Genomic DNA, 55330 nt, shown 5'->3' on the forward strand with positions numbered 1-55330 from the left:
CGGGGCGACAGCTCGATCTGGTCATAGCCCAGCTCGGCGGTTTTCTGCACCAGCGCCGGCAGGCTGAGGTGGCGGTGCATATAGGGGTCGAGCGCGATTTTCATGATGATCTCCTCCGGTTTTTAGTGTTGGCCGCACCCTGTGTCGGGGGCTGGTGTTGGCTAAATCTAGAGGCCGTCAACAGAAATGGCAGCACTGTTGTTGACGATAAATCGTCAAAATGGGATTAAGCTGGCGGCTAGCACGGCAGGATGATGCTGGCGCTGCCGCCCGGCGGTGCCGTACTGCTGCCGGCCACCTTATTACCGTTACGGAGCCATGGATGGACAGTTCTCCCCGCCGCAAGAAGAGCGCGCGTTTTGTCGAGATTGCGGCATTGGCCGGCGTCAGCGTTGCTACCGTGGACCGGGTGCTGAACGAGCGCGGCAGCGTGTCGGCACGGGCGCGGGCGCAGGTGGTGGCGGCGGCGCGACAGCTGGGGGTGCCACGGCTGTTGCCGGACACCCGTCACGGACTGATCCACATCGACATCGTGCTGCCGGACAACCGCTCGCCGTTCTTCCAGCGTCTCAATCTGGCGTTGCAACGCGGGGTGGCGATGCTGGACAAGCGGCTGGTGGTGCACCGGCTGTGGACGCCGGACCAGGATGAGGCGGCGCTGCTGCGCGCCATCACCCAGCGCCGGCACCAGCGCCAGGCGCTGATCGTGGCGGCACCGGACACGCCGGCGGTGCGGGCGGCGCTGCAGCAGGCGCGCGCGCGCGGCGAGCACATTGCCATGGTGGTGACGCGGGTGGACGAGGTGCCGGAGGCGGCCTATGTCGGCATCGACAACTACGCTGCTGGCCGCACCGCCGGCTATCTGCTGGGGCGCTTGTGCCGCAAGGTTGGCCGCATCCTGCTGCTGAGTAGCCGCCGTGATTACCGCGGCCACCTCGAACGCAGCAGCGGTTGTCGCGAGGTGCTGGCGGCGCAGTTTCCGCAGCTGGAATGCGATGCGCGCAGCAGCGAAACCCACGACGACCCGGACAAGTGCTACTGGGCGGTGAGCCAGGCCTTCCAGCGCGGCGACGTGATTGCCGGCATCTACAATACCGGTGCCGGTTCGCCCGGCATCGAGGCGGCGCTGCGACGCTTCGCGCTGGACAAGGTGTGCTGGGTGACGCATGAGATTTCCGACGACCACCGGCTGTACATGCAGCAGGGGCTGCTGGATGTGGTGATCGATCAGGACCCGGACACGCAGGCCATCCGCGCGTTGCAGCATGTGCTGGCAGCACTGGAGATGGCGCCGCCGGACAGCGCAGCCGCCGCCGCCGGCGAGTTCCGGCTGTATCTGGCCGAGAACATGGGGCCGCAGCCGTATCTGGGCTGAAGGCCGGGCGGGGGCCTTGAACGGTGTTGAGAAATTAATTTCTATTGACTTAAAATTAAGAAAATAATTTGCAAAATAACGCCGTTCCTATATCGTTAGCAGGTAGCCGCACGCTGACGGCGGCGTAACGGCCCACGGCAGGCCGCATGGACAAGGAGACAAAGGTGAAGACAGTACGCTTGACGGTGGCCCAGGCGCTGGTGCGCTATCTGGCCGCGCAGTATGTGGTGGCCGAGGACGGCACGCGCGAGCAGCTTTTTGGTGGCGTATGGGCGATTTTTGGCCACGGCAACGTGGCGGGCCTCGGCGAGGCGCTGTACGCGATGCGCGACGCGCTGCCAACCTTCCGCGCCCACAACGAGCAGGGCATGGCGCTGGCGGCTGCCGCCTACGCCAAGGCGCACTTCCGCCGCCGCATGATGGCGGTGACCACCTCCATCGGCCCCGGCTGCAACAACCTGGTGACCGCTGCGGCCACCGCGCACGTCAACCGCCTGCCGATGCTGCTGTTGCCGGGCGACATCTTCATCACCCGCGCGCCGGACCCGGTACTGCAGCAGGTGGAAGACTTCCACGACGGTGGCGTCTCCGCCGCCGACACCCTGCGCCCGGTATCGCGCTATTTCGATCGTATCGTGGTGCCGGAGCAACTGCTCACCGCGCTGCCGCGCGCCATTGCCTACCTGACGGATCCGGCACTGTGCGGCCCGGTGACGCTGGCACTGCCGCAGGACGTGCAGGCGATGGCCTTCGATTGGCCGGAAGCATTCTTTAATGAGCGCACCATCCGCTTCCGCCAGCCGCCGGCCGAGGCCGCCGAAGTGGCGGAGCTGGCCGCGATCCTGAAAAGCGCCAAGCGACCGCTGATCGTGACCGGCGGCGGCGTGCTGTACAGCCAGGGCGGCGTGGCCGCACTGCGCCAGTTTGCCGACAAACACGGCATTCCGGTGGGCGAGACCCACGGTGGCAAGGGCGCGCTGGCTTGGGATCACCCGCTGCTGGCCGGCTCCATCGGCGTCACCGGTTCGCCGGCGGCCAACGCGCTGGCGCAGGAGGCTGACGTGGTGCTGGCAGTTGGCACCCGGCTGCAGGATTTCACCACCGGCTCGCATGCGCTGTACGCGCAGGCCAAACTGCTGTCCATCAACGTCAATACCTTCGACGCCATCAAGTGGGGCGGCTGCAGCATCCAGGCCGATGCCACCGCCGGCCTGACGGCGCTGTCCGCCGCACTGGGCGACTGGCACAGCGAGGCGAACTGGGATGCGCAGGCCCGTCGCCTGTGCGACGCCTGGCGGCGCCAGGTGGCCGAGATCGTGGTCAGCTCGCGCGCGGCGCTGCCGACCTATGCCGAGGCCATCGGCGCGGTGCAGGCCTCGGCGGCCAACTCCGCCGACAACGACATCGTGGTGTGCGCGGCGGGCACCTTGCCGGCCGAGCTGCACAAGCTGTGGCGCACCAGCCGTCCCGGCGGCTACCACATGGAGTATGGCTACTCCTGCATGGGTTACGAAGTGGCCGGCGGCCTGGGCGCCAAGATGGCGCAGCCGCAGCGCGAAGTGATCGTGATGGTGGGCGACGGCAGCTACATGATGCTGAACAACGAGCTGGCCACCTCGGTGATGCTGGGGCACAAGATCATCGTGGTGCTGCTGGACAACGCCGGCTACGCCTGCATCAACCGTCTGCAGCAGGCTTGTGGCGGGGCGCAGTTCAACAATATGTACGAGCACTGCCTGACCGGGCCGGACGGCGCACCGGCGATCGATTTTGCAATGAACGCCCGCTCGCTGGGGGCCGAGGCGGAAACCGTGCGCACGGTGGCGGAGCTGCAGGCGGCGATGCAGCGTGCGCGTGCATCGAGCAAGAGCTACCTGATCAGCCTGCAGGTGGACGGCCCGCAGTGCACGCCGGAAGGCGGCAGCTGGTGGCAGGTGGGCATTCCCGAGGTATCGGAACGCAGCGAGGTGAACGCGGCGCGCCAGCGCTACGAAGAGGCCGTGCGTCGGCAGCGCTGGTAACGGTGCCGTACAGGTTGGCCGCAACGGGCTGTCGGGAAACCGGCAGCCCGTTTTGTTTGCCATTGTCTGCCGCCGCTGCTGTAGCGGCTTGCCAGGGATGGCTGCCGGGCCGGAAACGCGTTGCATTTTGGCACCATGCCTGGCTGGCTATGGCCAGGTGCTGGCAGTCTGTGGTATCGATACCAGTCCGCTAACTGCTTGTATTTTCGGCAGCTGTACACGCTGCGATCGCGTGCTGCCAACGTTCAAACAGCTGTTTATGGAAATAAATTTCTACTTAAAAAAATTAGTGAAATTTTATTTGCAATTGTCGGCGCGAACTCTTATCTTAGTGACACGGACTTGCTGCGGGCCTGATCCCGGTACCGCCCAGGCGGTGGAGACGGCAAGCCTGACCAAATTAAATAAGGAGAGACACCGATGAAACGCATCACCAAGTTTGCTGGTTCCCTTGTGTTCATGTCCCTGGCCGCTGCCGCCATGCCGGCTTCTGCCGCCAAGATCGGCATCACCATGTCGGTCTTCGACGACAACTTCCTCACCGTGCTGCGCAATGGCATGAAGTCGCACGCAGCAGGCCAGAAGGACGTCAGCGTCCAGTTTGAAGATGCGCAGAACGACATCGGTCGTCAGATCTCCCAGGTACAGAACTTCATCGCCCAGAAAGTGGATGCCATCGTGGTGAACGTGGTGGATACCGAAGTGACGCCGAAAATCACCAAGATGGTGTCTGCGGCCGGTATTCCGCTGGTGTATGTGAATCGCCTGCCGGCCGACCGCGTGCTGCCGCCGAAGGTGGCTTTCGTCGGCTCCAACGAAGTGGATTCCGGCACCCTGCAGATGAAAGAGGTGTGCCGCCAGATGAACGGCAAGGGCAACATCGTGGTGATGATGGGGGACCTGTCCAACCAGGCGGCACGTCAACGCACCAAGGACGTGGAAGACGTGATTGCCACCCCGGCATGCAAGGGCATCAAGATCGTGGAGAAGCAGACTGCCAAGTGGTCGCGTACCGAAGGCCGCGACCTGATGATGAACTGGCTGAGCGCCGGCGTGAAATTTGACGCCGTGGTATCCAACAACGACGAAATGGCGCTGGGCGCGATCCAGGCGCTGAAATCCGCCAAGCGTCTGAACGGCACCATCGTTGCCGGCGTGGATGCCACCCGCGATGCGCTGACCGCGATGAAGGGCGGCGATCTGAAAGTGACCGTATTCCAGAATGCTGCCGCGCAGGGTCGCGGCGCGATCGACGCCGCGCTGAAGCTGGCGCGCGGCGAGAAGGTGCCGTCGATGAACTACGTTCCATTCGAACTGGTAACACCGGCTAACCTGAAGAACTACGAAGCACGCAACTAAGCGTCACCGACGGTCCTGCCGGATACGGCCCACCCCGTATCCGGCAAGCAAAAGGAATACAAGCCATGCTGAGCTTAGCTCCCGAAAAAGTCGCCGCCGCCCAGGCCGACGCCGCCGCCCAGGGTCGACAACAGTCGGTACCGCTGATCGAAGTGAAGGGCGTGCGTAAGGAGTTTCCGGGTGTGGTGGCGCTGGACGATGCTTCGTTCTGTCTGCGCCGCGGCACCGTACACGCACTGATGGGTGAAAACGGCGCCGGCAAGTCCACGCTGATGAAAATCCTGGCCGGTGTGCAGCCGCCGGACAAGGGGGTGTTCCGCCTCAACGGCCAGGACGTCACCCTGAGCTCACCGCTGGATGCGCTGGAAAAAGGCATCGCCATGATCCATCAGGAACTGAACCTGATGCCGTACATGACGGTAGCCGAGAATATCTGGATTCGCCGTGAACCGCTGAACCGGCTGGGGCTGATCGACCACGGCCGCATGAACCGCATGACCCAGGAGTTGCTGCAGCGCCTGTCCATCGATGTGCAGGCAGATAGCCTGATCCGCGACCTGAGTATCTCCGCCCGCCAGATGGTGGAAATCGCCAAGGCGGTGTCCTACGACTCCGAAGTACTGATCATGGATGAGCCAACTTCGGCGCTGACCGAGCACGAAGTGGCGCACCTGTTCCGCATCATCAAATCGCTGCGCGCCCAGGGCAAGGGCATCATCTACATCACCCACAAGATGAACGAGCTGTCGGAAATCGCCGACGAAGTCACCATCTTCCGCGACGGCCGCTACATCGGCTGCATGCAGACCGAACGCCTGGACCGCGACGAAATCATCCGCATGATGGTTGGCCGCGAAGTCACCGACATGTTCCCCAAGGAAGAGGCCAAGATCGGCGACGTGGTGCTGTCGGTACAGAAGCTGACACTGGATGGCGTGTTCCACGATGTCAGCTTCGAGCTGCACAGTGGCGAGATCCTGGGGGTGGCCGGCCTGATTGGCTCCGGGCGCAGCAATGTGGCGGAGACCCTGTTCGGCGTGACGCCGGCCAGTAGCGGCCACATCACCATCTTTGGCCGCGAAGTGAAAGTCAGCTCGCCACAGGTTGCCATGGACCACGGCATGGCCTTCCTCACCGAAGACCGCAAGGATACCGGCTGCTTCCTCAATCTCAGCATCCTGGAAAACATGCAGATCGCGGTGCTGAACGACGACAACATGACCGCCGGCTTTGTGCGCCAGAAGGCCATTACCGAGCTGTGCGAGAACATGTCCGCCACATTGCGGGTGAAGGCGCCGGGGCTGTACGAGCGGGTGGAGAACCTGTCGGGCGGCAACCAGCAGAAAGTGCTGATCGGCCGCTGGCTGCTGACCAATCCGCGCATCCTGATTCTGGACGAGCCGACCCGCGGCATTGACGTGGGCGCTAAGGCAGAAATCCATCGCCTGATTTCCAAGCTGGCCGGACAGGGCGTGGCCGTCATCATGATTTCGTCGGAATTGCCGGAAGTGCTGGGCATGAGCGACCGTGTCATGGTGATGCACGAAGGCCGGGTGACCGGCATTCTGGACCGCAGCGAAGCAGATCAGGTCAGCATCATGCAACTGGCGGCACACTGACCGCCGGGCAATACAGAGACAGGCGCCTACACCGAATAACGGGCGTTAGAGAACATACTGGAGGACGAAATCATGGCAATCAGCAACACTGGACAGATTGGCAAGCCGGGTGGCCTGTCGTTGGCTAAATTTCGGCTGCCGGCCGAGGCCCGCATCTTTGCGGTGCTGCTCGCGGTGGCGGCAATCTTCGAAATCCTGGGCTGGTTTCTGGTCGGACAGAGCTTTCTGGCCAACAAGGATCGCCTGCTGGTAATGATTCTGCAGGTGTCGGTGATCGGCATCATCGCGGTGGGGGTGACCCAGATCATCATCATGGGCGGTATCGATCTGTCCTCCGGCTCGGTGGTGGCGCTCACCGCCATGGTGTCGGCCAGCCTGGCGCAGACCTCGGAATTCGGCCGCGCGGTATTCCCGTCGCTGACCGACCTGCCGATGGTGGTGCCGCTGGTGTGCGGCCTGCTGGTGGGGCTGGCATGCGGTCTGCTCAACGGCTTCGTGATCGCCAAGACCGCCATCCCGCCATTCATCGCCACCCTGGGGGTGATGGTGACCGCCCGCGGTCTGGCCAAGTGGTACACCGAAGGCGAACCGATCAGCATGCTGTCCGACAGCTACGCCGAAATCGGTAGCGGCATCACCCCGGTGCTGATTTTCCTGGGCGTGGCGGCACTGTTCCACATCATTCTGAGCTACACCCGCTACGGCAAATACACCTACGCCATCGGCGCCAACCGCTCCGCTGCCCGCGTGTCCGGCATCAACGTCAACAAGCACCTGGTGGTGGTGTACGCGGTGGCGGGCCTGTTGTCTGGCCTGGCCGGGGTGGTCACCTCTGCCCGCGCCGTATCCGGTCAGGCCGGCATGGGCATGATGTACGAGCTGGATGCGATTGCCGCAGCGGTCATCGGTGGCACCTCGCTCAACGGCGGCCTGGGCAAGATCACCGGCACCGTGATCGGCGTGCTGATCCTCGGGGTGGTAACCTCCGGCTTCACCTTCCTGCGTATCGATGCCTATTACCAGGAGATCGTGAAGGGCGTGATCATCGTGGTGGCGGTGGTGGCCGATCAGTATCGCCAGCGCAACCGTCGCAGCTAAGCAGTCTGATGCAAGGTTGGCCGCCAGCGTGCGGCCAACCTTTTTTGCATGCAGCCCGGCCCGCCGGGCTGCTGTCGTTTCTTGTGGGGATGGGCATGGCTGATTTACCCCTGCCGCGGGTAGCGCTGCTGGCCGACGCGGTGTTGTTGCTGGTTACGCTGCTGGCGGCGGCCGGCTGGTTGTTTTCCAAGCAGGTCTTGCTGGCGATGCCGCCGCTATTGTTCATGGGCTTGCGCTTTACGCTCAGTGGCAGCGTGCTGCTGGCACTGGCGCGCTGGCAGGGAGCGGTGCTGCCGCCGGATGGCCTGCGCCGTTGTGCGCGTGGCGGCAGTGTGTTGGGCATTGCGATGATGTTCTGGATCTGCGGGCTGAATCTGAGCAGCAATCTGGGGGTGGCGGCGTTCATCAGCAGCATGGGCGTGGTGCTGGCGCCGTTCGTCGCCCGCCTGTTGCTGGCTGCACCGCTATCGCGCGCGGCGTGGGGTGCGATGGTGCTGGCCGGGCTGGGCATGGCCTGCATGTCGCTGCGCGGCGATGGCTCGGTGCATCATGCCGACTGGCTGCTGCTGGCCTCGGCGCTGGGGTTGGCGACTTATCTGGTGGTGAACAGTCGTGACATGGCGCGCTTGCCGGTGTTGCCGGCTACCGCGCTGCAACAGCTGGCGGCAGCGGTATGGTGTCTGGCGGGGAGTGTGCTGCTGGAGTCATGGCAGCAGGTATCGCTGCAGCACAGTTGGGGCTGGCTGGCGGCCAGCGTGCTGCTGGCTACTTGTTTACGTTTTGTGCTGCAGGGCTGGGGGCAGGGGCGGATGCCGGTGGCGCGCTCGGCGTTCATTCTGCTGCTGGAGCCGGTATGGACCGCGCTGTTGGCCGCCTGGTGGTTTGGCACCGGTTTTGCGCCACAGCAGTGGCTGGGCGCGGCGCTGGTGCTGTGCGCCTTGCTGCTCAGTCGTCGTAAGCCCCCGAGTCCCGCGTCTCTTCAATCACCAGTTCCATGCGGTAGGACAGGGCAATGAACAGCGCCTGGCACAGGCTGATGGTGCTGCTCATCGAGCGGAAAGCGAAGGCAGTGCCTTCCTTGACGGTAAGGATGGTGTGGGCGTTACGCGCCAGCGGGCTCATCTTGCTATCGGTAATCACCAGCAGGTCGGCCTTGTTCTGTGCCGCTACGCGAGCGCAGTAGCGGGTTTCGCGGCCGTAGGGCTGGAAGCTGATGGCAATCATCAGGTCGCCCTCGCGGATGCTGCGTACCTGGTCGTGGTACATGCCGCCCAGGCCGGAAATCAGGTGCACGCGTTTCTGCGTGTGCTGCAGCGCGTAGCAGATATAGGACGCAATCGGGAACATGCGGCGCACGCCCACCACGTAGATGTTGTCGGCCTTGTGCAACAGTTCCACCGCCGCGTCGATAGCGGCCGGTTCCAGCGACTGCGACAGCTCGTCCAGGCCCTGCTGACAGGCGGCCAGGAAGTTCTGTGTCAGTTCGGTATTGCTCAGCGGTGCATTGTGGCTGGCAATGACGTTACGGATGCGCTTCTGGTAGCTGTTGACATTGGCCTGTGTCGGCACGAAGGCCTCGCGGAACAGCGCCTGCATGTCGGAAAAACCAGAAAAACCGAAGCGCTGCGCAAAGCGCACGATGGCGGAAGGCTGCACCTCGCAGGCCTGGGCGATGTCGGTGATGCGCTCCAGTACCAGTGTCTGGCGGTGTTCTTCTATGTATTTGGCGATGATTTTTAGTTGCTTGCTCAGCCCTTCGTATTCCTCGGAAATACGCTGCATTAGCTGATCGGCGGTCATTTCATTGCTCATTGTTGTTTTCACCTTGTAGGTTGACGCTTACATCTTAAAACGAAAAGCAGCATATCGAAAAAAAAATTCCAGAAATAAATTTCCAGTAGAAAATAAATACGAAAAAAAATTTGCATTCCTGTTCGGGCAGCAGTAATCTTGTTTCAACACGGTAGCCAGTTGCCCCCACCGCTGCGCAGCATTGCGCGGCAGGCGTCCTGGCCATCTGCAACCAACGGAATGGACATCATGCAAAACCAGACAACCTTTGCTCCCGACCGTAGCTTCGACGTGATCTGCCTGGGCCGCCTGGCGGTGGATCTGTACGCCCGCCAGCTGGGGGCGCGTCTGGAAGATGCGAGCAGCTTTGCCAAATACCTTGGTGGCTCCTCTGCCAATATCGCCTTCGGCACTGCGCGTCTGGGGCTGAAATCGGCCATGCTGTCCCGCGTTGGCGACGAGCAGATGGGGCGCTTCCTGCTGGATGCGTTGCAGAAGGAAGGCTGCGATGTCAGCCAGGTGAAGACCGATGCGGAACGCCTCACCGGCATGGTGCTGCTGGGCATCAAGGACCGCGATACCTTCCCGCTGCTGTTCTACCGCGAGAACTGCGCTGATATGGCGCTGTGCGAAGACGATATCGACGAAGCCTTCATCGCCAGCAGCAAGAGCCTGCTGATCACCGGCACCCATCTGTCCACCGCCAAGGTCAATGCTGCCAGCCGCAAGGCGCTGGGTTTTGCCCGCCAGCACAATGTGCGCACCGTGCTGGACATCGACTACCGTCCGGTGCTGTGGGGCCTGACCGGTCGCGGCGATGGCGAACAGCGTTTCATTGCCGACGATGCCGTCAGCGCGCATCTGCAATCGGTGCTGCCGCTGTTCGACCTGATTGTCGGCACCGAAGAAGAATTCCTGATCGCCGGCGGCAAGCCGGCGTTGCTGGACTGCCTGCAAGTGGTGCGCCAGCTGGCGCCGCAGGCGGTGCTGGTGGTGAAGCGTGGCCCGCTGGGCTGCGCGGTGATCGACGGCGACATCCCGGCCGCCATCGACGATGCCTTCACCGTGCAGGGCGCGCAGGTGGAAGTGATGAACGTGCTGGGCGCCGGCGATGCCTTCCTGTCCGGCTTCCTGTCGGTATGGCTGCGCGGCGGCAACTACGCCGATGCCTGCCGCACGGCCAATGCCTGCGGTGCGCTGGTGGTGTCGCGCCATGGCTGCTCGGTGGCGATGCCGACCCAGGCCGAGCTGGATTACTTCCTTGGCCTGGCGGTAACGCCGCTGCGACCGGGCGAAGATGCCACCCTGACCCGCCTGCATCGCGTCAGCGTCAAGCGCCCGCACTGGGACAATCTGTGCGTGTTCGCCTTCGACCATCGCAACCAGTTCTTTGAGCTGGCACGCAAGAATGGCGTGGCCGAAAGCCGCATCACCCACCTGAAGGAACTGCTGGTGCAGGCGGTGGGGCAGACCGAAGAAGCCAATGGTCTGCAGGGCCGCGTCGGCATCCTGGTAGACGACCGCTACGGCGAGGATGCCATGTACGCCGCCACAGGCCGCGGCTGGTGGATTGGCCGCCCGATCGAGCTGCCGGGCTCCAACCCGCTGGAGTTCGACCATGGCCGCGCGTTGGCCGCACGCCTGGAAATCTGGCCGCAGGAACACATCATCAAGTGCCTGGTGCAATACCACCCGGACGACGAGGTCGGCAATCGCCTGGAGCAGGAGGCGCAGGTGCGTGCGGTGTACGAAATGGCGCGCATGAGCGGTCACGAGCTGCTGTTGGAGGTGATTCCGTCCAAGAAGCTGCCGCAACAGCCGGACACCGTGCTACGCGCGCTGAAGCGCTTCTACAACCTGGGCATCTACCCGGAATGGTGGAAGCTGGAATCGATGAGCGCCGAGCAGTGGGAGCAGGTCGACAAGCTGCTGGAACAGCGCGACCCGTACTGCCGCGGCGTGGTGCTGCTGGGGCTGAACGCGTCGGTCAGCGAGCTGCGCAAGGGCTTCGAGCAGGCTCGCAACAGCCGCAGCTGCCGTGGCTTCATGGTTGGCCGCACCTTGTTCCAGGAACCATCGCAGCGCTGGCTGGCCGGCGAGATCGACGATGCCGGCCTGATCGCCGCCGCCCGTCACAATTTTGAAACCCTGATCGACATCTGGCAGGCGCAGCGCCGCCAGAGTCTGTAAGCAACCCGAAGCCTTGGCTGACTTTTCACAGCATAAACAACAGACGGACAACACTATGACTTCCACTTTCAAGGTAAAGATCGGCATCAATCCGATTTCCTGGTGCAACGATGACCTGCCGTCGCTGGGCGGTGAAACCACGCTGGACACCATCCTGCGCGAAGGCAGCGAGATCGGTTACCAGGGCTTCGAGCTGGGCAACAAGTTTCCGCGTACCGCGCCGGAGCTGAAGGCGGTGCTGGCGCCGTACGGGGTGGAGTGCGTATCCGGCTGGTATTCCGGCTTCCTGGCCGAGCGTTCGGTGGAAGAGGAAATCGCCAGCGTGGAAAACCACCTGCGCCTGCTGGTGGAAAGTGGCTGCCAGGTGATGGTGTACGGCGAAGTGGCCGGTTCCATCCAGGGCCAGATCGACACCCCGCTGTACAAGCGGCCAACCTTTACCAGCGACGAAGCCTGGCAGCAGTACGCCGACAAGCTGAACCGCTTCGGCCGTCATCTGCAGTCTCGCGGCATCAAGCTGGCCTACCACCACCACATGGGTGCCTACGTCGAGCATCCTTCCGACGTGGACAAGCTGATGGCGCTGACCGGGCCGGAAGTGGGTCTGCTGTTTGATGCCGGCCACATGTTCTTTGCCGGTGGCGACCCGCTGACCGAGCTGAACAAGCACATCGACCGCGTGGTGCACGTGCACTGCAAGGATGTGCGCGCCGAAGTGACCCGCCGTGCGCGCAACGGCAACTGGAGCTTCCTGCAATCGGTGCTCAACGGCGCCTTTACCGTGCCGGGCGACGGCGACATCCAGTTCGGCCCCATCCTGGCGCGCCTGGCACGGCATGGTTACCAGGGCTGGCTGGTGGTGGAAGCAGAGCAGGATCCGACCATCGCCCCGAGCTACGAGTACGCGCAAAAAGGCTTCAACACCCTGTCCGGGCTGGTTGCCAGCCTGTCCTGAGGAGAGAAGGCATGAATTTGCTGGTTAAGGCAGACCCGGCAGGCAAGCCGCTGGTGGACGTGACGCCGGCATCGGCCGGCTGGAGCCATGTCGGTTTTCGCGCCGTCAAGTTGGCCGCACAGGAACGCGAAGTGTGGCAGCAGCCGGGCCGCGAGTGCTGTGTGGTGATTCTGGCCGGCAAGGCCAGCGTCAAGGTAGGTGAACAGCAGTGGACACACCTTGGCGAGCGCCACAGTGTGTTCGACGACATGGCGCCGTACGCGGTGTATGCGCCGCCGGGCGTGGCGGTGGTAGTCACTGCCGAGAGTGCGGCCGAGGTGGCGTTCTGCTCGGCGCCGTCCAGCGGCAGCTACCCGGCACGGCTGATCACCCCGGACAGCATGCAGCGCAGCGTGCGCGGCAAGGAAGCCAATACCCGCTACGTCACCGACATCCTGCCGCAGACCGCACCGGCCGACGGCCTCTTGGTGGTGGAAGTGCGCACCCCGTCCGGCCATTCCTCCAGCTACCCGCCGCACAAGCACGACCGCGACGCGCTGCCGGAAGAAAGCGTGCTGGAGGAAACCTACTACCACCGCCTCAACCCGGCGCAGGGCTTTGCCTTCCAGCGCGTGTACACCGACGACCGTCGCATCGATCAATCGATGGCGGTGGAAGACCACGATGTGGTGATGGTGCCGGAAGGCTACCACCCGGTGTCCGTGCCCTATGGCTACGAGTCCTACTACCTCAACGTGATGGCCGGCCCGAAGCGCGAATGGTGCTTCAAGAACGACCCTGCACACGAGTGGATCATCGCCAAGCCGTAACCGAACCCCCACGACCCCAGAACACGACCACAGGCAGACCCGCGCGCGGGCTGCCGGGGCAGAGTATTGCCCGTCAGCAGAGGACGACGCACATGAATCGCATCATTTCCCACTACATCAACGGCCAGCACAGCGCCGGCATCGGTAGCCGCAGCAGCGTGGTATTCAACCCGGCCAGCGGCAAGGTGCAGGCCGAGGTGGTTCTGGCCGAGCAGGCCGATGTCAACACCGTGGTGGCAGCGGCCAAGGCCGCGTTTCCGGCCTGGAGCGACACTGCACCACTGCGCCGTGCCCGCATCATGTTCAAGTTCAAAATGCTGCTGGAAGCACGCCAGGACGAGTTGGCCGCACTGATCAGCAGCGAGCACGGCAAAGTGCACGCCGATGCGCTGGGCGAGGTGGCCCGCGGTCTGGAAGTGGTGGAGTTCGCCTGCGGCATTCCGCAGCTGCTGAAGGGTGAGTACACCGAGCAGGTTGGCCGCGGCATCGACGCCTGGACCATGCGCCAGTCGCTGGGCGTGGTCGCCGGCATCACCCCGTTCAACTTCCCGGCCATGGTGCCGATGTGGATGTTCCCGGTGGCCATCGCCTGCGGCAACACCTTCATCCTCAAACCGTCGGAGCGTGACCCGTCCGCCGCGCTGTTCATAGCCGAACTGCTGACCGAAGCCGGTCTGCCGGCTGGCGTGTTCAACGTGCTGCAGGGCGACAAGCTGGCGGTGGATGGCCTGCTGACCCACCCGGACGTGCAGGCGGTGAGCTTTGTCGGTTCCACCCCGATTGCGCAGTACATCTACGAAACCGGTGCCCGCCACGGCAAGCGCGTGCAGGCCCTGGGCGGCGCCAAGAACCACATGGTGGTGATGCCGGATGCCGATCTGGACCAGACCGTCGATGCGCTGATGGGCGCAGCCTATGGTTCGGCGGGCGAGCGCTGCATGGCGATCTCGATTGCGGTGGCGGTGGGCGATGTCGCCGACAAGCTGGTGGCCAAGCTGTCCGAGCGCCTGAAGACGCTGAAAGTGGGCCCGGGCAACGATCCCAAGTCCGAAATGGGCCCGCTGGTGACCCGCGCCCACTTCGACAAGGTGAGCGGCTACGTGGCACGCGGTGTGGAAGAAGGTGCCACGCTGGTGGTGGATGGCCGTGGCCTGAGCGTACCGGGCTGCGAGGACGGCTTCTTCCTTGGCGGCTGCCTGTTCGACCACGTCAGCACCGACATGACCATCTACCAGGAAGAAATCTTCGGTCCGGTGCTGGGCATCGTGCGCGTGGACAGCTTTGCCGAGGCGGTGGACATGATCAACGCCCATGCCTTCGGCAACGGCACCGCCATCTTCACCCGCGACGGCGATGCCGCCCGCGAATTTACCCACCGCATCCAGGTGGGCATGGTTGGCGTCAACGTGCCGCTGCCGGTGCCGATGGCGTTCCACAGCTTTGGCGGCTGGAAAGCCTCACTGTTTGGCGACCATCACATGCATGGCCCGGAAGGCGTGCGCTTCTACACCCGCATGAAGGCGGTGACCACACGCTGGCCGACCGGCATCCGCGCCGGTGCCGAATTCTCGATGCCGACCATGAAGTAAACCTCACGCGACTCTCCCAAGGAGCTTGTGTTTACGCCACCCCCAGCGGGGTGGCTTTTTTTTGCCGCGACAAGGCTTTGTTGCTCAAATCAGGGCTTGCATCCGTCCGGTAGAGTGACGGTATGAGCAAGCTCCTCCCTCCCAAGTACCAAACTATCAACTGGCGAGCCTACAACCAGTCCCTCACGCTGCGAGGGCAGATCTTTCTCTGGCTCGACAAAGGCATGAACTGGCTGGCACCGACTATTGGAATGCGAGTCGATGTTGGCCTTGGGGCACGATCTGATGTTGGTTTTAGTCGGAGGCTTTGGCCGAACTGCCGCAGACTAAGCGGATGCATCGTCAGTTAGTCAGCCAAAGCAGAAGTCGCGTAAGTCCGCTTAGGGCTGCGAGCGATCCTACAAGCCTGCAACCGGAGTGCCCGCTAAGCTCGCGAAACCGGCCGCAAAAAATATGATTCGTGAACCCGTCATCTACGTGTTGCTTATCCCGCCTAGGGCAGGATCATGTCTTGTGTTTTCGACTTTAATTAACATTTGGCGAGCAAGATTGACCTATGAAGCTGACTTGTTTACGACTTTAGCCAGAATACGATTTGTATCCATGGTCTTGATGGCTAGGCAGAGCAAGGGGGCCTGTTTACGATTTTAATAGGTAGGTACAAGATTGTTCCGGCGGATAGTCCACTGGCAGCGCCCCAGCCGTTTGCCTGCCGCTGCTTTCAGCCATCCACGGGGGTATGCGGGGTATCCAGCAGCAACTGGTAGAAGGCCAGGTCCAGCCAGCGTCCAAACTTGAAACCCACCTCCGGCAGGGTGGCCACATGCTTGAAGCCCAGCCGTTCATGCAGGGCAATACTGCCGGTATTGCTGGCATCGATGCCGCCCATCATGGCGTGCACGTCGTTCTGCCTGGCGGCGGCGATCAGTGCCTGCATCACGACATTGCCCAGCCCCTTGCCGCGATGGTCCTTGTGTACGTATACCGAGTGTTCCACCGAGTATTTGAACGCCGGCCAGGCACGGAAGGTGCCGTAGCTGCCGAATGCCAGCAGCTGGCCTGTGTCGTCTTCCACGCCGATCACCGGAAAGCCGCCCTGGCGCTTGGTTTCAAACCACCCAACCATGCTCTCCGGCGGGCGGGGCTTGTAGTCGTACAGCGCGGTCGAGTTGACGATGGCCTCATTGAAGATATCCAGGATGGCCATGGCGTGGCGGTCAAAAGTGCAATCAACAAGCCGGTGCTCGCCCATTACTGTCTCCCTGTCGAGGATGGTGTTGCCGTCAGCGCAATCAGATAGCGTGCCGAACTGGCAGTGGGGTTGTGGAATATGATCTGCTGCCCCAGCGTCATTGCCAGGCAGTCGCCAGGCTGCAGATGCCAGGCCTGCCCGTCGATGCTGATGTCCATTTCGCCGGCCAGCATCCAGATTTGCTGGTGGCTGACGATAGTGCGCATGGCGTTGTCGAAGGTTACCGTCTGCCCGGGCGGGAACGTCACCTCGGCCAATTCCAGCGGCGAGCCGTATCCGGCTGGCGACAGCTGGCGACGCAGGTAGCCGGATGCCGGGTCCTGCCACAGCGGCTGTTGTTCTGCTGTCGCCAGCGGGGAAGGGGGCGACGCTGCGGTGTCTTCCGAGAACAGCGAAGCCAGGCTGACGCCCAGCGCATCGGCAAGTTTGCCCAGCACGGTGGCGGTGGCGCTGGTTTCGGCGCGCTCGATCAGCGAAATCATCGAGCGGCTGACGCCACTGAGTTCGGCGAGGGTTTCCAGCGCATAACCGCGGTTCTTGCGTAGTGAGCGGATGCGCTTGGCGAGCAGGGTGTCCAGATTCATGATTCCAATATACAGGAATAAAAATCCAGCAAAAGGGAAATGATTGTCCTGCCACGCTGTTTTGCCTGCGGGGCGCGGGCGCGTGAGGCCGGATGGGCTGTTGCGTGTGGCGGAAGCAAAAAAAAAAGCCGGCTCGAAAGCCGGCATAACAACGCTCGTAAGGGGATACAGCGGTAACACCCCGTACATCATCCCCGGATGTACGAGGCACCAGTCAATCCGGTCCAGCATTCGCTGGTGCCTTGTCCAATCCAGATACTCTGAATCAAACGCACAACCTGTCGTAAGCTGCGGCAGCGGGAGGAGAGACCAGCTACTGCAGAAGTGTTACGACGGGCTGCTGTTACGAGCCACAACACAACACAGAGAGTGATACGGAGTATATGGCAGGCTTGTTTCATTCTAAAAATGAATTAAAATTATAAATATGATTCCAGTCTGGAATGGTGCTACATGGATGTGAAAGCCCTGCGTTATTTCACCGAACTGGTGCGCAGACAGAACTTTACCCGCGCCGCCGAGGCGCTGTTCGTTACCCAGCCCACCATCAGCAAGATGGTGCGCCAGCTGGAAGATGAGCTGGGCATGCCCTTGCTGATCAAGGAAGGTAAGTCCTTTCACCTGACCGATGCCGGCAAGGTGGTGTATCTGCGCGGGCAGGATGTGTTGGCCGCACACCAGCGGCTGAACAGCGCGTTGGCCGACCTGGTGTCGCTGTCGCGCGGCGAACTGGTGGTGGGGCTGCCGCCGATGTCCGGCGGCGCTTTTTTTGCGCCGGTGGTGGGTACCTTTCGCGACCGCTACCCCGGGGTGGAACTGAAGATGGTGGAGGACGGCGCACGCGCGATCGAGAGCAGCGTGCGCTCCGGGCAGCTGGAGATCGGTGCGGCGGTACTGCCAGTGGACGACAGCGTGTTCGACAGCCTGAGCCTGGTGCACGACCCGCTGTGCCTGGTGGCGCCGGCCGGTAGCCGCTGGCATGGGCGCAGCTCGGTGGCGCTGGCGGATATTGCCGACCAGCCGATTGTGTTCTACCCGGAGGATTTTTCGCTGGCCACCCGCATCAGCGATGCCTATCGCTTGCTGGGCAAGACGGTGAACATCGCCGGCCGCAGCGCGCACTGGGACTTTATCGTGGCCATGGTCAAGGCCCGGCTCGGGGTGGCGTTGTTGCCGCTGGCAGTGGCGGGCCGGCTGGAGGCTGGCGAGTTTGACGTGGTGCCTATCGACGATCAGCGCATCGAATGGCATATCGGCCTGATCTGGAAGAAGAACAGCTACCTGTCCCATGCCGCCCGGGCATGGATTACCCTCACCCGCGAGATTCTGCTGGGGGATGGCGAGCTGGCCGACTGAGTCGGGGCACTGGCAGCAGGCTGCCCGCCACGCGCAAGCGGACAGCAAAACGCCGCGCTGACAACGGGCGCAGCGTCTGATGTCGGCAGCGGCTTCGCCCTAGCGGGTGCGCTGCAGGCACTGCTGGTAGCGCCAGTCCACACGGTTGGCAAACCAGGCGGTGGTGAGCTTGCGGGTGATCTTGGGGCTTTGCAGGCGGATCTGCGGCAGTGCTTCGCGCGCCACGCGGCCACCCTGGCCATCCGCCAGCTGCATCACCTTGCGGTACAGCGGCGTATCCACAAAGCCGAAACTCTTTTCCTGTTTCAGATCGCGCAGCATGTCGGCATCGCTCAGCTGCAACTTGCCGCGCAAGCTGGCCAGCGCCTGCTGGGTGCTGCTGGTGCTGCGGGACGGCGCGCCATTCTGGTAGCGCAGCAGGTCGCCATCCGGGGTGAGCTTGCTACCGCTGAGTTTTGCCACCGCCAGCTGGAAGGCAGCATTGCGGCTGGCATAGCGCCCGGCGTTGAAGTCGGCAAAGCGGTACAGCATCTGGCTGTAGTTCACCGGGTATTGCAGCAGGATGGCGGTGCCGAAATACACGCCGCCACGGCGGGTGAATACCTCGTTGCGGATGCTGCCGCGGCGGGCGTAAGGGTAGGGCCAGGCGCGCACGTGCGCCTCGGCGAACTCCACGCTGACCTGCATCGGGCCGCCGGTACGGATCGGATTCTTCATGCCCACCGGCAGGCCCAGGCTTTGCGCCTCGCCGGCCATGTCCTCGAACAGCTCGTTCATCTCGCGCTCGGTGCGCAGGCTGTCGATGCGTGCCTTGTAGCTGCGGCCATCCGGCGAGGTTTTCAGCAGCGCGGTCTTCACCAGGCCCAGCGGTATGTAGTAGCCGCCGGCTTTTTCGCCGATCTTGCTCCACACGATCCTGGGCAGCCCCGGCACTACCGGGTCGGCCTGGAAGGTGGACTCCTGTTCGATGACGGCAATCACCGCGCACAGGTTCTCGGCGCTGGGGCTCAGCTGCAGGGCGGAGAAGGCATTGGTGATATCGTCGCGCCAGCCTTCACGCGGTTTGACGTAATCCGGCAGGGCTTTGGCCAGCAGCTGGCGCGGGTTGGCCGCAGCGGGGCGTGCTTGCGTTGTCGGCGTGCTCGGTACCGGCGCTGCCGGCTGAACCACCGGTGGCACTACCGCCGCAGGCTGGCTGCTGGCAAGCGGCGGCTGGCTGACCGGCTGAGGCTGGCTGACTACCGGGGCTGGGGAGGGGGTGGCACAGGCGCCCAGCAACAGGCTGAGACCAAGCAGGCTGACGGTATGTTTCATGGCGGCATGGGTGGGTGCGAAGCCGCCATTCTAGCCCAGGCCGCGGGGACTCAGTGTTGCCGCTGTTCTGATCGTGAACCGGCTCTCAGGGCTCGCTGCCGAACTGGGCATCGTACTTGTCGATGATCTGACGGTAGCGGCCGCTGCGCTGCAGCTGGCGCAGCCCGGCGTTGAAGCTGTCGCGCAGGCTGGCGGAGCGGAACAGCACTTGGTATTGCAGGCTGGGAAACAGCGAGTGGTAGCGCACGGCGCGCACCGGCTCGCCGAATTCGCTCTGCATGCGCTGGTTCATGTAATTGAAGATGCGCACATCGGCCACCACCACGTCGATGCTGCCGCGATACAGCAGCCGGTTCTGATCCAGCTGATTACCGGTTTCGGTGTATTCCGGGTGCTGGGCGGTCAGCTGATGGAAGCTGGCGCCAAGATACTGGCTGGCCAGCGGGAAACCCACCACGCGATAGCGCCCAAGGTCGGCAATGCTGTCCAGCACCAGATTGCGTGCCGCCAGGGTGATGGCCTTGTCCTGGTAGGTGATGTAGGGCTCGGAGTAGGCCCCTTTCACACCGAAGTCCGGCAGCATGGTAGCCACGGCATCGATCTGCCGGTTACCCAGTGCAAACGGAATGCGTTTCTGGGCCAGGAATACCGGCTTGAGCTCCAGTTTGTTGTACTGCAGTGCCTCGCGGATGATCTCCACCTCGATGCCGCTGCCGCTGGCCGGAATCGCATACGGCTCCAGCGATTCACCAAAGGCGACAGTAACGGTCTGCGCCAGTGTGGCAGTGGCATGGCTGGCCAGCAGTGCGGCAAGCATCAGGACATGGCGAAGCGGCATGGTTGCCTCCGGTTGGGGGGATGGGCGTGGGCCGGCAGCGGGCGGGCGTTACAGCTTGAAGCGTGCGCTGGATGTTTCCAGGCTATCGGCCGCCTGCCGCGTTTCCTTGATCATTTCATGCAGTTTGTCGATGGCGTCGGACTGCTGGCGGCTCTGCGCCAGCACGCTCTGCAGCTCGCGGTAGACATCCTCGCGCAGTGAGCTGCTGTCCTGCAACTGGCTGACCACGTGATTCAGCGCCGCGCCTAGCCGGTCTATGCTGCCGCGCAGCTGCTCCATGGTGCGGCTGGCATCGCGCACCTTGCCAAGACCGGTTTCGGATTGCTGCAGGCCATGGCGTATGCTGCCGGCCGCCTCGCGGGTGGATTGCTGCACACTGCCCAGGATGCCGCCGATATTGCCGGTGGCCTGGGCGGTGCGTTCGGCCAGCTTGCGCACCTCGTCCGCCACCACGGCAAAGCCGCGGCCACTTTCTCCGGCGCGGGCTGCCTCGATGGCGGCATTGAGCGCCAGCAGATTGGTCTGTTCGGCAATGTCGCGGATGGTGTCGGTCACACCGCCGATTTCCTCCGCGCGGGTGCTGAGTTCCTCCAGCAGGCTGGCGGTAATGCGCACGGTGTCCACCACCTGTTGCAGCACCTCGCCGCTCAGTTGCAGCTCCTGGCCGCTTTGCTGTGCGGCCAACGTGGCATCCCCGCTGGAGGCCGCGGCGCTGGCACTGTCGCTGGCCAGTTGCGCCAGCATGCCGGTAAGGCTGGCCACCTGTTGTCCCATGCCGGCGATGTCGTTCTGCTGGGTGCGCGCCACGCCATGCACCAGCTGCGCTTCGGCGTGGATGCTGTCGCTGCTGTGCTTGAGGTCGTGCGCGGCATCGCGTACCCGGGTGATCAGCTGCTGCAGGTTCTGGCGCATGCCCTCGCTGGCATTGCTGAGCTGGCCCAGCTCATTGCGCTGTTCGCTGCCTATCGGGTGCTGCAGATCGCCCTGCGCCACCTGTTGCAGCGCCTGCTGCAGCAGTGCCAGTTGCCGGCGCTGGGCGCGGCTGATGGTGGCCACCAGCCATAGCGCCAGCAGCAGGATAGCCGCCAGGCTGCACACGATGATGATGCGGCTCTGTGCCACCGCCGCCTCGGCGGCTTGCTCCTCAGCTGCCAGCGCCGCGTTCTCGCGGGCCACCAGCTTGTCTATCTGCTGGCGGTGCTGCTGATACAGTGCGGCCAACTGTTGCAGGCTGTCGCTGGTGTCCTGGCCGGCCAGCCGTTGCACAAAGAATTTCTCCCGCGCCAGGGTAAAGAACTGCCGCGCCGGCGCATCGGCATCCTGCAGCAGCAACTGGCGGCTTTGCGGGCTCAGCGGCTGGCTGCTCCAGTAGCTGCCGCGCTGTTCGAAATCACGCGCCAGCTCGTCCAGCCGTTTGGCCAGCGCTTGCGTGCTGGCGGCGTCGCGGCTCTGTTGTGCCTGCAATACCACCAGGTAGGCTTCGATGATGTAGCGCGGCGGCGGCAGGATGTCGGCCACCATGTCCTTGCCACGCACGATATTCTGGTAGCTGGGGCCCCCCACGCGCAGCATTTCCTGCTGCCGCCAGCTCACCCCGGCATACAGCAGCAGGCCGCAGCCGACGCTGGCCAGTACCAGCAGGAATTGTGCGCGGATGCTCAGGCCACTCAGATAGTGACGGATACCCATGACGCAGCCTTTCTCATTGCTGTTGTCGCGGTGGCCACGGCACCGTATACCGAGCCGTGCCTGGCGGCTGGGTGGAGAAATTCCTTTTTAAAAATAGGGTTTTATCTGAGTGATGTCGATAAAAAAAGCGGGGTTTTGATGTGAAGATGACGTGGCTTTCTGGCACAATGCACGGTTCTTTCCGTAATGCCGCATCGACAATGACGCTTCCCGCCGCCCCGCAAGCCATCAACAGTTACCGTAAATACTGGGCCAGCCGTTTTGGCACCGCCCCGTTCCTGCCCATGAGCCGTGCCGAAATGGACGAGCTGGGCTGGGACAGCTGCGACATCATCATCGTGTCCGGTGACTGCTACATCGACCATCCCAGCTTTGGCATGGCGTTGATCGGCCGTCTGCTGGAGGCGCAGGGATTCCGTGTTGGCATCATCGCGCAGCCGGACTGGAACAGCGCCGATGCCTTCCGCGAGCTGGGCAAGCCGAATCTGTTCTTCGGCGTGACCGCTGGCAATATGGATTCGATGATCAACCGCTACACCGCCGACCGCAAACCGCGCTCCGACGATGCCTACACCCCGCACGCCGAGGCCAACAAGCGCCCGGACCGCGCGGTCACGGTATACGCGCAGCGCTGCCGCGAAGCCTACCCGGGCGTGGGGGTGATGATCGGTTCCATCGAAGCATCGCTGCGCCGCATTGCCCACTTCGACTACTGGAGCGACAAGGTGCGCCAGTCGGTGCTGGTGACTTCCAAGGCCGACATCCTGCTGTACGGCAACGCCGAGCGCGCGCTGGTGGAAATCGCCCATCGCGTGTCGCGTGGCGAGAAGCTGAACGAGATCCGCGACGTGCGCGGCACTGCCTTCATGGTGCCGCACGGCTGGCGCCCGGATGAAGAATGGCAGGAGATGGACTCCAGCGTGGTGGACGTGCCGGGCAAGGTCGATCCGCACCTCAACCCCTACCAGGAAATTCCCGAGCAGGCCGCCGAGGCCACTGCGGCCAACGATGCCGCCGCTCCGCAAGTGATCCGCATCGAGTCGCGCGAAGAGCGCCTGGCCAAGCGCCGCGCCGAGCGCGCCAAGACCGTGATCCGCATCCCGTCCTACGAGGCGGTGGCGCACGACCCGGTACTGTACGCGCACGCCAGCCGTACCCTGCATCTGGAATCCAACCCCGGCAATGCCCGCGCGCTGGTGCAGCTGCACGGTGCACGCGATGTGTGGCTGAACGCGCCGCCGATTCCGCTGACTACCGAAGAGATGGATTTCGTGTTCGGCCTGCCGTACGCACGCAATCCGCACCCGGTGTATGGCGATGCCCACATCCCGGCCTGGGAGATGATCAAGTACTCGATCAACATCATGCGCGGCTGCTTTGGCGGCTGTACCTTCTGCTCGATTACCGAGCACGAGGGTCGCATCATCCAGAGCCGCTCGGAAGAGTCGATCCTGAAAGAGATCGAGGAAATCCGCGACAAGACGCCGGGCTTCACCGGCCACATCTCCGACCTGGGCGGCCCGACGGCCAATATGTACCGCCTCAGCTGCAAGGACCCGAACATCGAGCGTTCCTGTCGCAAGCTGTCCTGCGTGTACCCGGACATCTGCGAGAACCTGAACACCGACCACAGCCACCTGATCCAGCTGTACCGCAAGGCGCGGGCGATTCCGGGGGTGAAGAAGATCAACATCCAGTCCGGCCTGCGCTATGACCTGGCGGTGAAGTCGCCGGAGTACATCAAGGAGCTGGTGCAGCACCACGTGGGCGGCTACCTGAAGATCGCGCCGGAACACACCGAGGACGGCCCGCTGTCCAAGATGATGAAGCCGGGCATGGGCGCCTACGACAAGTTCAAGGAGCTGTTCGAGCGCTTCAGCCGCCAGGCCGGCAAGGAGCAGTACCTGATCCCGTACTTCATTGCCGCCCACCCCGGCACCAGCGATGAGGACATGGTGAACCTGGCACTGTGGCTGAAGAAGAACAACTTTCGCCTCGACCAGGTACAGACCTTCACCCCGACGCCGATGGCGCTGGCCACCACCATGTGGCACACCCGCCGCAACCCGCTGAAGCGCCTGTCGCGCAGCTCGGAAAAGGTGGACGTGGTGCGCGACGGCTACCGCCGCAAGCTGCACAAGGCGCTGCTGCGCTACCACCATCCGGATAACTGGCAGGTGATCCACGACGCGCTGGTCGACATGGGCCGTACCGACCTGATCGGCCACAGCAAGCAATGCCTGATTCCGCCCACCCCGCCGGGTGACAAGGCCGCAGCGGCGCGCAACCGCTTTGCCCATCATGCCCCGGCTGGCAGCCGTGGCAAGCCGGGCGCACAGCGTTCTCCGGCTGCCGCTGCACGGGGCAATGGCCACTGTCAGGGCAAGAGCTTTGCCAAGCCAGCAGCTGCGAAACAGGCTGCCGCCAAGCCGGTAACTGCCAAGCCGAATACCGGTCGCAGCGGTGGCGGTGCCAAGCCGGGCGGCAAGCCGGCGGGACGCAGCCGCTAAGCCTTAACTGATGTACCAAGCACAAGGGCCTTTCGCGATGCGAAAGGCCCTTGTGTTGTCGAGAAGGTGTCAGTTGCTGCTGAACGGATTGAGCAGGCGTACGGGCAGGCCGGCGAAGTCGGCGGTGTTGCGGGTAACCAGCGTCAGGTCATAGATCAGTGCGGTGGCTGCCAGTTGGCGGTCCACCGGGTGTTGGCGGTGTGGGGCCAGCAGCATGCCCCACAGCTGCGCGCAGTCCAGGTCGAAAGGCAGAATGCGCTCGCCAAAGTCCTGGCTCAGCTGCTGCAGCCAGTCGTCCAGCAGCGCTGCCTGTGGCTGGTCGCCGCGATGCTGCAGGCTGGCAATGCCGCAGCGGATTTCGCCGATGGTGATTACCGACAGGAACAGGCTGGCATCATCCGCTTGCTGCAGGAAGCGGCGCACGCCGGGATTGGCGCGCAAGCCCTTGCGTGCTTCGCTGATAATGTTGGTATCGATAAGGAACATCGCTTAAACCTGAATTACGATCTCGCGAGCTATGGCGAGACAAGGCAAAAACGGCTGAGGAAGCGGAATTTACACAAAGTAAATGAGCATTTCGAAGGTGTTTTTAACGCGGTATCGCCGACGCGCAGCAGATCGTAAGCAAGTTCAGCGCGCACGTTCGAAATCACTGTCCTGCCCCACATCCGGCATGCTGGCCAGCGCTTCGGCAAAACTGCGCTTGCGTGGCTGTACCAGCAGCGCCTGGCGCAGAATGCGGCGATGTTCCGCCTCGGCGCTGACACCGTGCCTGGCCGCCTGCTGCTTCAGTGCGATAGCGACGTCATCGTCGATATTTCTTACCACCAGATTGGCCATGATGCTTCCTTTCGGCTTAATAGTGCTAGCAATGATTGCATTGTAGTGAAGCGACTCGCCACCGACAACCTCCCACCAGAAAGCACCCACCATGCCCACCATCGCCTTCGACAACAGCTACGCCCGCGACCTGCCGCAGCACGCGGTGCCGTGGCAGCCGCAGACACCGCGCGCGCCGCAGCTATTGCACTGGAACGCCGCGCTGGCCGCCGAGCTGGGGCTGGGTACGGCAGATGCGGCGGCGGAGACGTTGGCCGCATGGTTCTCCGGCGCCGAGCTGCCGGAGGGCGCGCAACCGGTGGCACAGGCCTATGCCGGCCACCAGTTCGGCGGCTTTTCGCCCAGTCTGGGCGATGGCCGCGCGCTGCTGTTGGGCGAGGTGATCGACCGCCACGGCCAGCGCCGCGACATCGCCTTCAAGGGCAGCGGACGCACGCCGTTCTCGCGCCGTGGCGATGGCAAGGCAGCGGTAGGGCCGATGCTGCGCGAGCTGATCATCGGCGAGGCGTTGCACGCGCTGGGCATCCCCAGCACCCGCGCACTGGCGGTGGTAGCCACCGGCGAGGAGGTGTACCGCGACACCACGCTGCCGGGTGCGGTACTCACCCGCGTGGCTGCCAGCCACATCCGCGTCGGCACTTTCCAGTACTTTGCCGCCCGCGGCGAACTGGAGCAGCTCAAGGCGCTGGCCGACTACACCATTGCCCGCCATTACCCGCAGCAGGCTGCCGCTGCGGTCAACCCCTATCTGGGGCTGCTGCAGGCTGTGTGCGCGGCACAGGCGGCGCTACTGGCGCGCTGGATGCACGTCGGCTTTATTCACGGCGTGATGAATACCGACAATATGGCGCTGAGCGGCGAAAGCATCGACTTCGGCCCCTGCGCCTTCATGGACGGCTACGATGTGGAAACGGTGTTCAGCTCCATCGACAGCCAGGGCCGCTACGCCTACGGCAACCAGCCGTGGATTGCGCAGTGGAACCTGGCCCGGCTGGCCGAGGCGCTGCTGCCGCTGATCGCACCGGACGACCCTGCCAGCGCGGTGCCTGCTGCCACGGAAATCGTGGAAGGGTTCGCGCAGCAGTACCTGCAGCAGTGGCGCGAGAAGGGCTATCGCAAGCTGGGGCTGGCGCCGGTGGACGGGCCGGGTCTGCTGGAAGACTGGCTGGCGCTGCTGGAAGCGCAGCGCGCCGACCACACCCTGGCCTGGCGCTTCCTGGCCGAGGCCGCCACGGGTGACGATAGCCGGCTGGCCGCGCAGTTTGTCGCGCCGCAGCCGCTGGCCGACTGGCTGGCGCAGTGGCGGCAGCAACTGGTCGCGAGCGGCGCCTCGCCGGAGCAGACCGCTGCCGCGCTGCGTGCGGCCAACCCCTTGTACATTCCGCGCAATCACCTGGTGGAAGAAGCCTTGGCGGCAGCCAGCAATCACGGCGACATGGCACCCACCCAGCAGCTGCTGGCGGTGCTGGCCGAGCCGTTCACCGAGCGTGCCGGGCTGGAGCGCTACACCCAGCCGGCGCCGGATGCGCTGGCAGCGGGCTACCGCACCTTCTGCGGGACTTAATCTACAGCTGGGATACCTGTCTGTTGGGACAAGTCCGTGCCGATCTGCGCCTGCCGGCTCGTGGCGGCGGTGGGTTTGTCGCTAGACTGCCTGCTTCACGACAAGGGAGACAGGCATGGCGCAGCAGCAGTTCCAGTTCAGCATGGGTAGTGACCCGCAGGCACGGGTGGTGATTCAGCAAGGCTTGCGCGACTACAACATCGAGCACATCGGCGACTACGGCTACAGCGATGTCGAGCTGTACGCACGCGATGCCGCCGGCCAGGTAGTAGGCGGGCTGTTCGGCCATTCCGGCATGGGCTGGTTGTACGTGGACTACCTGTGGCTGGACCGTGAGCAGCGCGGCGCCGGCCTGGGCGCAGCGCTGATGGCGCAGGTGGAGGAGGAAGCGCGGCGCCGTGGCTGCGTGGGCGTGTTCCTGTACACCTACAGCTTCCAGGCGCCGGATTTCTACCAGAAGCTGGGATTCGAGTTCATGGGCGTGCTGGACAACTGTCCGCCCGGTCACCAACGCATCTACCTGAAAAAGCCGCTGGCGTAAGGCCCGAAGGTTGGCCGCATGGCTGACCGCGTGACGCCATCTGCCGTAAGAGCCTGCTCACGATCTGCTGCGCGTCGGCGATACGGCGTTAAAAATGTCTTCGGAATGCTCATTTACTACATGTAAACTCCGCTTCCTCAGCCATTTTTGCCTTGTCTCGCTCTAGCTCGCTAGATCGTGAACACGCTCTAAAATGGTGGCAGCTCATTTATTGAAAATAACCATGATCCTGATCCATACCCCTAGCCCGAAAGAAGTCGCCGCCTACCTGCAACTGTTCCGCGCCGCGCTGCCGCAGCAGGTGTTTATTTCCCTGGAAGAGATGCACGACCCGGCGTTGGTGGAGTACGTGGTGACCTGGGGCCCGCCAGTGGGGCTGTTCGCCAGCCTCGGCAATCTCAAGGCGGTGTTCGCGCTGGGCGCCGGGGTGGACAAGTTGCTGGCGCGCGACGACCTGTCGCCGGCGCTGCCGATCTACCGGTTGCTGGATGGCGGCATGGCGCCGCAGATGGCGGAATATGTGCGCTTTGGCGTGCTGTCCTACCAACGGCACATGGATATCTATCGCCGGCAGCAGGCCGCCGGGGTATGGAAGATGCTGGCGCCACGGCTGCCGGGCGAAGTGCAGGTTGGCGTGCTGGGGCTGGGTGAAATCGGCCGCGCGGTAGCGCAGGCGTTGGCTGCCGATGGTTATGCGGTAAGCGGCTGGAGCCGCACGCCGCGCCAGCTGGATGGCATCAACTGTCTGTTCGGCGACGACGGCCTGGCCGAGCTGTTGGCCGGCAGCGATGTACTGGCCTGCGTGTTGCCTTCCACGCCGGAAACGCGGGGGCTGCTCAATGCCGAACGGCTGGCGAGCCTGCCGGCCGGTGCGATGCTGATCAACGCCGGCCGTGGCGACCTGCTGGATGAAGAGGCGCTGCTGGCGCAGCTGGACAGCGGCCACCTGCGCTGCGCGCAGCTGGATGTGTTCGCCAGCGAGCCGCTGCCGGCGGATAGCCGGCTGTGGCAACACCCGGCGGTAACGGTGACGCCGCACATTGCCGCCATCACCCTGCGCAGCCAGGCGGTGGAGCAGATCGTGGCCAACCTGGCGCGCTTGCGTGCGGGTGAGGAAGGGCAGGGCAAGGTAGTACGCGAACGCGGTTACTGATTTATCGTCAGGACAATAAGACTGCGGCCAACCTCACAAGGTTGGCCGCAGTCGTTTGGCCATGCCTCAGGGCCGAATCACGTGCCAGACACCGCCGATATTGTCGCCATTCATATCGCCGGCCTTCTGGTCACCCTGCCAGAAGTACAGCGGCCAGCCCTGGAAAGTCCACTGCTTGCTGCCATCGGCCCGGGTAGCCAGCCCCAGCGGGCCTTGTGCACTGGCGCCGGGCGCGGCCAGGTATGGTGGCCATTTCACCGCACAGTCGCCATTGCAGGCGCTGGCGCCGCTGCCGGCCTGGTCGCGGTCGAAGCGGTACAGGGTACGGCCGCCCTGGGCAACCAGCAGGCCCTGACGGAAGTAGACACTGCCCATCATGCCGCCTTCGCCCATCTGTTGATGGCCGCTCATCATTCCACCTTGGCCATCATGCATGCTCTGGTGATGCCCGTAGCCGGCACAGCCGGACAATATGCCCAGTGCCAGCAGAATCCCTAATGATTTGCCTTGCATGGCGTACTCCTTTGCAGCGGTTTGCTAGGCCAACCATAGTCCACCCGCTGGCAATAAGCCAACAAAGCGCTGTTACTGCCGCATGCCCACCGCCAGGCGGTTGAAGGCATGCATCAGCGCAATGGCAAAGGTGAGGTCGGAGATTTCCCGCTCGTCGAAATGCGCGGTCAGCGGCAGGTAGTCGGCATCCGGCGCGTGGCTGGCAGGCAGGTCGGTAAGCGATTCCGCCCACTGCAGCGCGGCGCGTTCGCGCGGGGTGAACAGGCTGCTGGCGTGCCAGCCGGCCAGCGCATCCAGCCTTTGCTGGCTTTCGCCGCGTTCGCGCAGCGCGCCTGCATGCAGGCCCAGGCAGTAGCTGCAGCCATTGCGCTGCGAGATGCGCAGGTAGACCAGCTCGATCAGCTGCAGCCCCAGCGGGCTGTGTTCCAGCGCCTGCTTGCACTGGCGCAGACCGGCCAGCGCATCAGCAGACAATTGGTAGTAGGGCAGGCGCAAGTGGCTCATCAACGGACTCCGGTGGTGTGTGAGGAAAGGTTGGCCGCATGCGGCTTGCCGGCCAGGTGCAGGCTCAGGCGCTGTATCGCCGGCGCCAGCAGCAACACCACGCACAGCGCAGCCGGCCAGGCGGCAAGGAAGGCATGACGCCAGTGGGCGAGGAAGGCCGGACCACTGCCGAGGTTGAGCCAAGTGACCCAGGCGGTCATCAACAGCGACATCAGGCAGGACATCAGCAGCGCAAAGATCAGGCGCAGGCGCAGGGTGTGGGACATGGTGTGGGCTCCGGTAAGCGATACCCACAGCTTATATGACGGTTTTTTTTGCAAATACGGCTAAAATTTCAACATCAAATTGCAATGGTGGAATCATGTTGGACGATCTGGCGCTGTTCGTGAGCATTGTGGAAAGCGGCAGCCTGAGCGCTGCCGCGCGCAAGGCCGGCATGCCGGCCGCTACCCTTACCCGCCGCCTGCAGCGGCTGGAGGCCGAGCTGGGCTGTCGCCTGCTGCACCGCAGTGCGCGGCAGCTGGTGCCCAGCAGCGAGGGCTGGCAGTACTACGAACGCTGCCGGCCCTTGCTGGCATCGCTGCAGCAGGCAACCGAGGCGCTGGATGTATCGCTCAACCACGTGGCCGGCAAGGTACGTGTGCTGGCGCCGGTGACACTGGCCAGTGGCGTGCTGCAGCCGGCCTGGGCCGGCTTCATGCAGCGCTATCCCGACATCAGCCTGGACCTGCAGCTGAGCAACCAGCGCGAAGACCTGATCGGCAGCGGTGCCGACCTGGCGATTCGCGTCGGGCCGCTGCCGGATTCGCAGCTCAACCAGCGGCTGCTGGGGCGGGCGCCCACCGTGCTGGTGGCGGCGCCGTCCTACCTGGCACAGCATGGTTGGCCGCAGCTGCCGCAGGATCTGGCCGCGCATGCCTTGCTGCTGGCCGAGCCGCTGATGGAATGGCGGCTGCAGCACCGCAGCAGCGGCGAGTGGGTGCAGCTGCCGCCGCCGGCGCAGACCCGGCTGCGGGTGAACGAGATCAAACTGGCGGTGGATCTGGCCTGTGACGGCTTGGGCATCCTGTACTGTCCGCTCAGCCAGGCACATCAGGCACTGGCGGATGGGCGCTTGCAGCGGGTGCTGCCGGAGTGGCGCGGCGATGCGCGCGATATCTACGCGGTGTGGCCGCAGCAGCGGCTGCTGCCGGCGCGGGTACGGGCGCTGCTGGACTACCTGATCGACTTCACCGCCGGCCACCCGCTGTTTTCCGGTGAAGCGCCGTAGCCGCGCTACACTGCAACTCGGAATAGCAGGAGACACAGCATGAACCAGGCCGATAGCGAACTGCAGCGGCGCTACCACCGTGCCCGCCAGCAGCATGGCGGAGGAAGCATTACCGTACTGCAGCTGGGAGCAGACAGCTGCGTGTTTGCCAGTGGCAGCGGCACAGCCCCCGAGGCGGTGCAGACGCTGGCGCTGGGCACGCGGCGCACCGGCGAGCTGTTCCGCCACGTGCCGCCGACTGCTTACGAAATGGAAGAAGCCATCATGGTGGTGGAAGACGCGCTGGCACCGCTGCGTGCGCAGCTGCCGGCTGCCACCACGCTGTACTGCGGCGACGCCCTGCTGCACGAGGTGGCGCGCCATGCCGGTATCGGGGAAACGGCAATGGCCTGGCTGCCCACGGTGCAGCTGGAGTTCACCTTCGGCCGCTTTGCCGAAGTGGTGCAGGGCCGGCCAGCCAGTGCGGAAGGCCTGCCGCTGGATGCCGAGTTCGCCGCCGCCTTGCTGATCGTGCGCGAGCTCACCCACCATCTGGGGTTTGATGGTTTGTACCTGCTGCCAGCCCAGTAGTCGGTGGTCAGGCCAGCTCAGCCCTGCAGACCCAGCTTCCGCGCCAGTAGCCGGGCGCGGGCGTGGTCGTAGCTCCAGTTGAACGCATAGGTATAGGGCAGGAAGAACAGCAGCACGCCAATATCGGCTACCAGCGCCTGCCACAGGCTGCAATCCAGCCACCAGGCGATTACCGGAATGGTCAGCAGCAGCATGCCACCCTCGAAGCCGATGGCGTGCAGGCTGCGCACCGCTGGCGTGCGCTGCCAGTGGTAGCGCCGCTCCAACCGTTCGAACAGCGCGTTGAACAGCATGTTCCACAGCATGGCGATGGTGGACATCATCAGCGCCAGCACCCCCATGTGGCCAAGGTCGGCCCCTACCAGCCAGCTGCCCAGCGGCACCAGCATGGCCATGGCGCATACCTCGTACAGCACGGCGTGGAAAATGCGTTCGCGCAGGGTTTTGTCATTGGTGTGCATGTTATGGCCAACCTGTAGTAAGAGGGCATCTCGAAAAACTCCAGCTTTCGTCGCGGTACTGCGTTGCTCACGAAAAATTTCTCCTTACATATCAAACATATGCTGCGACAAAATTTTTCGCTCACGCCTTGTCTCGCTTAGAAATCCGGGTTTTTCGAGGCGCCCATGAGTGATGGCGCTTAGTGTGATAGGGTTTGTGCGTAGATAAAAGCTAGGTTCCATTGGAGAAACCGATATGTCGCTATCCACCGACGCACTGATCGCCTTTGTGCTGGCCGCCGAGCAGGGCTCGTTCTCCGCCGCTGCGCGCAGCCTGGGCAAGCGCCAGTCCACCATCAGCGAAACCATCGCCAACCTGGAAATCGATCTTGGGGTCAGCCTGTTCGAGCGCGGCGGGCGCCAGCCGCAGCTCAGCGCCGCCGGCCAGCGCCTGCTGCCGTTTGCGCGCCAGGCTCTGGCCAGCCAGGACAGCCTGCAGGCACAGGCACAGCTGCTGGCCAGCGGGCAGGAGCCGCGGCTCACCATCGTGCTGTCCGATACCTTCCATACCGGCGATTTCGATCTGATGCTGGGCTGGTTTGCCGAGCGCTTCCCGCTGGTGGAGCTGGAGTGCCTGGTGGGGGAGCAGGACGATGTGCTGGCGCTGGTACGTGGCGGGCGTGCGCACCTGGGGATGCTCATCGCGCAGCCGGCCTACAGTGCCGACCTGGCGCACCAGCCACTGGCGCGGCCGGCGCAGACCGCGCTGTACGTGGCGGCCGGCCACCCGCTGGCACAGCTGGCCACGGTGGATGAAGCCAGCCTGCGGCAAGCGCGCGAGCTGCGGCTGAGCACCTACCAGGACAAGCCGCAGCCGGACAGCGGCGGGCAGTGCTGGTCGGCGCCCAGCTACCTGTTGCTGATGGAAATGGCGTTGCACGGTTTTGGCTGGGCCGAGTTGCCGGCCTGGCTGGTGGCGCGTTACGGCAGCGGCTTGCAGCAGCTGGCGGTGGCCGGCTGGCCACGGCAGCAGCGTATCGATGCGGTATGGTCGCGCCGTCAGCCGCTGGGGCCGGCTGCGGCCTGGGTGTTGCAGGTGCTGGCGGGAGCCGCTGCGGTGTGATTGCTTAGCTGCCGCCGTGCTCCGCAGCCAGCATGTCCTGCAGCAATTCGATAAGCACTCTGACTTTCATCGGCAGGTAACGGCGGGCAGGGTACACCACGTATATGTCAGCACAGCGCGTGGTGTAGTCCGCCAGCAGCGTTTGCAGCTGGCCGCTGTGCAAGGCGTCTTCCAGCAGGAATCGCGGCTGGTACAAGATGCCCATGCCGGCAATGGCCGCCTGCACCAGTACATCGCCGTTATTGGCCTGCAGCGCGCCGGTTACTTCCACCGCGATTTCCTGCTCGCCCTGCCAGAAACGCCAGCTCTGCGGGTGGCTGCCCTGCTGGTAGCGCAGGCAGCAATGGCTGGCTAGATCCTGCGGTGTCTGCGGCGTACCGTTGGCCGCCAGGTAGGCCGGCGAGGCTGCCAGCAGCAGCGGGATGCGTCCCAGCGGGCGGGCGATCAGGCCGCCACCCAGTGGCTGGGTGCTGATGCGCAAGGCCAGGTCGAAGCCATCTTCCAGCAGGTCTACCTGGCGGTCGGACAGCTCCAGTTCCACTTTCAGCTGTGGCTGGCGCTGCCGCAGCTCGGCCAGCCAGTGGCCAAGGTAGCGCATGCCGAAGGATAGCGGCGCCGCCATGCGCAGCGTGCCGCGTGCTTCCAGGCTTTGCTGCATGGCGGCGGCATCGGCTTCTTCCAGCTGCGCCAGAATCAGCGCCGCGCGGCGGGCGTAATCCTGCCCGGCCTCGGTGAATGCCAGCCGGCGGGTGGTGCGCTGGATCAGGCGGGTACCCAGCTCCTGCTCCAGCGCGCCCACGTATTTGCTGACCATGGCGGTGGACATGTCCAGCTTGCCGGCGGCGGCGACAAAGCTGCCGGCTTCGTGAATGGTATGAAACACGCGCAGCGCCACCAGCTTGTCCATGATTGTTTCTTTTGGGTGGTTAATTCATTGCATGAATAGCGGTTTATTCGCAATCCGGCAAGGTGTTTAATGCACCCATCCGCTGCGAGACGCAGCACACCCACCGAAAGGAAGCATCATGATCGACACTCGTTCCGCACCCTATGCTGCCCTGCTGCTGCGCCTGGCACTGGGCCTGATGTTCATTGCCCATGGCCTGCTGAAAGTGCTGGTGTTCACTCCGGCCGGTACCGCCGGCTACTTTGCCAGCATCGGCCTGCCGGGCTGGCTGGGCTATGTCACCATCGTCGCCGAACTGGGCGGTGGCGCCCTGCTGCTGCTGGGGGTAGCCGCCCGCCAGGTGGCGCTGCTGCTGGTGCCTGTGCTGCTGGGCGCGGCCATCTTCGGCCATGGCGGTAATGGCTGGGTATTCAGTAATGCCGGTGGCGGCTGGGAGTATCCGGTATTCCTGGCGGTAGCTGCCCTGGTGCAGGCACTGCTGGGCGATGGCGCGCTGGCCTTGAAGCCGCTGGGCAAGCCGCAACGCTGAAGCTCTGCCTTTTCCATCTGATCGCGATGCGGCCTGGGGCCGCATCGCTCTTGCCGGAGCAATACCATGACCATCGCCCCCTTGTTCATTTCCCACGGTGGCCCGGATGTGCTGATCAACGAATCGCCTGCCCGCCACATCTGGCAGGCGCATGCGGCCAGCCTGCCGCGGCCGCGCGGCATCGTGATCATGTCGGCGCACTACCTGGCGCTGCAGCCGCTGATCGGCAGCGCGCCGCAGTGGCGCACGGTGCATGACTTTGGCGGCTTTCCACGCGAGCTGTACCGGCTGAGCTACCCGGCGCACGGCGACGCCGCGCTGGCGCAGCAGGTGAGCGACGCGCTGGGCGCTGCCGGTATCGCGCACCAGCATGACCCGGCTGATGGCATGGACCACGGTGCCTGGGTGCCCTTGCTGATGATGTACCCGCAGGCGGATATTCCGGTGGTGACACTCTCCACCCTGCCGCGCCAGGATGCCGCCGCGCATTTTCGTCTCGGGCAGGCACTGGCAGGGTTGGCCGCACAGGACATCCTGATCATCGGCTCCGGCAGCGTGACGCATAACCTGTATGCGCTGGGCGCACCGGGCACTCCGCCGCAACCCTGGGCGCAGGCATTTGCCGACTGGGTGGCGCTACGACTGCAGCAGGGCGATGTTGCCGGGCTGCTGAACTGGCAGGCCGAGGCGCCGTTCGGCAAGCAGAATCACCCTAGCGACGAGCACCTGCTGCCGCTGTTTTTTGCCATGGGCGCCGCCAATGGCCGCCCGGCACGCAGCCTGCACCGCGGTATCGAATATGCCGCCGTGACCATGGATGCCTGGGAGTTTGCCGCCACCGCGGCGTGATCTTCCCGGCCTGGGGGCTTAAACCGCCTGCTGCAGCCACTGCACCAGCGGCTGGATGCGGCGGATGTGGCGCTCGTGCGGGGGCAGTACCAAAAAGTAACCCTTGCCGGAGGGCACTGTGCGCTCGCACGGGGTGACCAGGCTGCCGTCGGCCAGTGCATCCTGCACGATGAACGGGTCCAGCAGCGCAACGCCCAGGCCGTGGCGGGCGGCTTCGATACCCATCACATCGGCATCGAACAGCAGTTCCTTCTGCCCCTTGGGCCACGGCGTGCCCAGCCATAGCTCCCAGTCATGGCGGTCGCGGCTGGTGTGGATCAGCGGGTAGTCGGCCAGTTCTGCCATTGTCAGCCGTGTCTTGCCGGCCAGCAGCGCCGGTGCCGCTACCGGGGTAAGGGTTTCGCGGTGCAGCAGCTCTACCGTTACGCCTGGCCAGTCGCCCTCGCCATACTGGATGGCCAGGTCGAACAGCCCCCAGTCGAAGGCAGGCTTTTCATCCCACACCGTGCTGACATTGATGTCCAGGTCGGGAAACTGGGCGCGGAACTGCTGCAGCTTGGGCACCAGCCAGCGCACGGCAATGGATGGCGGCGACTTGATGCGTATGCTGTGCTGGCGCTGGCTCAGCTGCAGGCAGGTGTCGTCGATCTGCTGCAGCGCATCGCGCAGGCAGTGCTGCAGCGTGGCGCCTTCCGGCGTCAGGGTAATGCCGCGCTGGCTGCGCACCAGCAGGGGAAAGCCGAAGTGTTCTTCCAGGTTGCGCACCTGGTGGCTAACCGCGCTTTGTGTCAGGTACAGCGTTTCTGCCGCCTTGGTAAAGCTTTGCAGGCGGGCGACCGCCTCAAAGATACGCAGCGCATTCAACGGGGGGAGTTTGTTCATCGGGCAGGGGGGACAAAGTCTTGTCCGCCACAATCTGCCGTATCGGCAGCCGACTCGTCAATGCGCATTGCAGCTCTTCGCTGATGGTGCCGCAGCGCCAGGCGATTTCGTCGCAGGGCAGGGCGGGGTCGCCCCACAGGGTTACCTCGTCGCCGATGTCCACCTGCGGGTGCTGGCTCAGGTCGATGGCCAGCACATTCATTGCCACCCGGCCCAGCAGCGGTACGCGGCAGCCGTTTACCAGCACCGGGGTGCCGCTGGGGGCGGCGCGCGGGTAGCCGTCGCCATAACCGGCGCCGACGATGCCGATGCGCATCGGCCGCTCGGCGGTGTAGGCGGCGCCATAGCCGATGCTCTCGCCAGCCTGCAGCTCGCTGGTGTGCACGATGCGGGCGGCAAAGCGCATCACCGGGCGCAGGCCCTGCAGCCACAGGCTGGTGTCGGGGTAGAACGGGTTGTTGTTGTACAGCAGGCCGCCCAGCCGTACCGCGGCGCCATGGGTGAAGCCGGCGCGCAGCGTGGCGGCACTGTTGGCCGCAGTGAATGGCAGCCCGGTGGCATCCACTGCCTGCATGAAGCGTTGCCACGGCGCATCCAGCTTGATCGCCAGATCGTCGGCGCAGGCGAAGTGGGTCATCAGCCCGGCCACTTCGCAGCCCAGCGCACGTACTTCGTTTACCACCTCGATAGCGCGTTCCGGCACAAAGCCGAAACGGTTCATGCCGGTATTCACCTTGACCCACACCCGCAAACGTTGGCCGCAGGCGCGCAGCCACTGCAGCTGGTGCTCGGAGCGCAGCACCACGTCCAGCTGCCAGGCGGCGGCCTCTTCCAGTTCGCGCGCCTCGATTGCGCCTTCCAGCAGCAGAATGCGGGACTGGATGCCGGCATGGCGCAGTGCCAGCGCGTCTTCCAGATTGATCAGCGCAAAGCCGTCTGCCTCCGGCAGCGCCTGCGCCACGCGCAGCAGGCCATGACCGTAGCCATTCGATTTCACCACCGCCCACACATGGGTGTGCGGCAGCTGGCGCTTGGCCAGCGCGTAGTTGTGACGCAGGGCGTGCAGATTGATTTCGGCGTAGGCGGTGCGGGTCATGGCAGGCTTTCATGCCGGAGCGGGGGGCTCCGGCGGCAGGGATACGGGGTGGTGGCCGGCGGCAAGCCGGCCACGGTCAGACGCTTACTTGAACGGGTAGATGTCGTAGCTGAAGTACTTGTTCTGGATCTTCTTGTAGCTGCCGTCGGCCAGCAGCTTCTTCAGCGCGCCGTTTACCTTGGCCAGCAGCTCCTTGTTGCCCTTCTGTACCGCCATGCCGCTGCCCATGTAGTACTTCGGGTCGTTGTACACTGGGCCGACAAAGGCATAACCCTTGCCCATCGGCTTCTTCAGGAAGTCCTCGTCACCCACGTTGGCATCCAGGTACACCGCATCCAGACGCTTATTGGTCAGGTCGAGGAAGCTGTCGGTCACCTTGCTGTACAGCTTCAGCTTCACGCCTTTGGGTACCCACTTGGCGGTGGCTTCTTCACGCTGGATAGAGGTGCGCAGCACGCCGATGGTCTTGCCCTTGAACCAGGCGTCGTCGATCTTGGTGCCCTGCTTGGCCACCAGGCGGCCCGGAATATTGAAGTACATATCGCTGAAGTCCACCGCCTTGGCACGATCCGGGGTGATGTTCATCGAGGCGATGGCCATGTCGAACTTCTTGGCCTGCACCGCCGGAATGATGCCGTCGAAATCCATGGTGCTGATTTCGCACTGCAGCTTGGCCTCGGCACAGATGGCGCGGGCGATGTCCGGATCGAAGCCGACAATGCTGCCGTCCGGGTTGACCTTGGAGAACGGCGGGTAGCTGACATCGGTCACGATGCGGATGGTCTGGGCCTGTGCCAGCAGCGGCAGGGAGCACAGCAGGGACAGTGCGAGGGCATGCTTGCAATTCATGACGTTCTCCAGTTTCTCGTTTGGTTTTGCGGTCTCGGGGGGCCGTTGAAGCTAGGCTACTGGTGCTGACAGTTGGCCACAAATGATTAATCGCCATTGGGGTATGAGAGAATTTCATGCGGGCCATGCGTGTGGCTGGGGGCTGGAACAAGCTGGTGCAACTGGCGGTTGGAAGCTGTCAGTGTTCGCTGTGCCGGAGCTAAATGCGCAATAAAAAACCCCGAGCCGTGGCTCGGGGTTCGGTATGCACGGCCAGGGTTGGCCGTAGGCATCAGTTCTTGAACGGGTAGATATCGTTCTTGAAGTACTTGCCCTGAATCTTCTTGTAGGTGCCGTCGGCCAGAATCTTCTTCAGCGCCACGTTGATCTTGTTCAGCAGCTCCTTGTTGCCCTTCTGTACCGCGATACCGCAACCCTGGTAGTACTTCGGGTCGTTGAATACCGGGCCGACAAAGGCGTAGCCCTTGCCTTTCGGGGTCTTCAGGAAGTCTTCCTCACCCACGGTGGATTCCAGGAACACGGCATCCAGGCGCTGGCTGGACAGGTCCAGGAAGGCGTCGGTGATCTTGCCGTAAATCTTGATGCTGGCGCCCTTCGGCTTCAGCTTGTCGTTGCCTTCCTGCTCCTGTACCGCGCTACGCAGCACGCCGATGTTCTTGCCCTTGTACCAGGCATCGTCCACCTTGGTGCCCTGCTTGGCCAGCAGACGGCCCGGTACATTGAAGTACATGTCGCTGAAGTCCACTACCTTGGCACGGTCGGCGGTGATGCTCATCGAGGCGATGGCAACGTCGAATTTCTTGGCCTGCAGCGCCGGGATGATGCCGTCGAAGTCCATCGCTTTCAGTTCACACTGCAGCTTGGCCTCGGCGCACACAGCGCGGGCGATATCCGGATCGAAACCGGTGATGCTGCCGTCGGCGGCCTGCTTGGAGAACGGCGGGTAGCTGACATCGGTCACGATGCGTACTACCTGTGCCTGAGCCAGTACCGGCAGCGCGCACGCGGCGGCAATGGCGAATGCAGTCTTGAACTTCATTGAGGTCTCCTCCTTCGTTATATGGCCCGCACGGGCCTGTGTGGCTGCGGTTGTAACGTATCCTTAAACCGCTGCCAAACCCGGTGGTGAAAATCTGTAGGGATTGGTCGCAAATCTGGACATGCACCAGCAAAAGCCAAAGCCCGCGCAAGGGCGGGCTTCGGGTGGGCGGCCAGGGTTGGCCGCCGTGTTGCAGCAGTGCTTAGCGGGTAATCGGCTTGTAGCGGATACGCTTGGGCTTGGCACCTTCCTCGCCCAGACGCTTCTTCTTGTCGGCCTCGTACTCCTGGTAGTTACCGTCGAAGAAGGTCCACTGTGATTCGCCTTCCGCCGCCAGGATATGGGTGGCGATACGGTCCAGGAACCAGCGGTCGTGGGAGATCACGAACACGGTGCCGGCGAATTCCAGCAGCGCGTCTTCCAGCGCGCGCAGGGTTTCCACGTCCAGGTCGTTGGACGGTTCATCCAGCAGCAGCACGTTGCCGCCCTTCAGCAGCGTCTTGGCCAGGTGCAGGCGGCCGCGTTCGCCACCGGACAGCATGCCCACCTTCTTCTGCTGGTCGCCGCCCTTGAAGTTGAAGCGGCCCAGGTAGGCGCGGCTGGACATCTCGAACTTGCCCACGGTGAGGATGTCGGCGCCGCCGGATACGTCCTCGAACACGGTCTTGTCGCCTTCCAGGCCTTCGCGGCTCTGCTCGACAAAGGCCATCTGCACGGTCTGGCCGATCTTCACCTCGCCGCTATCCGGCTGCTCCTTGCCGGCAATCATCTTGAACAGCGTGGACTTACCGGCGCCGTTGGGGCCGATGATGCCGACGATGGCGCCCGGCGGGGCCTTGAACGACAGGTTGTCGATCAGCAGACGGTCGCCAAAGCCCTTGGATACACCGTCGAACTCGATCACTTCATTACCCAGGCGCTCGGCCACCGGAATGAAGATTTCCTGGGTCTCGTTACGCTTCTGGTGTTCGAAGCTGGACAGCTCCTCGAAGCGGGCCAGACGCGCCTTGGATTTGGCCTGGCGGCCTTTCGGGTTCTGGCGCACCCATTCCAGTTCCTGCTTCATTGCCTTCATGCGCGCGGCTTCGCCCTTGGCTTCCTGCTCCAGGCGCGCTTCCTTCTGCTCCAGCCAGCTGGAGTAGTTGCCTTTCCACGGAATACCCTCGCCGCGATCCAGTTCCAGGATCCACTCGGCGGCATTGTCGAGGAAGTAACGATCGTGGGTTACCGCCACCACGGTGCCGGGGAAGCGCACCAGGAACTGCTCCAGCCATTCTACCGATTCGGCATCCAGGTGGTTGGTCGGTTCGTCCAAGAGCAGCATGTCCGGCTGCGACAGCAGCAGCTTGCACAGTGCCACGCGGCGTTTTTCACCGCCGGACAGCGGGCCGATCTTGGCATCCCACGGCGGCAGGCGCAGCGCGTCGGCGGCCAGTTCCAGCTGCAGTTCGATATTGTCGCCGGCACCGGCGGAGATGATGGCTTCCAGCTTGGCCTGTTCCTCGGCCAGCGCGTCGAAGTCGGCATCCGGCTCGGCGTAGGCGGCGTACACCTCTTCCAGGCGCTTCTGCGCGCCCATTACCGCACCCATGCCGCTTTCCACTTCCTCGCGCACGGTTTTTTCCGGGTCCAGCTGCGGTTCCTGCGGCAGGTAGCCGATGTTCAGGTTCGGCTGCCACTGCACTTCACCGTCGTATTCCTTTTCCACGCCGGCCATGATCTTCAGCACGGTGGATTTACCGGCGCCGTTCAGACCCAGCAGGCCGATCTTGGCGCCCGGGAAGAAGGACAGGGAGATGTCCTTGATGATCTGGCGCTTGGGGGGGACGATCTTGCTCACGCGGAGCATGGACATCACGTATTGAGCCATGGTGTTTACGGTACTCGTCGATGGTTATGTCGGGGAGCCACGGGAAAAAGGCTTTTTGCCACTGAATCCACAGAAACCACGGACGCGATCATGTCGGCTTCTGTGTGGTTCTGTGGATTCTGTGGCAAATGATTTTCCGTGGCCGGATAAATCGATGCCGGGATTCTAGCAAATCGGCTTGCGGCCAACCTTACTGCCGCGCGGTGCGCACATTGGCCGGCGCTACCGCTGCCGGGTCGTTGCTGCGCCAGGGGTTGATATCCAGGCCGCCGCGGCGGGTGTAGCGCGCGTACACGGTGAGGCGGCTGGGCGCGCAGGCGCGCAGCACATCCACGAAGATGCGCTCCACGCACTGCTCGTGGAATTCATTGTGCTGGCGGAAGCCGATCAGGTAGCGCAGCAGGGTTTCGCGGTCGATCTGCGGGCCGCTGTAGCTGATGGCGACGCTGCCCCAGTCCGGCTGGCCGGTGACCAGGCAGTTGGATTTCAGCAGCTGCGAGGTCAGCGTTTCGCTGACGATATTGGCCGCATCGGCGCGCAGCGCATCCGGGCACGGCGCGTAGTTGTCCACCGCAATGTCCAGCTCGTCGATGCACTCGCCGGCCAGCTCCACGATCTGTTCGCGGCCGAATTCGGCCGGGGAGAGCAGGTTCACCGCCACCTTGGCGCCGGCGGCATTGGACAGGTCCAGCTCCAGCTGCGCCGCTACCTGCTGCCAGCTGTCGATGCGGGTCTGGTTATAGCTGTTCAGGTACAGCTTGAACGACTTGGATTCGATCAGCCGCGGGCTGTCTGCCGGGATGCGGAAGGTGGCGATGGCCACCTGCGGCTTGCCCTTGCCGTTCAGCCACGACAGCTCGTAGCCGGTCCACAGGTCCACGCCGGCGAACGGCAGCGCGCCCTCGGTCACGCCGATTTCGTCGCGCTTTTGCTGGCGGGCGATGGGGAACAGCAGGCTGGCGTCGTAGTGGTCCTGGTAGTCCACCTTCTTGCCAAGCGGGGAAAACTCCGGGGTATAGGTCGGGTTCATGTGATTTCCTCGTGCCGCGGGCAACCTCCTGGGTTGGCCGCATGCTTATTGTAGTAGTAGCCCGGATAAGCGCAGCGCATCCGGGGCAGCGCGTAGGGTGGGCAAAGGCCGCAGGCTGTGCCCACCAGCAAGTTGCCGTTGGTGGGCACGCTACGCTTTGCCCACCCTACGGGGGGGGCGTTTTCCTTAATGCACCCGGCGCATGAATTGCCGCGGGCGCAGGCCCAGTGCGAACAGCGCACCGAAATAGGCAATCGCCCCCACGCTTACCAGCAACAGCAGCCAGCTGGCCCGCTGCCAGCTGTGGCCGTGCCAGTCGATGGCGATCAGCGCCTGGATGGCATACAGCGCGCCAGCCATCACGGCACAGGCCAGCAGCAGCTTGGCGATGAATGCGCCCCAGCCTTTGCCCGGTTGGTAGATGCCGTGCCGTTGCAGCTGGTAGTACAGCAGGCCGGCATTCAGGCAGGAAGCAAGGCCGATGGACAGCGCCAGGCCGGCGTGCGCCAGCGGGCCGATGAAGGCCAGGTTCATCAGCTGGGTGGCGATCAGGGTGGTGATGCCGATCTTCACCGGCGTCTTGATGTTCTGGCGGGCATAGAAGCCGGGGGCCAGCACTTTCACCACGATCAGGCCGGTGAGGCCCACCGCGTAGGCGATCAGCGCTTGCTGCGTCATCAGCGCGTCGTGCGCGTTGAACTTGCCATACATGAACAGCGTGGCGATCAGCGGTTGCGACAGCACTGCCAGGCCCACGGCGGACGGCACCGCCAGCAGTAGCGACAGGCGGATGCCCCAGTCCAGCAGCTGGCTGAACTCCTCGCGCGCCTCATCGCCACGCGCCGCGTAGCGGGACAGCGAGGGCAGCAGGATGGTGCCCAGCGCCACGCCCAGCACGCCGGTGGGGAACTCCATCAGCCGGTCGGCGTAATACATCCACGACACGCTGCCGGAGGCGAGGAAGGAGGCGAAGATGGTGTTGATCACCAGCGATACCTGGGCAATCGATACCCCGAGAATGGCCGGCCCCATCTGACGGATCACGCGCCATACCGCCGCATCGCGCAAGTTCAGTCGCGGCAGCGGCAGCATGTCCAGTTTTTTCAGGTGTGGCAGCTGGTACAGCAGCTGTGCCACGCCGCCGATGAACACCGCCCAGCCCAGCACCAGCACCGGCGGGTGGAAATACGGCGTCAGCAACAGCGAGCAGATGATGAAGGACACGTTGAGCAGCGTGGGGGTGAATGCCGGCACCGAAAAGCGGTTCCAGGTGTTCAGTACGCTGCTGGCCAGTGACGACAGTGAAATGAACAAAATATAAGGAAAGGTGATGCGCAGCAGTTCGCTGGTGAGCGCCATCTTGCCGGCATCGTTGGCAAAGCCGGGGGCGGATACCCAGATCACCCAGGGTGCGGCCAGCATGCCCAGGGCGGTGACGATGGCCAGCACCAGGGTGAGCGTGCCGGTGACATGCGACAGGAACACGCGGGTGGCTTCTTCGCCGCGTTGTTCCTTGTATTCCGCCAGCACCGGTACGAAAGCCTGCGAGAAGGCGCCTTCGGCAAAAATGCGGCGCAGCAGGTTGGGCAGTTTGAAGGCGACAAAGAAGGCATCGGTAGCCAGGCCGGCGCCAAATACGCGCGCGATAATGGCGTCGCGCACGAAGCCCAGCACACGGGATACCAGGGTCATGCTGCTGACTTTGGCCAGGGCTTTTAGCAAGTTCATGTTTTGATAGGGAGTGAGCGGGTTGGATCGGCAAAACGCCCGCCAGTTTACGCGGCTGGGTTTGTTGTTGCAAAACCTCATGTTAGGGCTTAGAATCGCCGGTTTCAGATTCCGCTCATCAGGAGAAACACATGGCTAACAGCGCACAAGCTCGCAAGCGTGCACGCCAGGCTCTCAAGCAGCGCGCGCACAACGCTAGCCTGCGTACTGCGTTCCGCACTGCAGTTAAGAAAGTAATCAAGGCTGTAGAAGCTGGTGACAAGGCTGCTGCTCAGGCAGTATTCCAAGCCTCCACCAAAGTGATCGACCGTATCGCTGACAAGGGCGTGTTCCACAAGAACAAGGCCGCTCGCCACAAGAGCCGTCTGTCCGCCCAGGTTAAGGCAATGGCTGCCTAATCTGCCGCAACGGCAAAAGAATGCGCAAAGGCTCCGCAATAGCGGGGCCTTTTGTGTTTCTGTAGCCTGCTGGCACAACAAAAAACCCGCGTAGTCGCGGGTTTTTTGTTTTTTCCGTACTACGCAATTCATCGCTCAGCGATTTACAGTTCCACCTGACCCGCCAGCAGTGCCGAGGCTTCGCGCGCCATTTCGCCTTCCTCGTCGGTGGCGATCACATAGGCATGGCGGGCACTATTGGCCGTGGTAAGGCGGGTGGCGTGCGACAGGTTGGCCGCAAGGTCGGCATCGAAACCCAGCCAGGCCAGCTGCTTGAGGATGCGGCTGCGCACTTCCGGCGAGTGCTCGCCGATACCGGCAGTGAAAATGATGGCATCCAGACCGCGCATGGCGGTGGCCAGCGACGCCACCTCGCGCGCGGCACGGTAGCAGAACAGCTCCACCGCCTCGCGTGCCGCTTCGTCGCGACTGGTGAGTAGTACTCGCATATCGGCGGACAGCCCGCCAGACACCCCCAGCAGGCCACTTTTCTTGTACAGCTCCTGGCGTACCGCAGCCACGTCCATGCCTTCGTGTTCCATCCAGTACAGCACCACTTCCGGGTCAAGATTGCCGGGGCGGCTGCCCATCATCAGTCCATCCACGGCCGAAAAGCCCATGCTGGATGCCACGCTCTGGCCGGCCTGCAAGGCACAGGCACTGGCGCCGCTGCCCAGATGCAGTACTACCACGCGGGCGTCGGCCAGGCCCAGTTCCGGCAGGTGGCGGGCAATGGCGGCATAGGAAAGACCGTGAAAGCCATAACGCCGGATGCCTGCATCGTGCCAGTGGCGGGCAATGCCGAAGCGGGTGGCAATGGTAGGCTGGTTGGCGTGAAAGGCGGTATCGAAGCAGGCGATCTGCGTCAACTGCGGGTCGAGGCGGGCAAAGGCGGACATCACCGCCAGGCTCACCGGCTGATGCAGTGGCGCCAGCGGGATCAGCGCCGCCAGATCATCCAGCACCTCGGCGGTGAGCACCACCGGGGCATGGTAGTGCTCGCCGCCATGTACTACCCGATGGGCGACCGCGAGCGGCTGGAGCGACTGGTCAGCCAGCAGGTTGAGCACGGCTCCGATCGCCTCGTCACGGCTGTTGCCAGCCAGTTGCAAGCGAACATGGCGGCTGCCGACATCCAGCTGCAGCGTGCTGTCGTCCATGCCGAAGCGGTCCACCATGCCACGCGCCAGCAGGTTGCGGCCATCCGGGGTATAGGCACGAAACTTCAGCGTGGCGGAGCCGGCATTGACGGCGATCAGGGCCTTGCTCATGACTCAGGCTTTCTTGTGGTGGGCCGCCAGTACATTGGCTACTGCGGAAGAGGCCAGGCGGCCTGCCGCGTCGTCGGCCCGGCTGGTAAGAACGATGGGCACGCGCGCACCCATCACGATGCCGGCGCTGGCGGCGGCTGCCAGGTAGGTCAGCTGCTTGGCCAGCATATTGCCGGATTCCAGATCCGGCACCAGCAGGATATCCGGTTCGCCCGCCACCGGGGAAGTAATGCCCTTGGTGTCGGCAGCTTCGTGCGAGATGGCGTTGTCGAACGCCAGCGGGCCGTCCAGCAGCCCGCCCTTGATCTGGCCGCGGTCGGCCATTTTGCACAGCGCGGCGGCGTCCAGTGTGGAGCGGATCTTGGGGCTGATGGTTTCCACCGCCGACAGGATCGCCACCTTGGGCTGGGCGATGCCCAGTGCCTGGCACAGGTCGATGGCGTTCTGGCAGATATCGCGCTTGGCTTCCAGATCCGGTTCGATATTGATGGCCGCATCAGTGATGAACAGGTAGCGCGGGTAGCTTTCCACCTTCATCACGAACACGTGGCTGACGCGGCGATCGGTGCGGATGCCCTTGTTGCGGTCCAGCACTGCGGCCATGAATTCGTCGGTATGCAGGCTGCCCTTCATCAGCATGTCGGCAAAGCCTTCACGCACCAGCGCCACCGCGCGTTCTGCCGCGGCATGGCTGTGTTCCACGTCGATCACTTCGAAGCGGGAAAGATCGATATCCAGGCTTGCGGCCAGCTTCTGCAGCTTGGCGCGCGGCGCCACCAGGATGGGGTTGGCGATGCCTTGCTCGGCGGCTTCCACCGCGCCCAGCAGCGCTTCGCTGCTGCAGGGGTGGGCTACCGCCATCGGGCGCGGGCCATTGGCGTGTGCCTGCTGCAGGATGTCGGCAAAAGCGTGTTCGTCACGAGTCATGTTGTGCTTTCCGGATAGGGTGTTCTGCGCTGCCATAGTGGCCCGCCTGTTGCGGGCCTCTGGGCATTGGCATCAGGCCATGATGTTGAAGCCGCCGTCCACGTAGGTAACCTCGCCGGTCAGTGCACGGGCGGCATCGGATACCAGGAAGGCGCAGACATTACCGACATCTTCAATATCCACCAGCCGGTTCTGCGGCGCACGCTCGATGGCGCTGTCGATCAGGTGGTCGAAGTGGGCGATGCCGCTGGCGGCGCGGGTCTTCAGCGGGCCGGGCGACACGGTGTGCACACGGATGCCCTTGGGGCCAAGCTCGTGCGCCATGTAGCGCACGCTGGATTCCAGCGCCGCCTTTACCGGGCCCATGATGTTGTAGTTCTCCACCACCTTGTCGGCGCCGTAGTAGCTCATGGTGATCAGCGTGCCGCCCTGCGACATCAGCGGCTCGGCCAGGCGCGCCATCTCGATGAAGGAATAGCAGGACACGCGCATCGCCTGCTGGAAGCCGCTCAGCGAGCAGTCGGTCACGCGGCCGTGCAGGTCGTCCATCGGGCAGAAGGCGATGGAGTGAATCACAAAGTCGAGCTGGCCCCAGCTTTCGCCGATGGCGGCAAACACCTTTTCCAGCTCGTCCGGCGCTTCCACGTTCAGCGGCAGGATCAGGCTGGCATCCACCGCCTCGGCCAGCGGACGCACGTGCTTCTCGGCTTTTTCATTCAGGTAGGTGATGGCGACTTCGGCGCCCAGTGCGTGCATTACCTTGGCGCAGCCGTAGGCAATGCTGTTGGCGTTGGCCACGCCAACGATCAGGCCGCGTTTGCCGGCCAGGGGCAGGTGGGTTTGAGACATGGTTGACTCCGCAAGGCTGGCACCAGGCCAGGGTTCAGGGTTGGTTCTGGGTGTCAGGCTGGCAGCCGCATGTTGCAGTGCCGTGAATCCGTTTTTGTATTGGCGTATCAGTCGGATATAATTGCCTGTTTGGCGGACGGAGGGGCTTGCAGTTGCCATCCCCCGACACCATCATTGTGGGCGTGTTTGTTGCAGTCTGATTTGATGCACTGCAATATAGTTCGATAATCATCGTAATTGTAGTTGGAGTGGTAGACCATGCCGATTTACGAATACCGTTGTGCTGCATGTGGCGCACAAAAAGAGCATCTGCAGAAAATGAGCGATGATCCGATTGCGCAATGCCCGTCTTGCGGCAGTGGCGATTACGCCAAGCAGTTGTCCGCAGCCGGTTTCCAGCTGAAAGGCAATGGCTGGTACGTCACCGACTTCAAGAACAGCAGCGGCCCGGCCTGTGGCAGTGGCGGCTGTGGCGGCGGTGGGTGTGCCTGATACCCATATGAAGCACATCAAAATGACCCTGCGCGGCTATCTGGTGACCGGCGTGCTGATCTGGCTGCCGATCACCATTACGTTGTGGGTGCTGAACCTGATCATCGGTACGCTGGATCAGACCATCAACCTGCTGCCGCGCGCCTGGCGCCCGGAGAGCATGTTCGGCTTCGATATTCCGGGGCTGGGCGTAGTACTGGCGATTGCCGTGCTGGTGGGAACCGGCTTCATGGCGGCCAACGTGCTGGGGCAGCGGCTGCTGGATCTGTGGCAGCTGATCCTGACCCGCACCCCGGTGGTCAGCACCATCTACAACAGCGTGAAGCAGGTCAGCGATACCCTGCTGTCCGACTCCGGCCAGGCGTTCCGCAAGGCGCTGCTGGTGCGTTTCCCGCACCAGGGTGCCTGGACGGTGGCGTTCCAGACCGGCATGCCCACCGGCCAGCTGAAAGAGCAACTGGGAGAGGAAGAGCACGTCAGCGTCTACGTGCCCACCACGCCCAACCCCACTTCCGGCTATTTCATCATCGTGCCGAAAAGCGAAACGCGCGAACTCGACATGAGTGTCGACGACGCACTGAAATACGTGATTTCGATGGGGGTGGTGGCACCGCCGCCACCGGCCGCCGCCCGCGCGCAACTGAGCGACGAGCGAAATTGACAGGGTTGGCCGCAGGCATGCGGCCAACCCTGCTTCAGCCCCGGCCATCGTTATCCGAACTACCCGAATTCAACTCATAAGGCATTGCAATGCGTACCGATTATTGCGGACTCATCGACAAGAAATACCTCGGCCAGACCGTTACCGTAAAAGGCTGGGCCCATCGTCGTCGCGACCATGGCGGCGTGATCTTCATCGACCTGCGCGACCGCGAAGGCCTGGTGCAGGTGGTGATCGATCCGGACACCCCGGAAGCGTTCCAGACCGCAGACAGTGCGCGTAACGAGTTCGTGCTGGCCATTACCGGCATCGTGCGTGAGCGCCCGGCCGGCACCGCAAACAGCAAGATGATCTCCGGCGAGATCGAGATCCTGGCCAAGGAAATCGAGATCCTGAACGCCGCGGCTACCCCGCCGTTCCAGATCGACGACGAGAACCTGTCCGAGAACGTACGCCTTACCAACCGCGTGATCGACCTGCGCCGCCCGGCGATGCAGAAGAACCTGCGCCTGCGCTACAAAGTGGCCATGGGCGTGCGCAACCACCTGGACAAGCAGGGCTTCATCGACATCGAAACCCCGATGCTGACCCGCTCCACCCCGGAAGGCGCCCGCGATTACCTGGTGCCGTCCCGCGTGCACCCGGGCGAGTTCTTCGCGCTGCCGCAATCGCCGCAGCTGTTCAAGCAGCTGCTGATGGTGGCCGGCTTCGACCGCTACTACCAGATCACCAAGTGCTTCCGTGACGAAGACCTGCGTGCCGACCGCCAGCCGGAATTCACCCAGATCGATATCGAGACCTCGTTCCTGAACGAGGACGAGATCATGGACATCACCGAAAACATGGCGCAGGAAATCTTCCGCGACGTGATGGGCGTGGAGCTGGGCAAGTTCCCGCGCATGACCTACGCCGACGCCATGCACTACTACGGCTCCGACAAGCCGGACCTGCGCGTGAGCCTGCAGTTCACCGAACTGACCGACGTGATGAAGTCGGAAGAATTCAAGGTGTTCCGTGGCGCCGCCGACATGCCGAACGGCCGTGTGGTAGGTCTGCGCGTACCGGGAGGTTCCGGCATCAGCCGCAAGGAAATCGACGACTACACCCAGTTCGTTGCCATCTACGGCGCCAAGGGTCTGGCCTATATCAAGGTCAACGACGTGACCAAGCTGAACGAAGAGGGCCTGCAGTCCCCGATCGTGAAGTTCCTGTCCGCTGACGGTATCAAGGCCATCATCGAGCGTACCGGTGCGCAGAACGGCGACATCATCTTCTTCGGCGCCGACAAGGCCAAGGTAGTGAACGAAGCCATCGGCGCACTGCGCATCAAGATCGGTCACGAGCGCGGCCTGGAAGGCGGCTACTTCGTGAAGGAATGGCGCCCGCTGTGGGTGGTGGACTTCCCGATGTTCGAGCATGACGAGGAAGACGACCGCTGGACCGCCTGCCACCATCCGTTCACCAGCCCGAAACCGGGCCACGAGGACCTGATGGAAACCAACCCGGGCGCTTGCCTGGCACGCGCCTACGACATGGTGCTGAACGGTTGGGAAATCGGTGGCGGTTCGGTACGTATCCACCGTGCTGACATTCAGGAAAAGGTATTCGCCGCGCTGAAGATTTCGCCGGAAGAGCAGCAGAACAAGTTCGGCTTCCTGCTGGACAACCTGAAGTTCGGCGCGCCGCCGCACGGTGGCCTGGCCTTCGGTCTGGACCGTCTGGTGACCCTGATGGCCGGTGCCGAGTCGATCCGCGACGTGATTGCCTTCCCGAAGACCCAGCGCGCCCAGTGTCTGCTGACCAACGCCCCGAACGCGGTGGACGAGAAGCAGTTGCGCGAACTGAACCTGCGTCTGCGCCAGAAGGCCGAGCCGACCGCCTAAGGTTGGCCGCAAGCCAGACAGCAAACAGGCTCCCCCGGGAGCCTGTTTTTATTTGTCCAGCATCTTGAATTCGCAACGCTTGCTACTATCTTGAGACACACGCCGACTGCTTATTGCCTGTCGCTATGGCAGGAATTGGCAATTTCAATTTGAGCGCTGATGGGCGCTGCGTTTATAACCCGTCAGCGTCCGGCAGGCAGCGGACATCCACTCATTACAGCAAGTGACTTACCCAAGGAGATCCTCATGGCCGTACTCGTAGGCAAGCAAGCCCCGTTCTTTGATGGTTCCAAAGCCTTCTCCGCCGTACTTGGCAATGGCGAGATCGTTGACAACTACTCCTTCAAGGATGCTACCGCCGGCAAATACGCCGTGGTGTTCTTCTACCCGCTGGACTTCACCTTCGTGTGCCCGTCCGAACTGATCGCCTTCGACCACCGTCTGGCCGAGTTCAAGGCCCGTAACGTGGAAGTGATCGGCGTGTCCATCGACAGCCAGTTCACCCACGCCGCATGGCGCAACACCCCGGTGGAAAAAGGCGGTATCGGCCAGGTTGGCTACACCCTGGTAGCCGACATCCAGCACGAACTGTGCAAGGCCTTCGACGTGGAAGCCGACGGTGGCGTGGCCTTCCGCGGTTCCTTCCTGATCGACAAGTCCGGCGTGGTACAGCACCAGGTTGTCAACAACCTGCCGCTGGGCCGTAACGTTGACGAAATGATCCGCATGGTAGACGCGCTGCAGTTCACCGAAGAGCACGGCGAAGTGTGCCCGGCTGGCTGGAACAAGGGCAAGAAAGGCATGAAGCCGTCCGCTGAAGGCGTGGCTTCCTACCTGGCAGAGAACGCTGCCGCCCTGTAATCACTGCCTGGCTGCGGCCAACGCTTGATTGCCATCAGAAGCCCTGCCATCCGGCAGGGCTTTGGTACGTATGGAGTAGGGTGGAAGCCCCGCAGGAGCGTTCCGCCATGTTTCTTTGATTCAGCGCGCCAGCATGCGCCGCAGCGGCGCGGCCTGCAGCAGCGCGGTAATGATGCCGATACCCGCGCACAGCCACCACAGCATGGCGCCGCCAAACTGGCCGTAGGCCCAGGTGCCCACGGCAGGGGCATACAGCGCCCGCCCGCTCCAGGCCGCGTTGTAGATACCCAGGTAGCGGCCGCGCTGGCGGCCCTCCGAACGCAGCATCACGATGCTGCTCCAGGTGGGCGACATCAGCAGTTCGCCAAGCGTCAGCAGCACCATCGCCAGCACCGCCCACAGTGTACCATGACCGGCATTGAGCAAAAGAAAGCTGCTGCCCATGCACAGCACCGCCAGTTGCGAGCAACGAGCCAGCCCCCAGCGGCCAACCCGCTGCGCCACCCACACCTGCAGCCCCACCACCATCAGCCCGTTGAGGGTGAACAGATAGCCCAGCCACTGCGGCCCCAGCCCGTAATGCTGGCGCAGGAACAGCCCCAGCGTGCCGTACATCTGGTCGAACACCGCAACGATCAGCAGCAGGCCGAGCATGAACTGCAAAAAGGCGCCATCGCGCCACGGCGAGCCATGGCCGGCCGGTGCCTGCGCGGCGTGCGGCGCCGGCCGTGCCGGCAGGTCGAAACCGTAGCGGCGGTAGGCCCACAGCATCCAGCCGCAGGCCAGCATGCTGCATACCCCTTGCGCGATGAATACCCACTGGTAGCCATAGGGCGCCAGCAGGCCGCCGGTGATGCCGGCCAGCGAGGCGCCCAGGTTGAAGGCCACCCGGTACAGCCCTTGCGCGGTCGGGCGCTTGTCTGGTGCGCATGGCTCCAGGATCAGCCGCATATTGCCGGGGCGGAAACCGCCGTCGGCCAGGCCGGTCAGAAGCAGCAGCGGTACAAACGCCCACACCGGCAGCGGCAATGCCAGGCTGCAGGTGAGCAGACCGCTGGCCAGCAGCAGGCTTGCGGCCAACTTGCGGGCATCCAGTCGGTCGGACAGCGCACCGCCGGCATAGGCGCCGACGAAGCAGCCCAGGCCATAGCAGCTCATCAATAGGCCGATGCTGCTGTAGGGCAGCTGGTAGCGCTCCAGGAAATACAGCGGCAGAAACAGCTTGGCGATGCCGCCCATGGTATTCATCAGGGTGGCAACGACTTGTACGTAGACGGTGGGAGGCAGGCTGCGAAACGGGCTCAGCATGCGACGCCCAAGGGTAAGGGCGAGGGTGGTGGGCATGGGATTTCCTTGTGGGAAGCTGCTCCTGCAGTGGTGCCGGTCACAAGGGTAAGCTGTCTGGCATGTCAAAAGAAGGCCGCTGACGGAACGCTGCGTTTTGCCGGCAAAACAGCGCCGTCGCCGGCGCTGGCGACTCAGTTGCGGCGCAGCAGCGGCTGCAGCGTGGGCAGCACATTGGCCACCATGCGCGGCTGCGCGCCGGCCAGCGGGTGGATGCCGTCATTCTGGAATTGCGCCAGGTCGCTTTCAAAACCTGCCACCAGCAGCGGCACCAGCGGGATTTTCTGCTCGTGTGCCACATTGCGGTATACCTGCTGGAACTTGCTGCCGTATTCCGGGCCATAATTCGGCGGCAGGGCCATACCGATAAGCAGCACACGGGCGCGGGCCTGTTTTGCCAGCTGTACCATGCGGCCAAGATTGCGCTGCATCTCGGGCAGCGGCAGCCCGCGCAGGCCGTCATTGCCGCCCAGTTCCAGCAGCACGATGTCCGGTTTGTGCTGCTGCAGCACGGTAGGCAGGCGGGCCAGACCGCCGGCGGTGGTTTCGCCGGACAGGCTGGCGTTGATCACGCGGTGCTGCGTGCCCAGCTGGCGTTGCAGCAGGCTCACCCAGCCTTGCGCCGGGTTGATGCCGTAGGCGGCGGAAATGCTGTCGCCAAATACCATGATGGTGGCGGCTTGCGCTGCGGGGATGCACAGCAGACAGGCCAGCGCTGCCGGCAACAGCCGGCGCAAGATGGCGGACCAGGACATGAATCGACCACAACAAGCAGACAACATGAGCACTCCTTCGCAACAAGACGCCATTCTCAGTGCACGCCACGTGGCGCGGCAAGTGGATTACCACGGCCAGACCCTGCACATTCTGCAGGATGTCTCGCTGGCGGTGGCCGTCGGGCAGAGCGTGGCCATCGTCGGCGCTTCCGGCAGCGGAAAATCCACCCTGCTGGCGATTCTGGCCGGTCTGGATGGCGCAAGTTCCGGCGAGGTGACGCTGGCGGGGCAGGCGATGTCGCAGCTGGACGAGGACGGCCGTGCGCTGCTGCGCCGCGAGCATGTCGGTTTCGTGTTCCAGAACTTCCAGCTGTTGCCGCAGCTTACCGCGCTGGAGAACGTGATGCTGCCGCTGGAGCTGGCCGGGCGCCGCGATGCGCGCGAGGCGGCAAGCGCCATGCTGCAGCGGGTGGGGCTGGGCGCGCGGCTGGTGCATTACCCGCGCCATTTGTCCGGCGGCGAGCAGCAGCGGGTGGCGCTGGCGCGTGCCTTCGTGATGCGGCCAACGGTGCTGTTCGCCGATGAACCCACCGGCAACCTCGACCCGACCACCGGGCGCCAGATCGTGGCGCTGATGTTCGAACTGAATGCCGAGGCCGGCACCGCGCTGGTGCTGGTAACCCACGATGGCGAGCTGGCTTCGCGCTGCGACGCCATCTACCGGCTGCATGATGGTTGCCTGCAGCGGAGCGAAGCATGAGGCGCCAGGATCTGGAGCTGTCGCTACGCATGGGGCTGCGCCTGTTGTGGCGCGAGCTGCGTGCCGGCGAGCTGACGGTGTTGCTGTTCGCGCTGCTGGTGGCCGTGGCGGCGATGAGCAGCGTTGCGCTGTTTTCCGACCGCATCGACAGCGCGCTGACGCGGCAGGCCAGCCAGCTGCTGGCCGCCGACCTGGTGGTGAACAGCCGCAGCGTACCGCCGGAGGCCTGGCAGCAGCAGGCTGCGGCCAACACGCTGCGCAGCGCGCGCAGTGCCAGTTTTCCTTCCATGGTATTTGCCCGCGAACAGGCCACGCTGGTGAACCTGAAAGCGGTCAGCGATGGCTATCCGCTGCGTGGCGCGGTACAGCTGCGCAACCGCGACGGCATGCGCGAGGGGGCATTGCGCCCGGCGCCGGGCGAAGTGTGGGCCGATGCGCGGCTGCTGCAGAAGCTTGGCTTGCAGCTGGGCGACGAGCTGCGCATCGGGCAGCGCAGCTTCCGACTGACGGCAGAGGTGCTGCGCGAGCCGGATGGTGCGGTGGACCTGTACAACTTCGTACCGCGCGTGCTGCTGAACCTGGCGGATCTGCCGGCCACCGGCCTGGTGCAGGAAGGCAGCCGCATCCGCTACCGGCTGTACCTGGCCGGCGAGCCGGCGCAGGTGCAGGCCATGCGCGGCTGGCTGGCGCCACGCTTGCCGGCTGGCAGCCGGCTGGAGGATATCGAGGAGGCACGGCCGGAGGTGCGCTCCGCGCTGGAGCGGGCGCGGCGTTTCCTCGGCCTGTCGGCGGTGCTGTCGGTCACCCTGGCCGCAGCTGCGGTGGCGCTGGCGGTGCGCCGCTACCTGAACCGCCACTGGCAGAGCGTGGCCATGCTGCGCGCCTTCGGTCAGACCGGGGCCGAGGTGGCCACAGTGTGGGGCAGCCTGCTGCTGTGGCTCGCGCTGCTGGGCGGGGTGCTGGGTACGCTGGCCGGTTTTGGCGTGCAGGCGGGGCTGATCCACCTGGCGCGGCAATGGCTGGGCGAGGGCTTGCCGCCACCTGGCCTGCTGGCCTGGTTGTCCGGGCCGCTGTCGGCGCTGATCCTGCTGGCCGGCTTTGCCTTGCCGCCCTTGTTGGCATTGCGCCGTGTGCCGGCGCTGGCGGTGCTGCGTGCCGATCTGCCGCAGTCCGGCTATTCGCTGCTGGCGCCGTTGCTGGCCCTGGTCGCCTTGCTGGGCCTGGCTGCCTGGCAGGTAGGCGATGCCACGCTGGCGGTGTGGCTGCTTGGGGGGCTGTTCGGCTTCCTGGCGGTAGTGGCGTTGCTGTCATGGGTGCTGGTGTGGCTGCTGGGGCGCTACGCCAGCGGTAGCCAGAGCGGCTGGCGCCATGGCCTCACCAATCTGGCCCGCCGTCCACTGCTGGCGGTGCTGCAAGTGGCGGCGCTGGCGGTGAGCCTGATGGCGCTGCTGACGCTGACCGTGGTGCGCGATGACCTGATCGG

At 63.9% G+C, this 55330-nt stretch carries 52 protein-coding genes (1 of these 52 cut by a window edge); 27 read left to right on the forward strand and 25 right to left on the reverse strand.

All coding sequences use genetic code 11. From position 1 onward, the window contains the following. Positions 1 to 322: 322 nt before the first annotated feature. The 6 genes from ACFOKJ_RS13975 (at position 323) to ACFOKJ_RS14000 (ending at position 8488) form a co-directional block, all read left to right on the forward strand. Positions 323 to 1375: a LacI family DNA-binding transcriptional regulator gene (locus ACFOKJ_RS13975; protein WP_390280650.1), complete on the forward strand. Its 1053-nt coding sequence runs from the start codon at positions 323 to 325 to the stop codon at positions 1373 to 1375. A gap of 164 nt (positions 1376 to 1539) precedes the next feature. Next, entirely contained in the window at positions 1540 to 3396 is a 1857-nt protein-coding gene (gene iolD, locus ACFOKJ_RS13980) for a 3D-(3,5/4)-trihydroxycyclohexane-1,2-dione acylhydrolase (decyclizing) (RefSeq protein WP_390280652.1), read from the forward strand. A gap of 420 nt (positions 3397 to 3816) precedes the next feature. Then, on the forward strand, positions 3817 to 4755 hold the full coding sequence (locus tag ACFOKJ_RS13985) for a sugar ABC transporter substrate-binding protein (RefSeq protein ID WP_390280654.1): 939 nt from the start codon (positions 3817 to 3819) through the stop codon (positions 4753 to 4755). A 65-nt stretch (positions 4756 to 4820) separates the two neighbouring features. Continuing rightward, positions 4821 to 6374, forward strand: coding sequence for a sugar ABC transporter ATP-binding protein (locus ACFOKJ_RS13990; RefSeq protein WP_390280656.1), 1554 nt, complete (start codon positions 4821 to 4823; stop codon positions 6372 to 6374). Between the two features lie 72 nt (positions 6375 to 6446). Next, positions 6447 to 7472 (forward strand): ABC transporter permease, encoded by a 1026-nt coding sequence (locus ACFOKJ_RS13995; protein ID WP_390280658.1) that lies wholly within the window; start codon positions 6447 to 6449, stop codon positions 7470 to 7472. A 95-nt stretch (positions 7473 to 7567) separates the two neighbouring features. Continuing rightward, a complete protein-coding gene (locus ACFOKJ_RS14000; protein ID WP_390280660.1) occupies positions 7568 to 8488 on the forward strand; it encodes a DMT family transporter in 921 nt (306 codons plus the stop codon). Here the strand turns inward: ACFOKJ_RS14000 and ACFOKJ_RS14005 are convergent. Beyond that, positions 8418 to 9284 (reverse strand): MurR/RpiR family transcriptional regulator, encoded by an 867-nt coding sequence (locus ACFOKJ_RS14005; protein ID WP_390280662.1) that lies wholly within the window; start codon positions 9282 to 9284, stop codon positions 8418 to 8420. The genes ACFOKJ_RS14000 and ACFOKJ_RS14005 overlap by 71 nt on opposite strands. 228 nt (positions 9285 to 9512) lie before the next feature. On the opposite strand from ACFOKJ_RS14005, the gene ACFOKJ_RS14010 reads away from it, so the two are divergent. The 4 genes from ACFOKJ_RS14010 (at position 9513) to ACFOKJ_RS14025 (ending at position 14806) form a co-directional block, all read left to right on the forward strand. Then, entirely contained in the window at positions 9513 to 11453 is a 1941-nt protein-coding gene (locus tag ACFOKJ_RS14010; protein WP_390280664.1) for a bifunctional 5-dehydro-2-deoxygluconokinase/5-dehydro-2-deoxyphosphogluconate aldolase, read from the forward strand. 55 nt (positions 11454 to 11508) lie between these two features. Continuing rightward, entirely contained in the window at positions 11509 to 12408 is a 900-nt protein-coding gene (gene iolE / locus ACFOKJ_RS14015) for a myo-inosose-2 dehydratase (RefSeq protein WP_390280666.1), read from the forward strand. An 11-nt stretch (positions 12409 to 12419) separates the two neighbouring features. Further along, the gene (gene iolB, locus ACFOKJ_RS14020) at positions 12420 to 13217 is read left to right on the forward strand and encodes a 5-deoxy-glucuronate isomerase (RefSeq protein ID WP_390280668.1); all 798 of its coding nucleotides are present in this window, start codon (positions 12420 to 12422) and stop codon (positions 13215 to 13217) included. A gap of 92 nt (positions 13218 to 13309) precedes the next feature. Next, positions 13310 to 14806: a CoA-acylating methylmalonate-semialdehyde dehydrogenase gene (locus ACFOKJ_RS14025; RefSeq protein WP_390280670.1), complete on the forward strand. Its 1497-nt coding sequence runs from the start codon at positions 13310 to 13312 to the stop codon at positions 14804 to 14806. Between the two features lie 721 nt (positions 14807 to 15527). On the opposite strand, the gene ACFOKJ_RS14030 is transcribed toward ACFOKJ_RS14025, so the two are convergent. Both ACFOKJ_RS14030 and ACFOKJ_RS14035 read right to left on the reverse strand, forming a co-directional pair. Then, a complete protein-coding gene (locus tag ACFOKJ_RS14030; RefSeq protein WP_390280672.1) occupies positions 15528 to 16058 on the reverse strand; it encodes a GNAT family N-acetyltransferase in 531 nt (176 codons plus the stop codon). Then, positions 16058 to 16642 (reverse strand): helix-turn-helix domain-containing protein, encoded by a 585-nt coding sequence (locus tag ACFOKJ_RS14035; RefSeq protein WP_390280674.1) that lies wholly within the window; start codon positions 16640 to 16642, stop codon positions 16058 to 16060. The genes ACFOKJ_RS14030 and ACFOKJ_RS14035 overlap by 1 nt, the downstream gene beginning before the upstream one ends. A 453-nt stretch (positions 16643 to 17095) precedes the next feature. Between ACFOKJ_RS14035 and ACFOKJ_RS14040 the strand changes: the two genes are divergently transcribed. Then, the gene (locus tag ACFOKJ_RS14040; protein WP_390280676.1) at positions 17096 to 17998 is read left to right on the forward strand and encodes a LysR family transcriptional regulator; all 903 of its coding nucleotides are present in this window, start codon (positions 17096 to 17098) and stop codon (positions 17996 to 17998) included. A 99-nt stretch (positions 17999 to 18097) separates the two neighbouring features. Here ACFOKJ_RS14040 and ACFOKJ_RS14045 read toward each other — a convergent pair whose 3' ends face one another. The 3 genes from ACFOKJ_RS14045 to ACFOKJ_RS14055 form a co-directional block, all read right to left on the reverse strand. Further along, a complete protein-coding gene (locus tag ACFOKJ_RS14045; protein WP_390280678.1) occupies positions 18098 to 19312 on the reverse strand; it encodes a DUF1615 domain-containing protein in 1215 nt (404 codons plus the stop codon). An 85-nt stretch (positions 19313 to 19397) separates the two neighbouring features. Continuing rightward, a complete protein-coding gene (locus ACFOKJ_RS14050; protein WP_390280680.1) occupies positions 19398 to 20150 on the reverse strand; it encodes a substrate-binding periplasmic protein in 753 nt (250 codons plus the stop codon). 48 nt (positions 20151 to 20198) lie between these two features. Beyond that, a complete protein-coding gene (locus ACFOKJ_RS14055; RefSeq protein WP_390280682.1) occupies positions 20199 to 21839 on the reverse strand; it encodes a methyl-accepting chemotaxis protein in 1641 nt (546 codons plus the stop codon). Between the two features lie 200 nt (positions 21840 to 22039). On the opposite strand from ACFOKJ_RS14055, the gene ACFOKJ_RS14060 reads away from it, so the two are divergent. Then, positions 22040 to 24349: a YgiQ family radical SAM protein gene (locus ACFOKJ_RS14060; protein ID WP_390280684.1), complete on the forward strand. Its 2310-nt coding sequence runs from the start codon at positions 22040 to 22042 to the stop codon at positions 24347 to 24349. 69 nt (positions 24350 to 24418) lie between these two features. On the opposite strand, the gene ACFOKJ_RS14065 is transcribed toward ACFOKJ_RS14060, so the two are convergent. Together ACFOKJ_RS14065 and ACFOKJ_RS14070 are read right to left on the reverse strand one after the other, a co-directional pair. Next, positions 24419 to 24835: a type II toxin-antitoxin system VapC family toxin gene (locus ACFOKJ_RS14065; RefSeq protein ID WP_390280686.1), complete on the reverse strand. Its 417-nt coding sequence runs from the start codon at positions 24833 to 24835 to the stop codon at positions 24419 to 24421. Positions 24836 to 24979: 144 nt separating this feature from the next. Further along, positions 24980 to 25189, reverse strand: coding sequence for a FitA-like ribbon-helix-helix domain-containing protein (locus ACFOKJ_RS14070; RefSeq protein WP_390280688.1), 210 nt, complete (start codon positions 25187 to 25189; stop codon positions 24980 to 24982). 91 nt (positions 25190 to 25280) lie between these two features. Here ACFOKJ_RS14070 and ACFOKJ_RS14075 point away from each other — a divergent pair, with 91 nt between their 5' ends. The 3 genes from ACFOKJ_RS14075 to ACFOKJ_RS14085 all read left to right on the forward strand — a co-directional run bounded on the left by ACFOKJ_RS14075 (position 25281) and on the right by ACFOKJ_RS14085 (position 28447). Further along, positions 25281 to 26753 carry a protein adenylyltransferase SelO gene (locus ACFOKJ_RS14075; protein ID WP_390280690.1) on the forward strand — a complete coding sequence of 491 codons (1473 nt, stop codon included), beginning with the start codon at positions 25281 to 25283 and terminating at the stop codon, positions 26751 to 26753. A gap of 115 nt (positions 26754 to 26868) precedes the next feature. Beyond that, positions 26869 to 27294, forward strand: coding sequence for a GNAT family N-acetyltransferase (locus ACFOKJ_RS14080; RefSeq protein WP_390280692.1), 426 nt, complete (start codon positions 26869 to 26871; stop codon positions 27292 to 27294). A 223-nt stretch (positions 27295 to 27517) separates the two neighbouring features. Further along, a complete protein-coding gene (locus ACFOKJ_RS14085; RefSeq protein ID WP_390280694.1) occupies positions 27518 to 28447 on the forward strand; it encodes a 2-hydroxyacid dehydrogenase in 930 nt (309 codons plus the stop codon). A gap of 66 nt (positions 28448 to 28513) precedes the next feature. Here the strand turns inward: ACFOKJ_RS14085 and ACFOKJ_RS14090 are convergent, their stop codons facing one another. The 3 genes from ACFOKJ_RS14090 to ACFOKJ_RS14100 form a co-directional block, all read right to left on the reverse strand. Beyond that, the gene (locus tag ACFOKJ_RS14090) at positions 28514 to 28960 is read right to left on the reverse strand and encodes a COG4315 family predicted lipoprotein (RefSeq protein WP_390280696.1); all 447 of its coding nucleotides are present in this window, start codon (positions 28958 to 28960) and stop codon (positions 28514 to 28516) included. Positions 28961 to 29032: 72 nt separating this feature from the next. Further along, on the reverse strand, positions 29033 to 29464 hold the full coding sequence (locus ACFOKJ_RS14095; protein ID WP_390280698.1) for a carboxymuconolactone decarboxylase family protein: 432 nt from the start codon (positions 29462 to 29464) through the stop codon (positions 29033 to 29035). After that, the gene (locus ACFOKJ_RS14100; protein WP_390280700.1) at positions 29464 to 29730 is read right to left on the reverse strand and encodes a DUF2798 domain-containing protein; all 267 of its coding nucleotides are present in this window, start codon (positions 29728 to 29730) and stop codon (positions 29464 to 29466) included. Before ACFOKJ_RS14100 ends, ACFOKJ_RS14095 begins: the two co-directional genes overlap by 1 nt. A gap of 95 nt (positions 29731 to 29825) precedes the next feature. On the opposite strand from ACFOKJ_RS14100, the gene ACFOKJ_RS14105 reads away from it, so the two are divergent. Continuing rightward, positions 29826 to 30734 carry a LysR family transcriptional regulator gene (locus ACFOKJ_RS14105; protein WP_390280702.1) on the forward strand — a complete coding sequence of 303 codons (909 nt, stop codon included), beginning with the start codon at positions 29826 to 29828 and terminating at the stop codon, positions 30732 to 30734. A 39-nt stretch (positions 30735 to 30773) separates the two neighbouring features. Next, positions 30774 to 31304 carry a hypothetical protein gene (locus ACFOKJ_RS14110; protein ID WP_390280704.1) on the forward strand — a complete coding sequence of 177 codons (531 nt, stop codon included), beginning with the start codon at positions 30774 to 30776 and terminating at the stop codon, positions 31302 to 31304. 17 nt (positions 31305 to 31321) lie between these two features. On the opposite strand, the gene ACFOKJ_RS14115 is transcribed toward ACFOKJ_RS14110, so the two are convergent. Continuing rightward, entirely contained in the window at positions 31322 to 31765 is a 444-nt protein-coding gene (locus ACFOKJ_RS14115) for a multidrug/biocide efflux PACE transporter (RefSeq protein WP_390280706.1), read from the reverse strand. A gap of 235 nt (positions 31766 to 32000) precedes the next feature. On the opposite strand from ACFOKJ_RS14115, the gene ACFOKJ_RS14120 reads away from it, so the two are divergent. Next, entirely contained in the window at positions 32001 to 32867 is an 867-nt protein-coding gene (locus ACFOKJ_RS14120; protein ID WP_390280707.1) for a LysR family transcriptional regulator, read from the forward strand. Positions 32868 to 32871: 4 nt separating this feature from the next. Here the strand turns inward: ACFOKJ_RS14120 and ACFOKJ_RS14125 are convergent, their stop codons facing one another. Then, entirely contained in the window at positions 32872 to 33774 is a 903-nt protein-coding gene (locus ACFOKJ_RS14125; RefSeq protein WP_390280709.1) for a LysR family transcriptional regulator, read from the reverse strand. A 118-nt stretch (positions 33775 to 33892) separates the two neighbouring features. Here ACFOKJ_RS14125 and ACFOKJ_RS14130 point away from each other — a divergent pair, with 118 nt between their 5' ends. Both ACFOKJ_RS14130 and ACFOKJ_RS14135 read left to right on the forward strand, forming a co-directional pair. Next, complete coding sequence (locus tag ACFOKJ_RS14130) at positions 33893 to 34303, forward strand: DoxX family protein (RefSeq protein WP_390280711.1); 411 nt, start codon at positions 33893 to 33895, stop codon at positions 34301 to 34303. Between the two features lie 66 nt (positions 34304 to 34369). Beyond that, positions 34370 to 35152, forward strand: coding sequence for a DODA-type extradiol aromatic ring-opening family dioxygenase (locus ACFOKJ_RS14135; protein ID WP_390280713.1), 783 nt, complete (start codon positions 34370 to 34372; stop codon positions 35150 to 35152). An 18-nt stretch (positions 35153 to 35170) separates the two neighbouring features. On the opposite strand, the gene ACFOKJ_RS14140 is transcribed toward ACFOKJ_RS14135, so the two are convergent. The 7 genes from ACFOKJ_RS14140 to murJ all read right to left on the reverse strand — a co-directional run bounded on the left by ACFOKJ_RS14140 (position 35171) and on the right by murJ (position 43646). Next, a complete protein-coding gene (locus ACFOKJ_RS14140) occupies positions 35171 to 36034 on the reverse strand; it encodes a LysR substrate-binding domain-containing protein (protein ID WP_390280715.1) in 864 nt (287 codons plus the stop codon). Beyond that, entirely contained in the window at positions 35994 to 37130 is a 1137-nt protein-coding gene (gene alr / locus ACFOKJ_RS14145) for an alanine racemase (RefSeq protein WP_390280717.1), read from the reverse strand. The genes ACFOKJ_RS14140 and alr overlap by 41 nt, the downstream gene beginning before the upstream one ends. An 84-nt stretch (positions 37131 to 37214) precedes the next feature. Next, the gene (locus tag ACFOKJ_RS14150; protein WP_390280719.1) at positions 37215 to 37979 is read right to left on the reverse strand and encodes a transporter substrate-binding domain-containing protein; all 765 of its coding nucleotides are present in this window, start codon (positions 37977 to 37979) and stop codon (positions 37215 to 37217) included. Positions 37980 to 38250: 271 nt separating this feature from the next. Continuing rightward, positions 38251 to 39018, reverse strand: a complete 768-nt coding sequence (locus ACFOKJ_RS14155) for a transporter substrate-binding domain-containing protein (RefSeq protein ID WP_390280721.1) — start codon at positions 39016 to 39018, stop codon at positions 38251 to 38253. A gap of 202 nt (positions 39019 to 39220) precedes the next feature. Next, complete coding sequence (ettA, locus tag ACFOKJ_RS14160) at positions 39221 to 40888, reverse strand: energy-dependent translational throttle protein EttA (protein WP_390280723.1); 1668 nt, start codon at positions 40886 to 40888, stop codon at positions 39221 to 39223. Positions 40889 to 41078: 190 nt separating this feature from the next. After that, positions 41079 to 41918 (reverse strand): NADPH-dependent 7-cyano-7-deazaguanine reductase QueF, encoded by an 840-nt coding sequence (queF, locus tag ACFOKJ_RS14165; protein ID WP_390280725.1) that lies wholly within the window; start codon positions 41916 to 41918, stop codon positions 41079 to 41081. Between the two features lie 186 nt (positions 41919 to 42104). Beyond that, positions 42105 to 43646: a murein biosynthesis integral membrane protein MurJ gene (gene murJ / locus ACFOKJ_RS14170; protein ID WP_390280727.1), complete on the reverse strand. Its 1542-nt coding sequence runs from the start codon at positions 43644 to 43646 to the stop codon at positions 42105 to 42107. A 131-nt stretch (positions 43647 to 43777) separates the two neighbouring features. Here murJ and rpsT point away from each other — a divergent pair, with 131 nt between their 5' ends. Continuing rightward, on the forward strand, positions 43778 to 44044 hold the full coding sequence (gene rpsT, locus ACFOKJ_RS14175) for a 30S ribosomal protein S20 (protein WP_390280729.1): 267 nt from the start codon (positions 43778 to 43780) through the stop codon (positions 44042 to 44044). A gap of 143 nt (positions 44045 to 44187) precedes the next feature. On the opposite strand, the gene ACFOKJ_RS14180 is transcribed toward rpsT, so the two are convergent. Genes ACFOKJ_RS14180 through fabI form a run of 3 tightly spaced genes read right to left on the reverse strand, consistent with a single transcriptional unit; the run spans position 44188 to position 47130 of the window. After that, positions 44188 to 45354: an acetate/propionate family kinase gene (locus ACFOKJ_RS14180; RefSeq protein ID WP_390280731.1), complete on the reverse strand. Its 1167-nt coding sequence runs from the start codon at positions 45352 to 45354 to the stop codon at positions 44188 to 44190. Positions 45355 to 45357: 3 nt separating this feature from the next. Further along, positions 45358 to 46317: a bifunctional enoyl-CoA hydratase/phosphate acetyltransferase gene (locus tag ACFOKJ_RS14185; protein WP_390280733.1), complete on the reverse strand. Its 960-nt coding sequence runs from the start codon at positions 46315 to 46317 to the stop codon at positions 45358 to 45360. A 36-nt stretch (positions 46318 to 46353) separates the two neighbouring features. Further along, on the reverse strand, positions 46354 to 47130 hold the full coding sequence (fabI, locus tag ACFOKJ_RS14190; RefSeq protein WP_390280735.1) for an enoyl-ACP reductase FabI: 777 nt from the start codon (positions 47128 to 47130) through the stop codon (positions 46354 to 46356). 258 nt (positions 47131 to 47388) lie between these two features. On the opposite strand from fabI, the gene ACFOKJ_RS14195 reads away from it, so the two are divergent. From ACFOKJ_RS14195 to ACFOKJ_RS14210, 4 genes are all read left to right on the forward strand, one after another. Then, the gene (locus ACFOKJ_RS14195) at positions 47389 to 47622 is read left to right on the forward strand and encodes an FmdB family zinc ribbon protein (RefSeq protein ID WP_390280737.1); all 234 of its coding nucleotides are present in this window, start codon (positions 47389 to 47391) and stop codon (positions 47620 to 47622) included. 7 nt (positions 47623 to 47629) lie between these two features. Further along, a complete protein-coding gene (locus ACFOKJ_RS14200) occupies positions 47630 to 48283 on the forward strand; it encodes a DUF502 domain-containing protein (RefSeq protein WP_390280739.1) in 654 nt (217 codons plus the stop codon). An 89-nt stretch (positions 48284 to 48372) separates the two neighbouring features. Beyond that, on the forward strand, positions 48373 to 50166 hold the full coding sequence (gene aspS, locus ACFOKJ_RS14205; RefSeq protein ID WP_390280741.1) for an aspartate--tRNA ligase: 1794 nt from the start codon (positions 48373 to 48375) through the stop codon (positions 50164 to 50166). Between the two features lie 246 nt (positions 50167 to 50412). Next, entirely contained in the window at positions 50413 to 51027 is a 615-nt protein-coding gene (locus ACFOKJ_RS14210; RefSeq protein ID WP_390280743.1) for a peroxiredoxin, read from the forward strand. Positions 51028 to 51147: 120 nt separating this feature from the next. Here the strand turns inward: ACFOKJ_RS14210 and ACFOKJ_RS14215 are convergent, their stop codons facing one another. Continuing rightward, positions 51148 to 52371, reverse strand: coding sequence for an MFS transporter (locus tag ACFOKJ_RS14215; RefSeq protein WP_390280745.1), 1224 nt, complete (start codon positions 52369 to 52371; stop codon positions 51148 to 51150). Positions 52372 to 52505: 134 nt separating this feature from the next. Then, the gene (locus ACFOKJ_RS14220; RefSeq protein WP_390280747.1) at positions 52506 to 53126 is read right to left on the reverse strand and encodes an arylesterase; all 621 of its coding nucleotides are present in this window, start codon (positions 53124 to 53126) and stop codon (positions 52506 to 52508) included. Between the two features lie 25 nt (positions 53127 to 53151). Here ACFOKJ_RS14220 and ACFOKJ_RS14225 point away from each other — a divergent pair, with 25 nt between their 5' ends. Together ACFOKJ_RS14225 and ACFOKJ_RS14230 are read left to right on the forward strand one after the other, a co-directional pair. Further along, positions 53152 to 53847, forward strand: coding sequence for an ABC transporter ATP-binding protein (locus ACFOKJ_RS14225; protein WP_390280749.1), 696 nt, complete (start codon positions 53152 to 53154; stop codon positions 53845 to 53847). Beyond that, positions 53844 to 55330 carry the 5' portion of an ABC transporter permease gene (locus tag ACFOKJ_RS14230; RefSeq protein WP_390280751.1) on the forward strand. The gene runs 1006 nt beyond the window's last position, so only the first 1487 of its 2493 coding nucleotides appear in the window; the start codon lies at positions 53844 to 53846; its stop codon lies beyond the right edge, outside the window. Before ACFOKJ_RS14225 ends, ACFOKJ_RS14230 begins: the two co-directional genes overlap by 4 nt.

It is taken from the genome of Vogesella amnigena (assembly GCF_042648905.1).
GTDB lineage: Bacteria > Pseudomonadota > Gammaproteobacteria > Burkholderiales > Chromobacteriaceae > Vogesella > Vogesella amnigena.

Excerpts from the sequence above, each read along its gene's own strand:
- ACFOKJ_RS14110 (WP_390280704.1), top strand. The coding sequence starts at position 30,774 with ATGAACCAGGCCGATAGCGAACTGCAGCGGCGCTACCACCGTGCCCGC.
- ACFOKJ_RS14070 (WP_390280688.1), bottom strand. The coding sequence starts at position 25,189 with ATGGCCAATCTGGTGGTAAGAAATATCGACGATGACGTCGCTATCGCA.
- ettA (WP_390280723.1), bottom strand. The coding sequence starts at position 40,888 with ATGGCTCAATACGTGATGTCCATGCTCCGCGTGAGCAAGATCGTCCCC.
- ACFOKJ_RS14010 (WP_390280664.1), top strand. The coding sequence starts at position 9,513 with ATGCAAAACCAGACAACCTTTGCTCCCGACCGTAGCTTCGACGTGATC.
- murJ (WP_390280727.1), bottom strand. The coding sequence starts at position 43,646 with ATGAACTTGCTAAAAGCCCTGGCCAAAGTCAGCAGCATGACCCTGGTA.
- ACFOKJ_RS14050 (WP_390280680.1), bottom strand. The coding sequence starts at position 20,150 with ATGCCGCTTCGCCATGTCCTGATGCTTGCCGCACTGCTGGCCAGCCAT.
- fabI (WP_390280735.1), bottom strand. The coding sequence starts at position 47,130 with ATGTCTCAAACCCACCTGCCCCTGGCCGGCAAACGCGGCCTGATCGTT.
- ACFOKJ_RS14085 (WP_390280694.1), top strand. The coding sequence starts at position 27,518 with ATGATCCTGATCCATACCCCTAGCCCGAAAGAAGTCGCCGCCTACCTG.
- ACFOKJ_RS14130 (WP_390280711.1), top strand. The coding sequence starts at position 33,893 with ATGATCGACACTCGTTCCGCACCCTATGCTGCCCTGCTGCTGCGCCTG.
- ACFOKJ_RS14195 (WP_390280737.1), top strand. The coding sequence starts at position 47,389 with ATGCCGATTTACGAATACCGTTGTGCTGCATGTGGCGCACAAAAAGAG.
- queF (WP_390280725.1), bottom strand. The coding sequence starts at position 41,918 with ATGAACCCGACCTATACCCCGGAGTTTTCCCCGCTTGGCAAGAAGGTG.
- rpsT (WP_390280729.1), top strand. The coding sequence starts at position 43,778 with ATGGCTAACAGCGCACAAGCTCGCAAGCGTGCACGCCAGGCTCTCAAG.
- ACFOKJ_RS14135 (WP_390280713.1), top strand. The coding sequence starts at position 34,370 with ATGACCATCGCCCCCTTGTTCATTTCCCACGGTGGCCCGGATGTGCTG.
- ACFOKJ_RS13990 (WP_390280656.1), top strand. The coding sequence starts at position 4,821 with ATGCTGAGCTTAGCTCCCGAAAAAGTCGCCGCCGCCCAGGCCGACGCC.
- ACFOKJ_RS14185 (WP_390280733.1), bottom strand. The coding sequence starts at position 46,317 with ATGGCAGCGCAGAACACCCTATCCGGAAAGCACAACATGACTCGTGAC.
- iolB (WP_390280668.1), top strand. The coding sequence starts at position 12,420 with ATGAATTTGCTGGTTAAGGCAGACCCGGCAGGCAAGCCGCTGGTGGAC.
- ACFOKJ_RS14200 (WP_390280739.1), top strand. The coding sequence starts at position 47,630 with ATGAAGCACATCAAAATGACCCTGCGCGGCTATCTGGTGACCGGCGTG.
- ACFOKJ_RS14040 (WP_390280676.1), top strand. The coding sequence starts at position 17,096 with ATGGATGTGAAAGCCCTGCGTTATTTCACCGAACTGGTGCGCAGACAG.
- ACFOKJ_RS14120 (WP_390280707.1), top strand. The coding sequence starts at position 32,001 with ATGTCGCTATCCACCGACGCACTGATCGCCTTTGTGCTGGCCGCCGAG.
- ACFOKJ_RS14155 (WP_390280721.1), bottom strand. The coding sequence starts at position 39,018 with ATGAAGTTCAAGACTGCATTCGCCATTGCCGCCGCGTGCGCGCTGCCG.
- ACFOKJ_RS14025 (WP_390280670.1), top strand. The coding sequence starts at position 13,310 with ATGAATCGCATCATTTCCCACTACATCAACGGCCAGCACAGCGCCGGC.
- ACFOKJ_RS14055 (WP_390280682.1), bottom strand. The coding sequence starts at position 21,839 with ATGGGTATCCGTCACTATCTGAGTGGCCTGAGCATCCGCGCACAATTC.
- ACFOKJ_RS14005 (WP_390280662.1), bottom strand. The coding sequence starts at position 9,284 with ATGAGCAATGAAATGACCGCCGATCAGCTAATGCAGCGTATTTCCGAG.
- ACFOKJ_RS14075 (WP_390280690.1), top strand. The coding sequence starts at position 25,281 with ATGCCCACCATCGCCTTCGACAACAGCTACGCCCGCGACCTGCCGCAG.
- ACFOKJ_RS14105 (WP_390280702.1), top strand. The coding sequence starts at position 29,826 with ATGTTGGACGATCTGGCGCTGTTCGTGAGCATTGTGGAAAGCGGCAGC.
- alr (WP_390280717.1), bottom strand. The coding sequence starts at position 37,130 with ATGACCCGCACCGCCTACGCCGAAATCAATCTGCACGCCCTGCGTCAC.
- ACFOKJ_RS14090 (WP_390280696.1), bottom strand. The coding sequence starts at position 28,960 with ATGCAAGGCAAATCATTAGGGATTCTGCTGGCACTGGGCATATTGTCC.
- ACFOKJ_RS14210 (WP_390280743.1), top strand. The coding sequence starts at position 50,413 with ATGGCCGTACTCGTAGGCAAGCAAGCCCCGTTCTTTGATGGTTCCAAA.
- ACFOKJ_RS14060 (WP_390280684.1), top strand. The coding sequence starts at position 22,040 with ATGACGCTTCCCGCCGCCCCGCAAGCCATCAACAGTTACCGTAAATAC.
- ACFOKJ_RS14215 (WP_390280745.1), bottom strand. The coding sequence starts at position 52,371 with ATGCCCACCACCCTCGCCCTTACCCTTGGGCGTCGCATGCTGAGCCCG.
- ACFOKJ_RS14125 (WP_390280709.1), bottom strand. The coding sequence starts at position 33,774 with ATGGACAAGCTGGTGGCGCTGCGCGTGTTTCATACCATTCACGAAGCC.
- aspS (WP_390280741.1), top strand. The coding sequence starts at position 48,373 with ATGCGTACCGATTATTGCGGACTCATCGACAAGAAATACCTCGGCCAG.
- ACFOKJ_RS14000 (WP_390280660.1), top strand. The coding sequence starts at position 7,568 with ATGGCTGATTTACCCCTGCCGCGGGTAGCGCTGCTGGCCGACGCGGTG.
- ACFOKJ_RS14100 (WP_390280700.1), bottom strand. The coding sequence starts at position 29,730 with ATGTCCCACACCCTGCGCCTGCGCCTGATCTTTGCGCTGCTGATGTCC.
- ACFOKJ_RS14045 (WP_390280678.1), bottom strand. The coding sequence starts at position 19,312 with ATGAAACATACCGTCAGCCTGCTTGGTCTCAGCCTGTTGCTGGGCGCC.
- ACFOKJ_RS14035 (WP_390280674.1), bottom strand. The coding sequence starts at position 16,642 with ATGAATCTGGACACCCTGCTCGCCAAGCGCATCCGCTCACTACGCAAG.
- ACFOKJ_RS14030 (WP_390280672.1), bottom strand. The coding sequence starts at position 16,058 with ATGGGCGAGCACCGGCTTGTTGATTGCACTTTTGACCGCCACGCCATG.
- ACFOKJ_RS13975 (WP_390280650.1), top strand. The coding sequence starts at position 323 with ATGGACAGTTCTCCCCGCCGCAAGAAGAGCGCGCGTTTTGTCGAGATT.
- iolE (WP_390280666.1), top strand. The coding sequence starts at position 11,509 with ATGACTTCCACTTTCAAGGTAAAGATCGGCATCAATCCGATTTCCTGG.
- ACFOKJ_RS14095 (WP_390280698.1), bottom strand. The coding sequence starts at position 29,464 with ATGAGCCACTTGCGCCTGCCCTACTACCAATTGTCTGCTGATGCGCTG.
- ACFOKJ_RS14080 (WP_390280692.1), top strand. The coding sequence starts at position 26,869 with ATGGCGCAGCAGCAGTTCCAGTTCAGCATGGGTAGTGACCCGCAGGCA.
- ACFOKJ_RS14115 (WP_390280706.1), bottom strand. The coding sequence starts at position 31,765 with ATGCACACCAATGACAAAACCCTGCGCGAACGCATTTTCCACGCCGTG.
- ACFOKJ_RS14225 (WP_390280749.1), top strand. The coding sequence starts at position 53,152 with ATGAGCACTCCTTCGCAACAAGACGCCATTCTCAGTGCACGCCACGTG.
- ACFOKJ_RS14150 (WP_390280719.1), bottom strand. The coding sequence starts at position 37,979 with ATGAATTGCAAGCATGCCCTCGCACTGTCCCTGCTGTGCTCCCTGCCG.
- ACFOKJ_RS13985 (WP_390280654.1), top strand. The coding sequence starts at position 3,817 with ATGAAACGCATCACCAAGTTTGCTGGTTCCCTTGTGTTCATGTCCCTG.
- ACFOKJ_RS13995 (WP_390280658.1), top strand. The coding sequence starts at position 6,447 with ATGGCAATCAGCAACACTGGACAGATTGGCAAGCCGGGTGGCCTGTCG.
- ACFOKJ_RS14065 (WP_390280686.1), bottom strand. The coding sequence starts at position 24,835 with ATGTTCCTTATCGATACCAACATTATCAGCGAAGCACGCAAGGGCTTG.
- ACFOKJ_RS14180 (WP_390280731.1), bottom strand. The coding sequence starts at position 45,354 with ATGAGCAAGGCCCTGATCGCCGTCAATGCCGGCTCCGCCACGCTGAAG.
- ACFOKJ_RS14140 (WP_390280715.1), bottom strand. The coding sequence starts at position 36,034 with ATGAACAAACTCCCCCCGTTGAATGCGCTGCGTATCTTTGAGGCGGTC.
- ACFOKJ_RS14220 (WP_390280747.1), bottom strand. The coding sequence starts at position 53,126 with ATGTCCTGGTCCGCCATCTTGCGCCGGCTGTTGCCGGCAGCGCTGGCC.